Annotated in this window: 49 protein-coding genes, 1 pseudogene and 1 CRISPR repeat array (2 of these 51 cut by a window edge); of the genes and pseudogenes, 43 read left to right on the forward strand and 7 right to left on the reverse strand. The window is 36.9% G+C overall.

Features of this window, described 5'->3' with window-relative positions:
* The 3 genes from FHR28_RS19470 to FHR28_RS19480 form a co-directional block, all read left to right on the forward strand.
* Positions 1-97 carry the end of an MFS transporter gene (locus FHR28_RS19470; RefSeq protein WP_166783332.1) on the forward strand. Its footprint begins 1,202 nt before the window's first position, so only the last 97 of its 1,299 coding nucleotides appear in the window; its start codon lies off the left edge, out of view; it ends in the stop codon at positions 95-97.
* Between the two features lie 132 nt (positions 98-229).
* Positions 230-658 carry a DoxX family protein gene (locus tag FHR28_RS19475; RefSeq protein WP_151956198.1) on the forward strand — a complete coding sequence of 143 codons (429 nt, stop codon included), beginning with the start codon at positions 230-232 and terminating at the stop codon, positions 656-658.
* Between the two features lie 182 nt (positions 659-840).
* On the forward strand, positions 841-1,545 hold the full coding sequence (locus tag FHR28_RS19480) for a hypothetical protein (RefSeq protein WP_004722281.1): 705 nt from the start codon (positions 841-843) through the stop codon (positions 1,543-1,545).
* 211 nt (positions 1,546-1,756) lie between these two features.
* Here FHR28_RS19480 and proP read toward each other — a convergent pair whose 3' ends face one another.
* On the reverse strand, positions 1,757-3,238 hold the full coding sequence (gene proP, locus FHR28_RS19485; protein ID WP_004722280.1) for a glycine betaine/L-proline transporter ProP: 1,482 nt from the start codon (positions 3,236-3,238) through the stop codon (positions 1,757-1,759).
* A 699-nt stretch (positions 3,239-3,937) separates the two neighbouring features.
* On the opposite strand from proP, the gene FHR28_RS19490 reads away from it, so the two are divergent.
* From FHR28_RS19490 to FHR28_RS19555, 14 genes and pseudogenes are all read left to right on the forward strand, one after another.
* On the forward strand, positions 3,938-4,552 hold the full coding sequence (locus FHR28_RS19490; protein ID WP_004722279.1) for a MarC family protein: 615 nt from the start codon (positions 3,938-3,940) through the stop codon (positions 4,550-4,552).
* A 278-nt stretch (positions 4,553-4,830) separates the two neighbouring features.
* A complete protein-coding gene (locus FHR28_RS19495) occupies positions 4,831-7,035 on the forward strand; it encodes a TonB-dependent siderophore receptor (RefSeq protein ID WP_166783333.1) in 2,205 nt (734 codons plus the stop codon).
* A 294-nt stretch (positions 7,036-7,329) separates the two neighbouring features.
* Positions 7,330-8,031, forward strand: a complete 702-nt coding sequence (locus tag FHR28_RS19500) for a TetR/AcrR family transcriptional regulator (protein WP_004819783.1) — start codon at positions 7,330-7,332, stop codon at positions 8,029-8,031.
* Between the two features lie 618 nt (positions 8,032-8,649).
* Positions 8,650-9,915 carry an alpha/beta hydrolase gene (locus FHR28_RS19505; RefSeq protein WP_171527381.1) on the forward strand — a complete coding sequence of 422 codons (1,266 nt, stop codon included), beginning with the start codon at positions 8,650-8,652 and terminating at the stop codon, positions 9,913-9,915.
* Positions 9,916-9,943: 28 nt separating this feature from the next.
* Positions 9,944-10,834: a VOC family protein gene (locus FHR28_RS19510; protein WP_228722109.1), complete on the forward strand. Its 891-nt coding sequence runs from the start codon at positions 9,944-9,946 to the stop codon at positions 10,832-10,834.
* 50 nt (positions 10,835-10,884) lie between these two features.
* A complete protein-coding gene (locus tag FHR28_RS19515) occupies positions 10,885-12,576 on the forward strand; it encodes an AMP-binding protein (RefSeq protein WP_166783334.1) in 1,692 nt (563 codons plus the stop codon).
* Positions 12,566-13,030 (forward strand): acyl-CoA thioesterase, encoded by a 465-nt coding sequence (locus FHR28_RS19520; RefSeq protein ID WP_228722110.1) that lies wholly within the window; start codon positions 12,566-12,568, stop codon positions 13,028-13,030. Before FHR28_RS19515 ends, FHR28_RS19520 begins: the two co-directional genes overlap by 11 nt.
* 11 nt (positions 13,031-13,041) lie before the next feature.
* A complete protein-coding gene (locus FHR28_RS19525; RefSeq protein WP_166783336.1) occupies positions 13,042-14,187 on the forward strand; it encodes an FAD-dependent monooxygenase in 1,146 nt (381 codons plus the stop codon).
* A 15-nt stretch (positions 14,188-14,202) separates the two neighbouring features.
* Complete coding sequence (locus FHR28_RS19530) at positions 14,203-14,958, forward strand: Asp/Glu racemase (protein WP_151957759.1); 756 nt, start codon at positions 14,203-14,205, stop codon at positions 14,956-14,958.
* 79 nt (positions 14,959-15,037) lie between these two features.
* The gene (locus tag FHR28_RS19535; RefSeq protein WP_151957760.1) at positions 15,038-15,757 is read left to right on the forward strand and encodes an alpha/beta fold hydrolase; all 720 of its coding nucleotides are present in this window, start codon (positions 15,038-15,040) and stop codon (positions 15,755-15,757) included.
* A 194-nt stretch (positions 15,758-15,951) separates the two neighbouring features.
* A complete protein-coding gene (locus FHR28_RS19540) occupies positions 15,952-17,304 on the forward strand; it encodes an MFS transporter (RefSeq protein ID WP_151957761.1) in 1,353 nt (450 codons plus the stop codon).
* A 74-nt stretch (positions 17,305-17,378) separates the two neighbouring features.
* Positions 17,379-18,611: a DcaP family trimeric outer membrane transporter gene (locus tag FHR28_RS19545; protein WP_166783337.1), complete on the forward strand. Its 1,233-nt coding sequence runs from the start codon at positions 17,379-17,381 to the stop codon at positions 18,609-18,611.
* A gap of 271 nt (positions 18,612-18,882) precedes the next feature.
* Positions 18,883-19,194, forward strand: a pseudogene (locus FHR28_RS19550) (type II toxin-antitoxin system RelE/ParE family toxin); the annotation flags it as partial.
* Complete coding sequence (locus FHR28_RS19555; protein WP_166783338.1) at positions 19,194-19,502, forward strand: XRE family transcriptional regulator; 309 nt, start codon at positions 19,194-19,196, stop codon at positions 19,500-19,502. The pseudogene FHR28_RS19550 and the gene FHR28_RS19555, both read left to right, overlap by 1 nt.
* Positions 19,503-19,571: 69 nt before the next feature.
* Here the strand turns inward: FHR28_RS19555 and FHR28_RS21770 are convergent, their stop codons facing one another.
* Positions 19,572-19,832 carry a hypothetical protein gene (locus FHR28_RS21770; RefSeq protein WP_216076343.1) on the reverse strand — a complete coding sequence of 87 codons (261 nt, stop codon included), beginning with the start codon at positions 19,830-19,832 and terminating at the stop codon, positions 19,572-19,574.
* Positions 19,833-20,228: 396 nt separating this feature from the next.
* Between FHR28_RS21770 and FHR28_RS19565 the strand changes: the two genes are divergently transcribed.
* From FHR28_RS19565 to FHR28_RS19575, 3 genes are all read left to right on the forward strand, one after another.
* On the forward strand, positions 20,229-20,831 hold the full coding sequence (locus FHR28_RS19565; RefSeq protein ID WP_105713067.1) for a TetR/AcrR family transcriptional regulator: 603 nt from the start codon (positions 20,229-20,231) through the stop codon (positions 20,829-20,831).
* 9 nt (positions 20,832-20,840) lie between these two features.
* On the forward strand, positions 20,841-21,818 hold the full coding sequence (locus FHR28_RS19570; protein WP_105713066.1) for a zinc-binding dehydrogenase: 978 nt from the start codon (positions 20,841-20,843) through the stop codon (positions 21,816-21,818).
* Between the two features lie 65 nt (positions 21,819-21,883).
* The gene (locus FHR28_RS19575) at positions 21,884-22,240 is read left to right on the forward strand and encodes a DUF1304 domain-containing protein (protein ID WP_105713065.1); all 357 of its coding nucleotides are present in this window, start codon (positions 21,884-21,886) and stop codon (positions 22,238-22,240) included.
* A 160-nt stretch (positions 22,241-22,400) separates the two neighbouring features.
* Here FHR28_RS19575 and FHR28_RS19580 read toward each other — a convergent pair whose 3' ends face one another.
* Positions 22,401-22,973, reverse strand: a complete 573-nt coding sequence (locus FHR28_RS19580; RefSeq protein ID WP_166783339.1) for a GNAT family N-acetyltransferase — start codon at positions 22,971-22,973, stop codon at positions 22,401-22,403.
* Between the two features lie 151 nt (positions 22,974-23,124).
* Between FHR28_RS19580 and FHR28_RS19585 the strand changes: the two genes are divergently transcribed.
* The 15 genes from FHR28_RS19585 (at position 23,125) to cas6f (ending at position 40,648) form a co-directional block, all read left to right on the forward strand.
* Positions 23,125-23,958: a helix-turn-helix transcriptional regulator gene (locus tag FHR28_RS19585; protein ID WP_004722263.1), complete on the forward strand. Its 834-nt coding sequence runs from the start codon at positions 23,125-23,127 to the stop codon at positions 23,956-23,958.
* A 1,398-nt stretch (positions 23,959-25,356) separates the two neighbouring features.
* On the forward strand, positions 25,357-25,677 hold the full coding sequence (locus tag FHR28_RS19590) for a hypothetical protein (protein WP_228722111.1): 321 nt from the start codon (positions 25,357-25,359) through the stop codon (positions 25,675-25,677).
* A 468-nt stretch (positions 25,678-26,145) separates the two neighbouring features.
* Entirely contained in the window at positions 26,146-26,682 is a 537-nt protein-coding gene (locus FHR28_RS19595; protein WP_105713061.1) for a spore coat U domain-containing protein, read from the forward strand.
* A 60-nt stretch (positions 26,683-26,742) separates the two neighbouring features.
* Positions 26,743-27,297 carry a spore coat protein U domain-containing protein gene (locus FHR28_RS19600; RefSeq protein ID WP_166783341.1) on the forward strand — a complete coding sequence of 185 codons (555 nt, stop codon included), beginning with the start codon at positions 26,743-26,745 and terminating at the stop codon, positions 27,295-27,297.
* Positions 27,298-27,308: 11 nt separating this feature from the next.
* Positions 27,309-27,815 (forward strand): spore coat U domain-containing protein, encoded by a 507-nt coding sequence (locus tag FHR28_RS19605; protein WP_105713059.1) that lies wholly within the window; start codon positions 27,309-27,311, stop codon positions 27,813-27,815.
* Positions 27,816-27,834: 19 nt separating this feature from the next.
* A complete protein-coding gene (locus FHR28_RS19610) occupies positions 27,835-28,638 on the forward strand; it encodes a molecular chaperone (RefSeq protein WP_166783590.1) in 804 nt (267 codons plus the stop codon).
* Complete coding sequence (locus FHR28_RS19615) at positions 28,639-31,137, forward strand: fimbria/pilus outer membrane usher protein (RefSeq protein ID WP_166783342.1); 2,499 nt, start codon at positions 28,639-28,641, stop codon at positions 31,135-31,137.
* On the forward strand, positions 31,134-32,153 hold the full coding sequence (locus FHR28_RS19620) for a spore coat U domain-containing protein (RefSeq protein ID WP_154131041.1): 1,020 nt from the start codon (positions 31,134-31,136) through the stop codon (positions 32,151-32,153). The genes FHR28_RS19615 and FHR28_RS19620 overlap by 4 nt, the downstream gene beginning before the upstream one ends.
* Positions 32,154-32,626: 473 nt before the next feature.
* Positions 32,627-33,211, forward strand: coding sequence for a recombinase family protein (locus FHR28_RS19625; RefSeq protein ID WP_035372130.1), 585 nt, complete (start codon positions 32,627-32,629; stop codon positions 33,209-33,211).
* Positions 33,212-33,478, forward strand: coding sequence for a hypothetical protein (locus FHR28_RS19630; RefSeq protein WP_166783343.1), 267 nt, complete (start codon positions 33,212-33,214; stop codon positions 33,476-33,478).
* A gap of 632 nt (positions 33,479-34,110) precedes the next feature.
* Positions 34,111-35,076 (forward strand): type I-F CRISPR-associated endonuclease Cas1f, encoded by a 966-nt coding sequence (gene cas1f / locus FHR28_RS19635; RefSeq protein ID WP_166783591.1) that lies wholly within the window; start codon positions 34,111-34,113, stop codon positions 35,074-35,076.
* Complete coding sequence (locus FHR28_RS19640; protein WP_166783344.1) at positions 35,073-38,027, forward strand: CRISPR-associated endonuclease Cas3''; 2,955 nt, start codon at positions 35,073-35,075, stop codon at positions 38,025-38,027. Before cas1f ends, FHR28_RS19640 begins: the two co-directional genes overlap by 4 nt.
* A 1-nt stretch (position 38,028) precedes the next feature.
* Positions 38,029-39,018 carry a type I-Fv CRISPR-associated protein Cas7fv gene (gene cas7fv, locus FHR28_RS19645; RefSeq protein ID WP_154130980.1) on the forward strand — a complete coding sequence of 330 codons (990 nt, stop codon included), beginning with the start codon at positions 38,029-38,031 and terminating at the stop codon, positions 39,016-39,018.
* 12 nt (positions 39,019-39,030) lie between these two features.
* Positions 39,031-40,032, forward strand: coding sequence for a type I-Fv CRISPR-associated protein Cas5fv (cas5fv, locus tag FHR28_RS19650; RefSeq protein ID WP_154130979.1), 1,002 nt, complete (start codon positions 39,031-39,033; stop codon positions 40,030-40,032).
* 10 nt (positions 40,033-40,042) lie between these two features.
* Positions 40,043-40,648: a type I-F CRISPR-associated endoribonuclease Cas6/Csy4 gene (gene cas6f, locus FHR28_RS19655; protein WP_166783345.1), complete on the forward strand. Its 606-nt coding sequence runs from the start codon at positions 40,043-40,045 to the stop codon at positions 40,646-40,648.
* A 131-nt stretch (positions 40,649-40,779) separates the two neighbouring features.
* A CRISPR array of direct repeats spans positions 40,780-43,572; the repeat unit is 28 nt; unit sequence GTTCACTGCCACATAGGCAGCTTAGAAA.
* Between the two features lie 39 nt (positions 43,573-43,611).
* Here the strand turns inward: cas6f and FHR28_RS19660 are convergent.
* The 3 genes from FHR28_RS19660 to FHR28_RS19670 are packed head-to-tail and all read right to left on the reverse strand — an operon-like array spanning position 43,612 to position 45,978.
* The gene (locus tag FHR28_RS19660; RefSeq protein WP_166783346.1) at positions 43,612-44,712 is read right to left on the reverse strand and encodes a type VI immunity family protein; all 1,101 of its coding nucleotides are present in this window, start codon (positions 44,710-44,712) and stop codon (positions 43,612-43,614) included.
* Between the two features lie 17 nt (positions 44,713-44,729).
* The gene (locus tag FHR28_RS19665; RefSeq protein ID WP_166783347.1) at positions 44,730-45,452 is read right to left on the reverse strand and encodes a VRR-NUC domain-containing protein; all 723 of its coding nucleotides are present in this window, start codon (positions 45,450-45,452) and stop codon (positions 44,730-44,732) included.
* Positions 45,445-45,978: a PAAR domain-containing protein gene (locus tag FHR28_RS19670; protein WP_166783348.1), complete on the reverse strand. Its 534-nt coding sequence runs from the start codon at positions 45,976-45,978 to the stop codon at positions 45,445-45,447. Before FHR28_RS19670 ends, FHR28_RS19665 begins: the two co-directional genes overlap by 8 nt.
* A 1,263-nt stretch (positions 45,979-47,241) precedes the next feature.
* Between FHR28_RS19670 and FHR28_RS19675 the strand changes: the two genes are divergently transcribed.
* From FHR28_RS19675 to FHR28_RS19695, 5 genes are all read left to right on the forward strand, one after another.
* Complete coding sequence (locus FHR28_RS19675) at positions 47,242-47,775, forward strand: fimbrial protein (protein ID WP_004722242.1); 534 nt, start codon at positions 47,242-47,244, stop codon at positions 47,773-47,775.
* A 79-nt stretch (positions 47,776-47,854) separates the two neighbouring features.
* Positions 47,855-48,583 (forward strand): molecular chaperone, encoded by a 729-nt coding sequence (locus FHR28_RS19680; protein ID WP_004722241.1) that lies wholly within the window; start codon positions 47,855-47,857, stop codon positions 48,581-48,583.
* A gap of 135 nt (positions 48,584-48,718) precedes the next feature.
* Positions 48,719-51,292 carry a fimbria/pilus outer membrane usher protein gene (locus FHR28_RS19685; protein ID WP_166783349.1) on the forward strand — a complete coding sequence of 858 codons (2,574 nt, stop codon included), beginning with the start codon at positions 48,719-48,721 and terminating at the stop codon, positions 51,290-51,292.
* The gene (locus FHR28_RS19690) at positions 51,289-52,302 is read left to right on the forward strand and encodes a fimbrial protein (protein WP_166783350.1); all 1,014 of its coding nucleotides are present in this window, start codon (positions 51,289-51,291) and stop codon (positions 52,300-52,302) included. Before FHR28_RS19685 ends, FHR28_RS19690 begins: the two co-directional genes overlap by 4 nt.
* A 115-nt stretch (positions 52,303-52,417) precedes the next feature.
* Positions 52,418-52,726 carry a hypothetical protein gene (locus FHR28_RS19695; protein ID WP_154130284.1) on the forward strand — a complete coding sequence of 103 codons (309 nt, stop codon included), beginning with the start codon at positions 52,418-52,420 and terminating at the stop codon, positions 52,724-52,726.
* A 153-nt stretch (positions 52,727-52,879) separates the two neighbouring features.
* Here the strand turns inward: FHR28_RS19695 and FHR28_RS19700 are convergent, their stop codons facing one another.
* Positions 52,880-53,800, reverse strand: coding sequence for a LysR family transcriptional regulator (locus tag FHR28_RS19700; RefSeq protein ID WP_166783351.1), 921 nt, complete (start codon positions 53,798-53,800; stop codon positions 52,880-52,882).
* A 102-nt stretch (positions 53,801-53,902) separates the two neighbouring features.
* On the opposite strand from FHR28_RS19700, the gene FHR28_RS19705 reads away from it, so the two are divergent.
* The 3 genes from FHR28_RS19705 to FHR28_RS19715 form a co-directional block, all read left to right on the forward strand.
* Positions 53,903-55,279 carry an aspartate aminotransferase family protein gene (locus tag FHR28_RS19705; RefSeq protein WP_166783352.1) on the forward strand — a complete coding sequence of 459 codons (1,377 nt, stop codon included), beginning with the start codon at positions 53,903-53,905 and terminating at the stop codon, positions 55,277-55,279.
* Positions 55,280-55,332: 53 nt separating this feature from the next.
* Positions 55,333-56,898 carry a CoA-acylating methylmalonate-semialdehyde dehydrogenase gene (locus FHR28_RS19710; protein ID WP_166783353.1) on the forward strand — a complete coding sequence of 522 codons (1,566 nt, stop codon included), beginning with the start codon at positions 55,333-55,335 and terminating at the stop codon, positions 56,896-56,898.
* 99 nt (positions 56,899-56,997) lie between these two features.
* Positions 56,998-57,671, forward strand: the start of a protein-coding gene (locus FHR28_RS19715; protein ID WP_105713052.1) for an amino acid permease. 718 nt of this gene lie beyond the right edge of the window; 674 of the gene's 1,392 nt are visible here — the first part of the coding sequence; it begins with the start codon at positions 56,998-57,000; its stop codon lies beyond the right edge, outside the window.

A 57,671-nucleotide genomic window follows, 5' to 3' on the forward strand; every position in this document is an offset into this window, starting at 1 on the left:
ATCTAAACACATGGATATTACGCATCTCTTTATTGCTGCTGCAGTTCCATCAATGCTTGTGATTATGACACTCGTGATTCAAGCAAAATATCGATAACTGATGATTTACCCAGTATCTAAGGAGTATTTAATTATTTTTAAATAGCAAAATCATGTATTTAAGGCTTAGATTCTCCCTGTCACTCTTGAAACTATATGAGAAATAGTTTTTAAAAAAGGTTTACATACCATGAAATTAAATACGCTGCGATATTACGATTTTGTGAATTCAAAATTTTATATTTTATTGATAGCACGTGTATTACTTGTAGTATTGTTTATAAAGCTAGGGATTCCCAAGCTTATTAACTTTGAACAAACAATCCAGTATATGCAATCTTTAAATATTCCATTTTCAACTCTAGCTGCATTTATCGCAGTTGTAATGGAGGTTGTAGCTCCTATATTTATATTGATCGGCTACTATACTAGACCTATTGCGATTATTTTTGCATTTTATACGATTGGGTCTGCAATATTAGGTCATGCCTATTGGCAAGTTCCCTCGGAACTTGTCCAGTCGAATATGATCAATTTTTATAAAAACATAAGTATTGCTGCTGGATTCTTTTTGTTAAGTTTAACAGGACCAGGCCGATACTCCTTGGATAAAAAATAAATGTTTTATTAGAGGCTTTGGAGCATTGAAGGTCAACGACAATGTTTCATTAGCTATTTTTTTAAGTTAATAATGCTTCTCAAGAAGTTTAAAGTATTTTGATTAACAATTGATTGCTTGAATGATTAGGGTAGAGTTAGATCTTAGTAAATGTAAAATGATTTTAAATTTTAAAGTTAAAAATGTCTAAAAAGCCTTATCTATCACCAGAAATGCAAGAATATCAAGCAAAGCAAAAAAGACAAAATAAATTACTTTTGCAACTTTCAATTCTTCTATTTATCCCGCCTTTATTGTTATTTCCCGCATATCCAAGAAATGATTGGCAATATTCCATTTATAAGTACATCACACAGAATTTGTTGATTACAGTGGGTACAAAAGGACCACTACCATTTTTTACTATTCTTTCTAGTATATACATTACAGTGATTATGTTTTTCTTAAGTTGTTATGTCTGCTGGTTATTCTTAAAAAAGTATGGCATTCAGGAAAACTTCCAAAAAAAGATTTACAGTTTATTCGTACAATTCGAATTCTCTTCTTCATATAAATATCCTTGGTTAGAAAAACCAATAATCAAAAAAACATTAGTTTCGAGCATTTTTATTTTATGTTTTCTTGGTAGTATTTGGCATTTTGTTCATGATGAAATTTCATTCCAAAGTGGTAGTCGTAAAGGTGCACTCATAGAATGGAGTTACAACTATCGAATAGGCGTATTGTTTTGGGAATTGATCATGAGCTTGTTCAGTATCTCTCCTATTTTTTATTTCTTTCTTTTATTCATTTATCTTGGCAATTACTTTTTCCGTGGATTGGGGACTGGAAAAATTATTTCTTCAAAAAGAAACAGCAAAATAAAAAAGCGTAAGAAAAAAAGATGATTTCTTTAATTCTGTCATATTGTCTTATCCTGTAATAGTACGACACTTATGTCATAAAACGCTCAATCAATTTCATTGGGCATTTTAATATTCTCGTGGCGTCTATATCATCCACTCCAGCATCCTTATGTTTTACTTGCTACAAAGAATAATAAATCTAAGCTAGAGGCTTATCCAATAACATCATATTGAATAAGCCCATTTAAGACCATTAATCAATATCAGGATGTTGCTTGGCGAGATGATCACGTTTTTCTTGCAACTCTTCAATTTTTTGATCAATTTTTTCGATTTTTTGCTCAATATTTCCATGATATTGTTCGAGAAGTTCTTCAGCTTCTTCAGTATCAACGGCCATTGGTTTTGCACCTTTGAGCGGCAAGTTGGCTGTTTCTTTAAGATAAATCGCAGTAATCACCCCAAAGCACCCACAAATCACCAAATAATAGGCAGGCACCATAATATTTTGAGTGGTTTCAACCAATGCTGCTGTGATGGTCGGGGTTAAACCTGCAATCACCACAGAAATATTAAACGCGATTGCAAGTGCACTATAACGAATTTCAGTTGGAAACAATGCGGGTAGGGTTGAAGCCATTATTCCAATCAACATATTCAGTGAAAGTGCCAACATCAACAGACCCAAGAAAATTAAGTAAACATTATTGGTGGCAAGCAATATAAAGGCAGGGTATGACAAGACAATCAGGGCAATGCTGCCTGCAAAGACAAATGGGCGACGACCAATCTTGTCGCTAAGCATGCCTACAAACGGCTGAACAAAGAGCATTCCAACCATTACTGCAATAATAATCAGAACGCCGTGATTTTCTGAATAGCCTAAGTTATGTGAGAAATAACTTGGTAAATAGGTGAGTAGCATGTAGTAGGTGACATTGGTACACAGTACGAGTCCAACACAGACCAATAGACTGCGCTTATGTTCACGAAAAATTTGTTTGAAACCGACTTTTTGCGGTTTTTTAGATTGTGACTGTTCTTCGGCATGTGCCTGAAAGGTTGGTGTCTCATCTAAAGAGTGACGTAAATATAAGCCAATCAGTCCCAGCGGTAGCGCTAAATAAAAAGGAATACGCCAGCCCCAATCGACAAAGGCAGCTTCGCCCATGGAAAAGCTGATCATTGAAACGACGCCCGCTCCAACAACAAAACCTAAAATAGAACCAAAATCCAGCCAGCTTCCCATGAAACCACGTTTTCGATCTGGAGAATATTCCGCTACAAATATTGCTGCTCCAGCATATTCACCTCCGACTGAAAAGCCTTGAGCAATTTTTACAATGAGCAGCAAAATAGGAGCCCAAATCCCGATACTTTCATAAGATGGAATCAAACCAATACCAAAGGTACTGACCGACATGATAATAATGGTGATTGCCAGAATTTTTTGACGACCGTATTTATCACCTAAATGCCCGAAAAATAATCCACCCAAAGGTCGAAATATAAAGGGTATAGAAAAGGTGGCAAGGGCCGCAATCATTTGTATACTGGGTGATGAATTGGGGAAAAAGACTTTACCCAATACATAAGCGACATAGCCATACACACCAAAATCAAACCATTCGATGGCATTCCCTAAAGCTGCAGCTTTAATGGCTTTTTTAGTCTTATCATAATCAATAATTTCGACATCATCGATTTCAAGTGGTTTGATTTTTCTTTTATACATAAATGGCTTAATCCTAATGAATGACAGTGTTAAAAAACGCGTTAAAACACAATCAAAAATAAAATTCATCATGAGCAGAAATGATTAAAAAATATAACGCTAGGTTACATTTAAGATTTCAATGTCATAGAATTTTAATAAATATCAATTGATTATAATTTTAGTTTTTTTGTGAATTTTATGTGTTGGGTAATCATGAACAAAATGTATGAGATCTGATGCAATTATGTAATAAATTTAACGTATATAAAATAATCAAAAGGGCTGTGAATAATAGTTGTGTCAGCTTAGCTAGAATTATTTTAGCAGGGCGCAACGCCAAGCTGATGCTAAAAAATGTTGAGACTAGAAATAGGTATTTGGATGATGACTAAAGCAATAAACAGCCGTTAAGTATAATTTTATCAACAATCCAAATGCTAATGGGTACAATATGAGTTATAACCAGTGCCTAGCTTAAATGGGTGCTAAAAAACTGTATAAATATTTTTTATAGATAAAAATGAGTCAATTTTATAAGGTTATGCATTTTTTGAGTAAATGTAATATTTTTTGTAAAAATAAGTTGCTGAATCTTAATAAAATTTACAATTTTAATGATTAGTTAGACAAAGTATCTCCTTGTTGAGAAGTACAATTTTAGCAAAGTAAGCTCTTTTTTTGATTTTGTTTCCTGATTTTGTTTTATGGAAAGCCATTATGTTTTCAAATTATATCCATCCATTTGTTTTGTTTTTCTCATTACTCAATCCGTTTTTAATGAGTATCTATATGATCGGGATGATTCGCCATACTGAAACCCATGTATTCAATAAAGGTTTAGCCCAAGGTGCCTTGATTGCTTATGTGGTTTTTATGCTTTTTGCATGGGGTGGCGAAGCAATTTTTAGTACTTATTTAAATGTTCGTTTTGAATCATTTCAGATTTTTGGTGGATTAATTTTCTTAGTGATTGGCTATCGGTTTGTATTTCAAGGTGCGGATACCATCGGAGAAATGAGAGGAACACCTGCACATTTGGCCAGTACCATGGCGATGCCATTTATGATTGGTCCTGGCACAATCAGTGCGGCTGTCGTAACAGGAGCGAGTATGTCTTTACTCGAATCCGCTGTGTTGATCGCTTTTACCTTATTTATTAGCTGTGGCATTTTAATGATCATGAAGTATGGGCATGACCACTTACGTTATAGCCATGCAAAATATATTGATCGCTATTTTGATATTGTTGGACGTTTATCTGCCTTGTTAATTGGCACAATTGCGATTGATATGATCGCAACTGGAATCATTGGTTTGCTTGAAAAGTATTAATTATTTTTTATATTTTTTTAAGGTAATTATCAAATAAATACAATGACATGATTTACGCTAAGGTGGGGGAGTACACATCACGTCATGTCAAAGTTTATTCAGTAATATTATCTAGTAACCTTATTCTTAGCCTTTCAGATTGAAAGGCTGTTCATTTTATAGCTTTGTCTAACAAAACGAATTTGAATTAGAAAATAATGGAGGAATGTAGAGATATATGTTGTTTTTATGTGAAATATAACGATAATGATTTTTATTTAGATTAAGAGTTTTATTTCGTGAATAAATGGATTTCTCAAAATCGGATCTTTGCTAAAAGTGCAATCTGTCTTGCACTTTATAGTTGTTGGATTGGGACAGCTTATGCTGCGACAGAAGCAACAACGGAACAAACAAATGCTTTACCCATGATCGTTGTCACAGCAGAAAACAATACAGAAAATAACTACACTAAAAAGAATGCCAGTACATCGACTAAACTCGATTTGAGTATAAAAGAAACCCCACAATCTGTTTCAGTGATTACACGAAAACAAATCGAAGATATGGGTGCGACAAATTTGGGTGATGCACTATTAAATACAACAGGGATTTTACTAACAGGGGATAATACGGAGAGGACCAACTTTTCTATCCGAGGCTTTAATGTTGGAGATGGTTGGAATTCAAATATATTGCAATATGATGGTGTTGCTGTAAATGCAAGTAATGTCACCTCATCTAAACCAGATATGGCAACCATTGAAAGTATTGAAGTATTACGAGGGGCAGCAGGGTTAATGCAAGGTTCAGGAGATCCGTCTGGTGCAATTAATCTTATTCGTAAAAAACCAACAGAAGTTTTTCAGGCGAGTGGTGCTGTCAGTTATGGTTCATGGAACACAGTACGTGGAGAAATGGATGTTTCTGGTCCATTGAATCAATCTGGAAGCGTGCGTGGTCGTTTAGTGGTGGCAGGTCAAGATGGTGATTCATTTATGAAATCTGTTACTCGTGATTCTAATGTTTTGTATGGAATCGTGAGCAGTGATTTAACTGAAAATACGCTATTGAATATTGGATATTCACGTCAAGGTGAACATGCAGTTCCCGTAAATACAATTCCTAACTATTTCAATGGTCAAAAAATAGGTATCGATAATTCCAACTGTGGTTGTGATTACAGAGATTTTTGGGATAAAACCAATAGACAAGCTTTCTTAGATATAAGCCATAAATTTAATAATGGATGGGAAGTAAAAGCCAGCTATATGAAGGCAAACTATGCCATGGATATGGCATTTACTTCATTGAGCGTGGCTCCAAAAACCACAAGTGCTGATGATGCTTTAGCAACTGTTTATAAGTACGGATATAACTATGAGCAAAAATTAGATATTTATGATTTTTTTGCAAAAGGGACATATCAATTATTCGGTCGTGAGCATGACTTGGTATTTGGTGCAAATCACAGTAAAAGTAATATTACAGGGGCATGGACAAGTTGGGACCAAGTGCTAGAAGATTATAGTTTGGTTGGTGGAGGGGAAACACCGACACGTGACTATTTATACGTCAATATTAAAAATTACAGTCCTTATCAGTTACCTTACATCGCACCACGTTATCAAAATACCAGCGTTGATCAGGTACGTCAGACAGGATACTACCTCACCACTCGTTTAAATATTATTGATCCGCTCAAAGTTATTGCAGGTGTGCGTCAAAGCAATTATGAAAGTGTCAATGAATATAAGAAATCAAATATTTTAACACCATACTTTGGGCTTACTTACGCTATCAATGATGCATTGACTGCATATGCGAGTTATACCGATACTTTTGTTGTGCAAAATGTCAAAGATCGTAATGAGACATTACTTGATCCAGTACAGGGGAATGTTTATGAAATTGGGTTAAAAGCAGGGCTTTGGGATGATCGTTTAATTGCATCAGTTGCAGGATTTAAAACCAACCAAATTAATCGCTCAATACGAGATGAAAGCACCAAAGGGCAATGTCCATTTAATGGTGGCGAGGCTTATTGTAATGTTGCATCGGGTGAGGTGATCAGTAAAGGAATTGAAACTGAGATTCGTGGTGAAATTATACCCAATCTTAATCTAAGTTTTGGCTACACATACAATACTACGGAATATGCGAACGATCCTACAAATCAAGGTTTGGTTTTTAATGAGGATACGCCTGAACATATTGCACGTTTATTTGCGACTTATAAGTTTGCAAATAATTTAATCCTAGGCGGCGGTGCAAATTATCAAAGTACTTGGAAAGTGGGTCGTTATAGCGAACATCCTTATCGTCAGCCTGGATATACGATTGCTAACTTGGTGGCGAGCTACCCACTAAGTGATAAAGTGAATATTGCATTAAATATCAATAATATTTTTGACAAAGAATATTATTCACAAATTGATACTTATGGCGACATTCGTTTCGGTAATCCTCGAAATGCAACGCTCACCTTACGTGCAAAGTTTTAAATCAATCGAAGGATGGCTGATATTTTCAGCCATTTTCAGGACGAGACACAATTATTAGAGCTTATTCTAATGTTCGTTTAGCGTTATTTTAGATTTTAGCTGGATGAATTTTCTTGGTTGTTGGCTATCGTTTTATACTTTAAAGAGCGAATACAATTGAAGAGATGAGAGCAACGCCTGCACCTTTGGCGAGTACTAGGGTTATGCCATTTATGCTTAAAGTAAAAATTAACACAAATAACGAAATATAAGTAAACTACAATTCTAAGAATTGATCAGGTTTCATGTAGTTTTATGTTCGATAAGCCAAAACCGATGAAGAGCCGTCATAATGGACGTAATGAAATGCAAAGAGAATCTATTTTAAAAGCAGCATCTAAGTTGTTTATCGAAAAGGGATTTGGTGGTACCAGTATGCATGATATTGCTGAATTATTAGCTGTTACACGTCCCGCAATTTATTACTATTTTCCAAATAAAGAATCAATTCTAGAAGCGCTGACGGATGAAATTACGCGTGAAGCAAGTAATCTAACCAAGAATATTTTAGATCGGAATGATCTGGCACCAGAAGAATTACTTAGAGAACTTATTATCAAACATGCGATGTTAATACTCACCCATCCTATACAGTTCAGAGTGGTAGAACGTAGTGAGAGTAGTTTATCTGAAAAGGGTAGAGCGACTGCTGAAATTTCAAGAAAATCAGTGCTATCAAATTTTGTACATGTGATTAAAATGGGGGTAAATGCGGGTGTTTTCCAAGTAGCAAATGCTCATATGGCTGCTTTTTCAATGATTGGTATGTGTAATTGGACGGCATGGTGGTTTGAAGGCGATGCTCAAGAAGCCAGTCAAATCGCACAGCAAATTGCAGAATTGGCACTTCGTTCGGTGTTAAAACAACAACAATCAGAATTTCGTTCGACTTCTCCACGAGAGAGTTTGCAAATTCTTAGAGATCAATTAGATATTTTAGAGAGCCAATTGCCATAAATATAGAACGTTAATCTTGATGAAAATTTAGTGAGATATTGATTTCACTATATAATTTTTACTGCATAGAATAAAAAGATACAGTTCATATTCAAAACAGCAGAAGTCGGTAGATTCGTCGGTTTTCTAGGTTGTATAGACCTCAGATAGCACTCATTTTACCTATAATTCTGTGTATTTTATTGAGCCCATATGATTGAGCTTCACAAAACAAATTTAAAAAAATTCAAAAACAAAACTCGCTTCTATGAAAGAAAGCATTCAGGCTTAAATGATTTCTTGCAATAAATACTGATAGATCTAAGAAAATATTGCCTCAACAAAATCTATATCTGTTAGACATAAAAACTTAAGAATTTTTTAAATTTATCCATTTTATAATTTTATTTTTTATAAATTTACAGATATGTAAAAAATTTTACAGTAATAAAATAGACGTCTAATATTTTTATAAAAATTATAATCTATTGTTTTTACTATTTTATTTTTCTAATTTTTTTATCAATTTAATGCTTGTTCTTGTGATGCTTTTATTCATTTTACTATTATGTAAAATATTTGACATATGTGTCAGTTTGTTCTAGATTAAATCAATACAGGAATGTAGGTAAGCGATTCATGATGAATTCAACAAAAAAAACCGTGCAAGCGATTGCTGGATTTTTAAATACAGATTGGAATCCAAGAGATATCCCTACGGATACATTGACGCGTAATGTGGTATTGCGCACAGCAGACCAAGCCGCTACAGGTGGTTCGTTATATATGCCAGCACAACGAACTGATACGGTTGTTTGTATTATGCATCCACGTGAATTTATGGCATGTCACTATTTAATCCCAGATGTTGTTGCGGCTGGTTATGCTGCATGGTCGCAGTTTCCACGCTCTGTCGGTAATGATTTACGCCTTGAACATGAATTGGCATTACACGATGTCGCTGCTGGATTGCATTTTTTAAAGGAACAAGGGTTTAAGCGAATTATCTTGTTAGGAAACTCTGGTGGTGTGGGGCTATTTTCTTTTTATGTTCAACAGTCTAGTTTGTCTCCAGAACAAAGAATTAAGCATACGCCGGGAGGGCGACCTACAAAACTTGAACAACTCGATATGACGACAGTAGATGGTTTAATTTTTGTCGGCCCTCATCCAGGTCAAGGTGCATTACTTTTAAATTGTATTGATCCATCGGTTATTGATGAAAACAATGCTTTGCTTGTCGATCCATCTTTGGATCCGCTCAATCCAGAGAATGGTTATAAAGGGAAACAAAATACCCATTATAGTACTGAATTTATTGCACGCTATCGTGCTGCACAAAAGGCTCGGGTCGCCCGTTTAGATGCTTATGCTCACGAATTAATTAGCCGCCGACTTGAAGCCCGTAAGCGAGTCAAAATAGCAGGAACATCAGCAACGATAGAAGATCGACGTTTAGCTGCACATACTCCGATTTTTAATGTGTGGCGTACAGATGCCGATTTACGTTGTTTTGATCTGTCACTTGATCCATCTCTACGTAAATTTGGGTCTTTGTGGGGAAGCGATCCATTTACCTCAAATTATGGTGCAGTGGGTTTTGCTCGGCAATGTACTCCTGAAAGCTGGCTGTCTACTTGGTCAGGTTTATCTTCCAATGCAAACCTAGAAAAAACCATTTCATCCCTGCATCAACCGATTTTGGTGATTGAATATACAGGTGATCAAGCTTGCTTCCCCGAAGAAGTTCAGCACGTTTTTCAAGCCCTACCGACACAAGATAAACAACATTTATGTATTGCAGGAGATCATCACGGTCGTGCCTTAAATCCCGAAGATGAACCTGGGCGTTTGGAAGCAGGACGGCAGATTGCTGTTTGGCTTAAGCGTACTTTTCCAAATTGATATTCAACGAGACACGTTGAGGAGTTTCATGATGAAAACTGCTTCTACATCAAAATTGGTGCTTTGTGGTGTAGACCATACTGCTAGGCCGACATGGAAGTTAAAAGAAACGGTCGAGTTTTATCGAGATATTTTAGGCTTGCCCCTCATTCATGTGATTTCAGCCCGAGGCTGGGGACCTGCTACACATCCAGATTTTTTACACTTTTTCTTTGATAGTGGTCATGGCAGCACGATTGCATTTTTCTACTATCTCGGTAGTGATGCACCAGAACAAATGCAGGGCAGAGACAATGCTGCGCCATTACCCGAAGATCATGTGTTTGATGCAACGCATACGGCTTGGTTAGTAGAAAACCCAGATGAATTAAAAGCATGGAAACAACATCTAGAATCTAAAGGTTTAACGGTTTCTGCTGAAACCACGCATGAAGTGATTGAATCAATTTATGTGCGTGATCCAAATGGTTACTTCATTGAGTTTACGCGTAAATTAAGACCACTGGTCCAAGTGGATGCTGATGATGCTGCACTGACTTTAGCAGCCGCAATTGCTGCGGAAGAAGAAGCCAAGTTACGTGGACAACGTATCACTGAGATTGATCAGATATGGCATAAAAAGGCCATGTTTATTGAACAGGTACCTCAAGCAAAGCTTGAGATTTATGTACCAAAAGTTGAGGAGTTTTCTGCCTTGGTACGCAGTGCTGAAACGCAAGCAGGTTGTACCGTCAGCTCAGATCATCCTGTCTATCACATTATTCGATCCAATGCGCCTATTGAGTTTCGCCGCAAAGCGTTGGGATTAAAACCCGCTGTTTGGTGGGGGCTATTTACAGGTGGTATCCATGGTCGTATCGAAAGTTATGATCGAGATCAAGTCCGTTTAGTGCCAGCCATGGAGTCAATCAAATTGTGAGTTAACCGTTTAGATCAGGAAAAGATCGCATAAAAAATAGGGAGAACAAGATGAGTAGGATACTCAACCCAATACAAGGTGTTATTTATCATCCAGCTGAAAATGCTAAAAAATGGATTGAAAGTGGTGCGTGGATTAATGACACGCTTGGAAATTCACTAAGGAAAATTGCACAACGTTATCCTGATAAATTGGCCTTTATCAGTGATGAGCGCAATTTAACTTTTCAGGAACTGGATCATCTGACAGAAAGATTGGGCGCAGCATTACTCAATCATGGCTTGGAAACAGGTGATCGGGCAATTTTTCAGCTGGGGACGAATATTGAGACCATTCTGGTTTTAGTCGCCTGTTTTAAAGCAGGCATTATCCCCGTGTGCTCTTTACCTCAGCATCGTGAAGTTGAAATTCGACAATTGGTAGAGAAAAGTGCGGCAAAGGCTTACTTCGTACAAGCTGACTTTAGTCCTAATTTTGATTTGGTGGCATTTGCCCAATCGATGCTGGAGCAATCGGAAAGCCTTGAAAAGTTGATTGTGATTCGTGGACAAGATGAGGGTTTGACTCATCTCAATGATCTGATTGCCACGATTGATTTAGAAACAGCAAAACTAAAGATGCAAGATGTGCAGCTAGGTGCAGAAGATGTACTCAGTTTTCAGTTATCAGGCGGTACAACAGGCATTCCAAAAATTATTCCACGTTTTCATGCTGAATATCAGGGCCATAGTCTAGGTTGGATGCGGACCTATGGCATTGATACAGACAGTAGGGTGATTTGGTCTTTACCGATTGTACATAATGCTGGAACAATTTATGCCTTGGTGTCGGTGATTAGCTTTGGTATTTCCGCAGTCATTATGCCAAAGGTCGATATTAAACGTATGTTGCAACTGATTGAAATACATAAAGTCACCCATGCACTGTCGATTGGTCCAATTGCACCGCAGCTGATGGCATATCAAGCCATTCAACAACATGATTTATCTTCTTTAAAGCTGTTTTGTACCATGTGCCGTGCCGATATGTTAGAGCAGCATTTAGGGGTGCCGTGTTCCAATTTATATGGCATTACTGAAGGCTTGTTATTGGGCTCGGGTGCTGAGGCGCCTATATTTCAAAGACATCATTCCCAAGGTGTTTCGGGTTGCCCTGAAGATGAATTTTGTCTGCTCGATCCTGAATCAGAGCAACAAGTCAAATTGGGTGAAATGGGCGAATTATGTTTTAAAGGACCTGCCACATTACCTGGTTTTTACAATGCAGCTGATATTAATGCCAGTGCTTTTACCCAAGCAGGTTTTTACCGTACCGGTGACATGATGACTGCGCATCAAATAGAGGGTGGTGTCATCTGTTATACCTTTGAAGGTCGGTTACGTGACAACGTCAATCGAGGTGGTGAAAAGATTGGCTGTGAAGAGGTAGAGGCATTCATCTGTAAACACCCATCAGTTGCCGACGCTAAATTAGTGGCAATGCCTGATCCAATATATGGTGAAAAGGGTTGCATTTTTATTATTGCGAATCTCAATTGTACTGTGCCAAACGTCGCAGCGTTGGCAGCATTTCTGATTGATCAGGGGCTTGCCAAATATAAGTGCCCTGAGCGTATTGAAATCATAGCTGAATTTCCTCTGACCAATGTCGGTAAGCTGAATAAGCCTGAACTAAAACGGATCATCACCGAAAAACTACATGAAGAGCAGGCCAGAGCGAGAGGTGCCTATGATGCAATGTAATGAACAGGTGATCAGCACGCTGCCAGTGGTGATTCGTCGCCGTGTACGGTGGTTGGAATGTGATCCAGCAAGTGTGGTCTTTACAGGTGTGTTTTCAGACTATGTGGTTTCGGCTGCGGAATGGTTTTATGAAATTTTACTGGGTGAATACTCACAAAAAGCAAAGTCAGCACATGGTTTTGGAACCCCAACTCGAGGATTGAGCTTTGATTTTAAGCGTTCATTAAAACCAGATGAAATCTTTGATCTGACCGTTATGGTTGAAGAGATTCATAGCCGTACTTATGTTTTGAATATTACAGGGCGGACTTTAGATCAAAATATAATTTTTATTTCAAAACTTACACCTGTCTGTATTGCTGTTGATGAGCGGCGTTCGATTGATATCCCATCTACATTTCGTTTGGCTTTAGAGCATTATCAAAGCCAATGTTTATTCCAAAATTTGGCGTAGGAAATCCAGTTATGAAAATTGCAGTGATCGGAGCTGGCCCAGCGGGATTATATTTCTCATTATTGGCTAAAAAGAATAATCCTCAGCATGAAATTACCGTCTATGAGCAAAACCGCCGTGGTGCAACTTATGGTTGGGGCGTGGTGTTTTCTGATATTGGCTTGGCCTTTTTAGAAGACGCTGATCCGGAATTTTTTAAAGAATTCACCGATCATCATGAATGCTGTGACTATATGGAAATCGTACATCAAGACAGTCGAGTACAAGTACATGGCAATCATTTTTCCCGTACTTCACGAATTGATATGTTAAATACATTGAATGCTGCATGTGAAGCGATTGGTATTGAGATTCAGTATGAACATCAAATGCTAGATATCGAAACTTTATCTCAACAGGTTGATCTCGTGGTTGCAGCAGATGGTGGCAATAGTGCGATTCGTAAACAATATCAAGCCCACTTTCAGCCACAATTTGAACAACGTCGTAATAAATTTGTCTGGTATGGCACTCGGCAACGTTTCCATCCCGTATCGCTGATTTTCCGTCCATATCATGATGCTGGTGTCTTTATTGCGCATGCTTATCAATATAGTTCAGAACTGAGTACGTTCTTGGTTGAAGTTGACCCAGAAACATGGAAAGCCTGCGGTTTGAACCAAATGAATGAAGATGAAAGTCGAGATTTCTGTGCCAAAGTTTTTGCGCGTGATTTAGGCGGCAATGAATTACTCACGAACCGTTCCTTATGGTTTGAAGCCAATATTGTTAAGAATCAGTGTTGGACATATAAAAATATTGTATTGCTTGGCGATGCGTTAAGAACTGTTCATTTTTCTTTGGGATCTGGCACACGTATGGCGATGCAAGATGCAATTGCATTACATGAAGCGATCGTCAAGGCTCCAGATGATCTTGCCTTAGCTTTTCAACTGTTTGAACAGCAACGTCGTCATGCCTCTTCCTCGTTTCAGACAGCCGCAGCTAAAAGTCTTGACTGGTATGAAAATGTTGCGACTCGGTTAGATTTAGATCCGATCAGTTTTACTTATGACTATATGCGCCGTACAGGCAAAGTCAGCCATCAGGATTTAAAGCAACGCGATCCACAGTTTATTGCAGCATACGAACGTCTGCATCCAGATTTTAATGATTGATAAAAGGATTTAGAAATGAGCGAGACAAATTATCGGATAGGACAAATCGTCCCTAGTTCGAATACCACGATGGAAACTGAAATTCCAGCGATGTTCCGTATGAGAGAAGAACTCTATCCAGATGAAAAATTTACTTTTCACTCCAGCCGTATGCGGATGCATCGAGTGACCAAAGAAGAACTGCTTGTAATGAATGCAGAAAGTTTACGTTGTGCCGCAGAGCTTGCAGATGCGCGTGTGGATGTGATGAGTACAGCATGTTTGGTGGCCATTATGGCAATGGGTGCAGGCTACCATCGGGAAACTGAAAAAGCCTTAACGGAAGTTGTTCGGGCAAACCATTGTTTAGCCCCAGTAATGACTTCGGCTGGAGCATTGGTCGATGGTTTAAAAAAATTGGGCGCAAAGAAAGTGTCATTAATGGCACCTTATATGCGACCTTTAACTGATCTGGTGGTCCAGTATATCGAGCATGAAGGAATTGAAGTGATTGATTCTATTTGCTTTGAGATCCCAGATAATTTGGAGGTGGGGCGACGTGATCCGATGTTGTTGTTAGAAGATGTTAAGCATTTAAATACACAAGGTGCTGATGTGGTGATCGCTTCGGCATGTGTACAAATGCCATCCTTAGCTGTGATTCAGAAAATTGAAGACATGCTAGGGATACCAACCCTATCAACTGCTGTATGTACAGTACGAAAAATGATGGATGAATTAGGAATTGTGCCTGTTGTTCCAAATGCAGGTGCTTTATTGGCGGGTCATTGAATATAAGCCAATACTGAAAAAAGCGTTGTGTGAGAGTTTTAATATGGATATTTAATTTTAAAATATGAGGAATACAAAAATGTATACATTTGTATTGATACATGGAGGTTGGCATGATGGTGATTCATGGCAAGAGGTTGCAAAGGAATTAAGAGAGAAAGGTCATACTGTTCATACACCGACAACAGCAGGTCATGGTCCAAACGTAGATCGTAATGTGAATCATGCTCAAAGTACGCAATCAATTGTGGATTATATTATCGAGCATAATTTAAATAATATTATTTTACTTGGGCATAGTTATGCTGGATCGATTATTTCTAAAGTGGCTGAAGATATTTCGGATCGAATCCAGCGTTTAATTTACTGGAATGCCTTTGTACTGAACGATGGTGAAAGTATGGTCGAGTATTTACCAAATGATTATGGGAAGATGTTTAGTGTGTTAGCACAAGTATCTAATCATCAAAGTATTATGTTGCCTTTAGATGTGTGGAAAGCAACTTTTATCAATGATGCAGATGAGGAGATGGCAGAAAGAACCTATAAGAAATTGAATCCTGAACCCTATCAACCTTTTTTAGACCAATTAGATTTAAAAAAATTCTATACATTAGATATTCCAAAGAGTTTTTTAAATTGTCTTGATGATTTAACAATGCCAACAGGTTTTTGGCATCCACAAACATCAAGCCGCCTAGGTACATTTAAATTGGTTGAAATGTCTGGTAGTCACGAAGTCATTTTTACCAATCCAGTGTTATTGGCAGAAAAAATTATTGAAGCTTCAGAGGAATAGTTTGTAGAACAATACTAAAAGTATACGATTTTAATAATATTTAATGTCGTATTTAAAGCAAGAACAAGCACAAATTTTGCAACCACAATGAACTTTATTTTTTATAAAGTTTTGAGAGAGTTTTTGCTCTGATTTTAGATAGCACGTCTGGGAAGACAGCATGCAATAACGATAAAAAATACAAGGAGAGATAGATGAATATCATTAATATAACGGACTTAATAGACCAAAGTAAGCTAACCAAGCATCAGATATGGGTGTTGCTGTTATGCGCTTTATGTATGGTTGTTGATGGCTTTGATGTACAAGCAATGGGTTATGTTGCCCCTGCAATTATCCAAGACTGGGGAATTGCAAAAGCAGATTTAGGTTCAGTTTTTGGTGCTGGACTGATTGGGATGGCACTTGGCGCATTATTTCTCGCCCCTTTTGCCGATAAGTTTGGGCGTCGACCTGTATTAATTGGCGCCATGTTTGCTTTATCCATATGTATGGCAGTCACGATGATGGCTGATTCAGTTCAAGCATTGGTCAGTTACCGTTTTATAACTGGGATTTGTATGGGGGCGATCATTCCGAACTGTGTCACTTTAGCAGGAGAATATAGTCCAACTCGTTTCCGCGTCACCCTGATGATGATTATTTCTTCAGGTTTTATTCTTGGCGGTGTTTTGGGTGGCGTACTGGCTGCTGCCATTATTCCAATTTGGGGGTGGCATTCGATCTTTTTAACAGGCGCAATTGCTCCATTTATTCTAACAGTGGTTATGTTGTTTAAATTGCCAGAATCATTGCCTTTTTTAACTCTGAAAAATCGTAAACCTGAAGTGTTAAAAACTTGGGCGACTCGTTTGGGCTATGTTGAAACCGCTGGCACTGAGAGCAAATTTGTTGTGAGGGAATCGGCTAAAGAGGGGGCACCAATTGCGCAACTATTTAAGAACAATTTAGCACTTGGGACACTCATGCTGTGGGTGGTCAATTTTATGAATTTATTAGCTGCTTACTTCTTGGCAAATTGGCTCCCTGTATTGATGACAGAAGCGGGCCATACGGGTTCAAAGGCAGTGTTGGCAGGGGCTGTATTTTGGATAGGAGGTCTACTAGGTAATTTGATTTTAGGTTGGTTTGTTGATCGTCGTGGTTTTGGCTGGACATTAAGTTTGACCTTTATCGGTGCTGCGTTAGCCATTGCCATGATTGGACAATCAGCGACAACACTGTCTATGGCATTTTTAGTGATAGGCGCAGCAGGTTTCTGTGTACTCGGAGCACAAACTGCATTGAATGCATTAGGTGCGGTGTTTTACCCAACTTCAGTCCGTTCAACAGGAATTGGTTGGGCATTGGGTATTGGGCGGCTAGGGTCAATTTTAGGTCCTGTATTGGGTGCCGAATTGATTCGTCTCAATTGGTCAACGCCAAATCTGTTTTTAACAGTGACCATACCTGTAATTTTGGCATTAATTGCAATCCTCGTTTTTTGGAAGTTTGGCAATTTACCCACCGCTGCGAGCCAAAGTGCAGCTACTCATAAAAAAATATAAATTTGAAATAATTTCAATGCCTTAAAGATGTTTAAGTTGATCAAATTTATGAATAAATCAAGAAGGGAATTCTTATGAAAACAATATATTTCTTCATTATAAATCTGCTATGGGCAAGTAGCGCAATATTAATGTTATCGCCAGCGTATGCGACAACCAGTAATAGCAAGGAGGGACAAAATAGTGAAAAAAATCCTGCCAATATTGAGCCACAAGCGAATATTGATAAACCGATATTACCAAGCAAAATCAATCTTTTAAAATCAGGAACTGAACTCAATTTATATGGTTTGATCCGTTTAGATGCAACTTATCAATCAGCTGGTTCAGATACGATGTTTAATAATATCAATGTTGTACCAATTGAAAATACACCAGAGGCTCGTCAACAAGAAAATCGCTTTAAATCAACACCGAGTGTGACTCGGATAGGTTTAGATTTTAAAACACCAACCGAAATAGGCGCTGTGGGCGGTAAAATTGAAATGGATTTTGTCGGTGGTGCGACTCGGGATCAGTTCCGTATTCGCCATGCTTATTTAACTTTTGACAAATGGTTAATTGGGCAAGCATGGTCAACCTTTGTTTCACCCATAGAATTTATGCCTGAAACAGTGGATGCACTGGGCTATGTAGGTGGGGCGTTATTACGAACACCATTGCTTCGTTATAGTGATCGTTTAGGTGCTGAGACGACCTATGCAGTCAGTATCGAGGATCAAAAATACATGGGACATACCGAGCCAGGATCTAAAATTCGTTTACCTGCATTGGCTGCTCGTATAAACCATCAGTTTGCAGATAAAGCTGGGTTAATTTCAGGGAGAACTTTTGTTGGAGAGAAGAAAACCAATGTCGATGACAATATGGCTTGGGGGCTTGGCTTAGGTGTTCAATATCAGTTTACTGAGAAAAATATGTTGAAGGGTGACTATTACCATGTAAAAGGTGATGGACGTTATGTACTTTGGTCAAATAATGGTTATGCCATCGATGGCAATCAAAAAATGCATAGTAATGAATTTGATAGCATTACCTTTGGTCTAACACATACTTTTACCCCACAACTGCGTTCTACGATTGGTTACGGTTATATGCTTGCAAAAGATAATAATGAGTTTGCACGTTTAAACTACGAAAATTCAACTCAGAATAAATCTTTATGGCAAGGATGGATAAACACAATGTATAAGCCCTATACACCCGTTACTTTAGGAGTTGAATATGTATATGGTGAACGCGAAACCTTTAATGGAAAAAAGGGTGAAGATAACCGTTTAAACATTATGGCAAGTTATAATTTTTAATCTAAACGTGTCATTAGAATTAAATAGGTCATCTGCTCAGGAGCGCCTATTTAATTCATTTTAATATTTTTGAATTAACACGTTGTGATGATGTGAATCAGTAAAAATTGTTAGCTTCAATTAAACAATAATAAAAAAGCCAAGCATTCGGTTGCTGTTAAGTGCATTTAGATCATGTGGCGCAACCTACTAAAGATCCAGTGCCTTTAGTAGGAGACGTTAATAAAGACAAGAAAAAGAATATACAGATGAGTTTGAACAATGGTGGGAAACCTTATCTATCGAAGAACAAATTTCAATAGCTGCATCTGTAGAACTTCTTGAGAGTTTCGGTACGAACTTAAAGTTTCCGCATAGTAGCGGTATAAATGGTTCTAAACATGATCATATGAGGGAGTTAAGAACTCAACATCAAGGTCGCCCTTATCGTACTTTATACGCTTTTGATCCAAGACGAACAGCTATATTATTATTGGCAGGAGATAAGACAGGCGATGATCGTTGGTATGATGTGAATGTTCCGATTGCTGACAAATTATATGATGAACATCTTAATTTACTTAAAAAAGAGGGTTTAATCTGATGGCTAAAAAGTTTTCTGAATTACGTTCAAATATGCCTATTGATGCTCAACAAAAAGTGCATGAATTGGCTCAAGAAATGACTAAAGATATGCCTTTGCAAGAATTACGAGAAGCAAGAAAGCTATCTCAAAAAGTTATTGCTGAATTATTAAATGTACAACAACCTGCAATAGCTAAAATGGAAAAACGAACAGATATGTATGTTTCTACTTTAAGAAGCCATATTGAAGCAATGGGAGGAGAATTAGAAATAATCGCTAAATTTCCTGAAGGTGCTGTTCGTATTACTAATTTCACAGAGATGTAGCCAAGCTTAGGTTTATTAACACCACCTTTATTCTTTTAAGGGTTTATTTTTTCTTAGCGCTATTTAACTTTACTTGAATATCTCTTCATAATTGAGCAATTGTTTTTGATCTGACCAATCATTTTGTAAGTGTGCGATAAGTGGAGTAACCGTAAGCATAGCGCCTTCAACTTGATGATAACTAAAAAGTTCAGGTAAATTGGGCTTAAAGATAGTATTGAGCGTAGCATCTAAAGCAAGAATGACGATTTTATAAAAAGGCGAAAGTTTAAGATCACCACTATCGATGACTTTTATTCCTAAATTCGGCTCTTTAGCAAGCTCCACCATCTTTTTTATTTATTGGCTGATGATATCGAGTGGAATACAGTCTCCTACAAAATTTTCGAAGGGACCCCGTTCTTTTGAGATCGATTCAAATAATTTTTATTATTATTTTCCATTGCCCATAAATAGAATCCTTTTCTATTGTTCGAAACAACATATCTATGAACACTAAATCCTTCTTTCATATTCTGTATAAGAATTTTTATAAAATATTAGATCAACTGTCTAGATGATTAAAGAAAAGTGATCACAGCGTTATATAGAAATAAATGAACTGTAAGCAATTTTGGGGTTGATTCAGATCATTAAAACGCATACTCAAAACCTCAACAAATTTTCTTAATTAAATTTTTTATAAATTTATAGACGACTGGTCTATTATTGATTTATAGTGTGTGCATGAAACGATCAGATAAAAGTGAAGCGACTCGACAACATATCTTAAATACTAGTTTTAAGTTGGTATTACATAAAGGTTTTGTTGGCGTTGGCTTACAGGAAATTTTAACGACTTGCGGTGTACCCAAAGGGTCGTTCTATTATTACTTTACTTCCAAAGAAGCATTTGGTTGTGCGCTTTTACAGCAATACCTTGCTGATTATAAAGTGAAAATTGATCAATTGATTCTACAAGAAGAGCGGAGTGCTTATGCGCGTTTAGTCGCGCTTTGGCAAGCATGGATTGATGACCCATGTCATAACGAGGGAGGCTGGGCTGAGAATTGTCTGATTGTAAAACTTGCCGCAGAGGTCTCTGACTTATCGGAAGATATGCGTCAGATTTTAAATTTTGGTGTAAGCAAGCTGACAGAACGCATTGCAAATTTACTCAGTGACGGACAACAGGATGGCTCAATTCCACAACATATTGAGCCTGAGAAAATGGCACAAACCATGTATCAACTCTGGTTAGGCGCAGCTTTATTGGCGAAACTAGCACAGAACAAACAGCCACTTTATTTGGCTTTAGAAACCACACAGCAATTACTAAAACCTATATAGGAATAACAAATGAAAAGTATTATTCATCAAGTTTTTGGCGAACCTGTCGACGTATTAGCAGCAGCAGAAATGCCAAAGCCAGAGCCTAAAGCGGGCGAAGTTCGTATTAAAATGATTTTATCTCCGATGCATAACCATGACGTCTGGACGGTGAGAGGAAGTTATGGCTATAAGCCGACACTTCCTGCAATTGGGGGAAGCGAAGCGGTTGGTGTGATTGATGCCGTCGGTGAAGGTGTCGATGCAGTGTCTGTCGGGCAACGTATTGCAGTTGCCGCGGTTCACGGCAGTTGGGCGGAATACTTTATTGCGCCTGCGCATGGTGTTGTGCCTTTAATTGATGCAATAGATGATGAAACCGCTGCACAATTGATTGGTATGCCAATTAGTGCACTGATGTTGTTAGATTTTATTGATTTAAAACAAGATCAGTGGCTTATCCAAAACACAGCCAATGGCGCTGTGGGTAAAACTGTTGCGATGATCGCGCACGCTCGCGGTCAAAAAGTCATTCATTTGGTTCGCCGTAGTGATGCGGTTGCAGAAATGAATGGTTTAGGTATTCAAAATGTAGTGGCGACTGATCAAGCGGATTGGAAAGATCAAGTAAAAGCGATACATGCAGATCAACCTTTAATTGCTGGAGTAGATTCGATTGGGGGGAAAGCCAGTGGTGAAATGTTGGCTTTACTTAGTGAAAATGGTGTCTTGGTTTCATTTGGTAGTATGACGGGTGAACTGATGCAAATTTCATCAGGTGATCTTATTTTTAAACAAGCGACAGTCAAAGGTTTCTGGGCAAGTGTGGTCAACAAACAATTGTCTGCAGAACGAAAAAAAGAGTTAATTGTAGAATTGGTGACTTTAGCGGCTCAGAAAAAATTAGTATTGCCTGTTGAAGGTGTATTTAGTTTCGATCAAATTCAACAAGCAGCAGCCAGAGCAACTGAAGGTGCACGCCAAGGCAAAGTGTTATTAAAACCATAAATGTACTTGGCATAGATCAGTTGCGAGACTGATCTATCAGCGTTTTTAAAATAAGGAAGAAAACGATGATTGGACAAATTTTAATTGCCTTAATTGCACTGCTACATGTGTATATTTTAGTTTTAGAGATGTTCTTATGGGATAAACCATACGGTTTAAAAGCATTTGGGAATACGCCTGAAAAAGCACAGCTCACCAAAGTCATGGCACAAAATCAAGGCTTATATAATGGCTTTTTAGCAGCAGGCTTATTTTGGGCTTTATGTGCACCTGTAATTTATGCCTTACCACTGGCAAATTTCTTTTTGGGCTGTGTATTGATTGCTGGGATTTATGGCGGCTTAACGGCAAGTAAGAAAATTATTTACATACAAGCGATTCCAGCAGCATTGGCATTACTTATCGTGAATTTGAATTACTAAAGTAAGGGCGAATCTCGCCCTTACTTAAAGTTCTTCAAAAAATTTAATTACATAGCTGCATCAGAGAGATCAATAAGCTCTCTCGCTTCATATGAATCGTTCAGAAGATGATCTTAATTTATTTATTAATATCTCTGATGTTGGTTAACTTCAATTGATTCTAATCCATGTATTTGCTTACTTTGTAATGTGCAGGCAATTTGATCCACTCTTCACGTGATAAATAGCTGATATGCTCTGTACGGTAATCCGCTAGAAACTGATTATATTTATCTGTTTCAGTGTGATGATGCTTAAAGCCACATTTTGCTTGTGCTTTATGTGACTGTTCATTATCTGCAAAGTAACCACACCATAAAGCTTGTAATTGCAAATCTTCATAGGCATGTTGCATGACTGCCTTAACAGCCTCAGGTATAAAACCATTTCCCCAAAAGGGTACACCAATCCAATAAGCAACTTCTGCTTCATTATCAGCGATATCAAAATTACTGTCTTGCCCAATCAGTAGACCGACCATGCCAATGGCTCGATTGTCTTGCTTTTTCGCAAGCGCATAGACTTCATCATGTGCAAAAACTGTCTGAATATATTCTAAACTTTGTGCCTGACTTTCATGTACGGGCCAGCCCGCAATTGGCCCAACGCGTTCATCTTTTGCGTATTCGTATAAACTCTCTGCATCATTTTCCTGCCAAGGTCGTAAAACTAAGCGTTCAGTTGTCAAAATCATATTTTTAAAGCCTCTTATAAAATTCATCTCATTTCAAAATGAACTATAGGTATTTTAGGGACTGCTTCCTATGCGTATATTTTGGCAATTTCGGTACTTTTCAAAACAAAATCATTATAATTAGGCAGATATTTAATAAATTTTATTCAAAATGCAAAGTGATCTAAATTATCTTCGTCAAAATGCAAAAGATTATTTATGGGGAACAAGTCATTTAAGTGATTCGTTAAACCAGCCTTTGCTATTAGCATATTGTTCACTTATTTTTATTACACAAGGCCATGCTGATTTAAGCATTCAGTTTAAAAGTTACCATTTGCAAGCAGGTGATTTTTTGGTTCTTGCAGAAGATTCATTGACTATTATAAAAAACCAATCGGCTGATTTTTCTTGTAATTATTGTATATTCAATCGTCATTTTGCTGCTGAAGTTGCCGCTGTTTTACCAAACGCTTTATTTGCTTATCTCAATCAAATGCCACATTTTTCCCCCAATACCGAACAGGCAGGTTTAATCAAGATATGGCAATCTCAAACCGATTTTATTATTAAATCCACAGAACAGTATCAGCGCACATTATTATGCAATCACTTGCAAAATTTTTTTCTGGTACTGTCTGAAATCGTCAATCACAAAAAGACCTTAGCCAAGAATGAGTACACAAGAAAAGAAAGATTATGTTGGAAGTTTTGGGAAATGATCGCAATACACTGTCACGCTGAACGGGAGGTTTTGTTTTATGCACAAGCCTTAAACATTAGTCCCTACTATTTATCGCAATTGTGTAAGCAAATTTTTAATGATAGCCCTAAAACGCTGATAGATCGGCTGGTGATTGTTAATCTTAAACAACGACTTAAAATGAATACACTCTCAATTCAAGTGATTGCTGACCAGATGCATTTTAATGACGCTTCCTATATGTGTCGTTATTTTAAAAAGCATACAGGCTATACGCTACGCCAATATCGAAAAGACAATTAAGATAAGATTTTTAACGTGATATTTTGAATAGGCTTCTTTTATAAGTTCTTTTTAAAAGTATAGATCAACACAAAAGCGCCCTGATCCTCGTCTTTTCCCAACGCGAGAGGAACGTCCAATACCAATCTGACTCACTCTCCATGCTTATTTTTTCATCTATGGACGTGAACGAATGGGTAAAAATTTTATTCTTATCAATTTTAATGCTTGATCTACTTCATCATGAGAACGTTTGTAAATCAAATTGATGGATAATGTACACGCAGCTTACAAATGACTGATTAATACTCTTCGTGAAAATGATTTGATCATTTATATCACTGAGATTACGTTTAAACATATTCCAGACTCATCATTGGGTTTAAAAAGAATATGCGCTTAACTGATCCATTAAGTTTTTTAATTTTTTTAAATCAGATTTATTTTGCTTGTCAAATGGATATAATTCAAATGAAAACCAAGAATCATCAGCATAAAAAATTTGAAAATAAAAGCTTCTGTCCAACTTTTTATCTCAACTTCAGACTTATGATCTGGTTGTATTAAATTATCAATAATTTCAGTGAATTATTAAAATGTTTTTATGTGATTTTTAAATATAAAAACAGTACGATTGTTCCATTCTTTAATCTCATATTTCATCGTTAAATATTTAAGAGAGTGGTTTAAAACCTGATTTTATCAAATTTTTTATTAAAATAAAACTCTAGTCGATATGAGTATTTAATTTTTAAAGATAAAGTTAAGGCTTGCTTTGTGTTTTTTAGTTATTCTATGTGAGTATTTGGTGTTTTAAATAATAAGATTAATCTGGTGAATATTTATTTGATTTTTTTATGATGTTTTTTTTGAATAATTTTATCTTTCTTTTTTGTTGTTAAATATGTTTAAAAATAATCATCACATAATAGTTATTATATTTTTATTATTAATATTAAATTTTTGCTTTTATATATTGATTTATTTTTTTTGGCTATTGGTGTTTTATTTTATATGATTAGGTTCTCAAAAAATATAAATTTAATCTATTGCTTTGTATTTTTATTTTGGTTTATCTGGAATATAGATAAATAAAGGTTTCTTTTATTTAATTTACAATTGGTCTTATTTTTTTTCATAGAATAACATATTTTTATTTTGATGAAATAGGATATATATTGACTCAAAATACCGACGATTAATAGATTGTTGGTAGTAAATAATTTCATAATAATTATACACTTGCTTTATGTTTGTTGTGTATTTAATTCAGTGAAATTAAATACTTAACTTTGAAATATTATAAGTTTGGTGATAAATAATACCCACGAATTTGAAATGGAAAATTTTTCATCAACTTATTGAGCGATAAACAACTCTACTCATAAATAGTGGGTGTGTATGATAAAGATCTATGAAATGATTTTTCATAAAGGAATGGGTGAAAACTCTCATTTTTTTTATGCAGTAAATAATCAGGCATCTCGTCAGCATTTTATTCAAATGCTGAGGAAAGAGATTGATTGTGAACTGGGTGATTTTAAAAAGAGTTGTATCCAAGATGATCGAAATGACCTCAAATGGCTTTATGAGGAAGTAAGCAGGGAAAGTCATTTTTACTTAGATATTATGGAAAATGATTTTATTTATAATTCCGTTGCTGCATTAGGCTTGCATATTTCGTTGAGAGTGGAAGAGCAAAATTTATTTGAATTACAAGAAGGAGATAAATTTTTATAAAATTATATTTAAATTGAAATATTGAAATATTGAAATATTGAAATATTGAAATATTGAAATATTGAAATATTGAAATATTGAAATTTAAATTGACGAATTTTATCTTTTTGTCAATTAAAAGTTTTCGATCAGCATTTTATAATGCCATATCGTCGCCCATTCTCCCCCTAAAAATTGAATGGGTTTTTTTTGCTCAGTATGTTTGTAAATCTTGGGTTTGTAGCTAATTAGATATAGGCGTATATCTATAATAATCTTCATTATTTTAGTGTTTTTATATGTTTAAATCTTTGGTGTAATTTAATTCATATTGATTTGAAAATTTATTTTAAAATATAAAAACTTATATTTAATCGGTGGTGTTTTTTAGTGTATTTATTGAACGCGTATTTATCACATGTAATTATGTAAATGCTTTCACACTTCTGGTGTAAAAGTTAATAAATAATACACATCATGGGATTAAATATGAATATTTTTACAAAACTAACCCTTACTATTTTATTGGGTACAGGGTATATCGCGACTACACAAGCAGCAGTGACGGGTCAGGTTGATGTAAAACTGAATGTTTCAACAGGTTGTACTGTTGAAGGTTCTACAGTGAATGGCAATATCAACAAATTTGGTACATTAGATTTTGGTAAAACTTCTGGCACTTGGACCAATACCCTTACGGCTCAAGTTGCTTCATCTGGTACGGGCAGCCATCTCAATGTGAAATGTGATGGTACAACAGATGTTAACTTTACTGTTGCAATTGATGGTGGTCAACGCGCTGATCGTAGTCTTAAACATACAACTGCTGCAGATGTAGTCAGCTATAACGTTTATCGTGATGCTGCACGTACCAACCCATATGCAATCAATACGCCTCAGACTTTCACTGCTGCGACAGGTGTAGCTCAAGAAATTCCAATCTTTGGTGCTGTTGCTGCAAATAGCGGTACTGCAAAAGCACAGGGTGATTATACAGACACTTTATTGGTGACTGTTAATTTCTAATTGGTATACGTAACAGTGAACAGGTTTGTTATTAAACAAGCCTGTTTTAAGGAGGAACGTATGCATCTGTTGCTTAAACAATGCGTGGGATTGTTGGTTTGTAGTCTTATTTCGTCATTCACCAGTGCTGCACAGTTAGCAGCTAGATTAAATGTGCAGATTGAATTAGAACCCTCATGTGAAATTAATAATCAGTCTGTCAGTAATGCAACAAATGGTCTGAATTTTGGTCAGCTGGATTTTGGTGAAACCACAGCTGCATTTAATCAGGTGATTGAGACCAGCTTAAGTCAGGGTTCTACATCAGGTTTGACCATTCAATGCCCTGGCAATGCTCCAATAAAAGTTACTTTTGGTGCGGGGCAACATGACAGCAAGGTTCCAGCACCTTTTGGCGCAAATTATTTTCGTGCCATCAGTAATGGCACAGATTTCCTTGCCTACAACATCTTATATGGAACTGCTCGCGAAGCACTCAAGCCTAATCAATCAATTACCTTGACCAATAATGGTCAGCCGCAAACGCTTAATCTCATGGGTCAAACTGTTAATAATGGTCGGTCAGTATCGCTTGGGCAATATACCGACACTATTCCAATTACCATCGAATTTTAAAGAACGAAATCATGAAAAAAATAGGTTTAAGTGTTCTGCTGATGTTGGCTGTGCAGTGGGGATATGCTGAAACAGAAGCAACTTTTACGGTTCAAGCACGTATTGCCAATGGCTGTGGGTTAAGTAATGTCGAACAGTTACTTGATTTTGGTCGTCATCCTGTTGTGGCGCAGGGAAAATTAAGTGAATCAGTGATAAATACAACACAAAGTTGGAATATCCAATGTACTGCACGGCTACCGGTAAAGGTGATGTTGAATGGTGGTGATCACTTTTCAAATAATTCTCGGCGAATGAAACATGCCCAGCAGAATGAATTTGTACCTTATCAGCTTTATCAGGACAGTAATTTGCAAGGTGAATATGCCAGTGGGAGTACTTACTCGCTGATACCAACCACTACGCTGAATACCGTACTGGGTTTTGCAGTCTACGCTGTTGCAGACTTGAATAATAACAATCAACCACGATCAGCAGGCCTTTATAAAGATACGGTCGCAATTACGATTACATGGTGATTCTATGAGCTTAAATAAAATGAAAATATGGTCGGGCAGAACTTTCTCTGCGGCCGCGATATTGATGGTCACTTCACCGGTATTCGCACAGGCCACTTTTTTAATCTGGCCAATCTATCCAAAAATTGAAGAAAATGAAAAAGCCTCTGCGGTGTGGCTACAAAATACCGGTAATTCTGATGCCATGGTACAGATTCGGGTATTTAAATGGGATCAGAATCATCAACAAGATGCTTATGCGGAGCAAACTGAGGTTATTCCAAGTCCGCCAGTGGCGAAGATTAAGGCGGGTGAAAAGCATATGTTGCGTTTGACTCGCTCAGCTGCTGTACCTGATGCAAAAGAACTTGCCTATCGAATTATTGTCGATGAATTACCGATTAAGCTCAATCCAGAAACGAATAAAGAAACATCAACGGTCAGCTTTCAGATGCGTTATTCCATTCCCTTGTTTAGCTATGGCAAAGGACTTGGCAGTGGTTTAACTGAAGTTTCACAAAAAACCAATGCAAAAAATCCTTTGGCTAAACCGATATTAAGTTGGTGGGTCAAAAATAATGAACAGGGCAAACCTGAACTTTATATTAAAAATACAGGTTCAAAATTTTCGCGGCTTTCAGGAATTAAATTAACCCCGACTTCAGAGCAAATGGCTTTTGGCAAAACCGCCTTTGGTTATGTGCTGGCAAACAGCACCATGAAGTTTGATCTGGACAATAAGTTACTCAACAGCCTGAGTGGTCAAAGTAGTTTGTATGGGGTTGACAGTTCAGGGGTGAAACAGGAATTGATTGAGATTAAAAAAGAAGGAGGGGGAGGATAAATGCGTTATTTATCAGGGTTAAATACACCTTCTTTTTTATGCAAAAGCCTGACATTGATATTGGTTGCGAATATTCCATTGCTGAGCTGCAATGTCTATGCAAATGGTTTACCACCACCACCGCGAGATGTTTCAGAAGTGAATAGCTTATTTAAGCTCTATCTGGACTTGGTGATCAATCAATATTCGACGCGACAAGTGATACCAGTCATTGTCAAAGGAGATCATTACTTTATCCAGCAATCGAAACTGGATGAGCTACAGATTAAGCTGCCTGCGGATGCACTTCAGCAACAGTTAGAAAAAAACCTGACCGATCTGGATGTATTTACTTTAGGCTTTTCGGGCAAGGCTTTGGATTGGGTCAGCCTCAATCAGATTCCCGAATTGAAGTATGAGTACAATTCAGCGCAACAGTATTTTAGTCTAGATCTTCCTGCCAGCTGGATGCCGGTGCAGATACGCGGCTTGGATTCATGGTATCAACCTGAAACAGCGCAGTCGGGTATTGGTTTATTAAATAACTATGACTTTTATACCTACCGCCCAGAGAATGGTGGCTATAGTAGTACATTATTTACAGAACAACGCTTTTTCTCACCTTATGGGGTACTGAGAAATTCAGGGGTTTATAGCAAAACTGATTTTGACTCATCCAATCAGAACAGCGATGGTTATCATCGCTATGACACCACTTGGCAATATGATGATCCGGTCAGTGTGATTTCATTTTTAGCAGGCGATGTGATTACAGGAAGTAAAAACGCTTGGGGAAGCTCAGTGCGTTTAGGGGGATTACAGTTACAACGTAATTTTGGCACCCGTCCAGATTTGATTACCTATCCTTTACCCCAGTTTAAAGGACAAGCGGCCTTACCGAGTACCGTGGACTTATTGATTAACGGACAGAAAGCCAATTCAACCGATGTGCAATCTGGTCCTTTTATTCTGAATAATGTTCCGTTTGTTAATGGTAAAGGCGAGGCGGTGATTGTCACCACAGACAGTGTTGGCCGTCAGGTGGCAACCTCAGTGCCGTTTTATATTTCGAATACTTTGCTTAAACCGGGGTTATTGGATTATTCCGTGTCTATGGGGCAGATCCGAGAAGATTATGGGATTAAGAACTTTGAATATGGCAAATTTGCCAGTTCAGCGGATGCGCGTTACGGGATTAACGATTGGCTCACGGCTGAAGGACGGGTTGAACTCTCTGATTCAATTCAGTTGGCTGGATTGGGGTCAGTGCTTAAGCTGAATCAGTTTGGGGTATTAAGTGGTTCGGCAACTCAAAGTCGGGCAGATCGTGAATTTAATCGGATCAATAGCCAAAATCTCAAGGGAAATCAATATACTTTAGGCTATAGCTATAACCAGCAACGCTTTGGATTTAGTCTCAATCATACCCAACGTGATCAGGATTATTATGATCTTTCACGCTTGCAATATAGCAATTTGGTCTCAGCCAACAATCATAAAAGTTCGGTTGCCAACACGTATTTTGCCACAGATAAATCAGGGACTTTTGGGGTGGCCTATATCCTGACCAAGAACCGCGACATTAAAAATAAACTGATGAATCTGTCGTGGGCACCGATACTCCCGTCTTATATGCGTGGTGCAACGGTGTCATTAAGTGCCAATCGGGATTTTGTGGAAAAAGAGTGGAATGCAGCATTTCAGTTATCGGTTCCATTTTCCAAAAGCAGATCCACTGCCAGTCTAGGTTATAGCCAACAATCCAGTGGTGATTATGCTTATATCAACTATAACCGTAGTGCACCGTTGGCAGGTGGTGTTGGTGTTGATTTAAGTCGACGTTTTAATGAAAACAGCGATGACTTTAATCAGGCACGTGTCAGCTACCGTAACCAATATTTTAATACCGATGTCGGCATGTCGGGTGCCAATGACTACAACTATTGGTTTGGACTGTCAGGTTCGGTGGTGTTGATGTCAGGCAATGTTTTCGTTGCCAATCGACTGGGTGAATCTTTTGCCTTAATTGATACCAATAAAGTTGCAGATGTTCCAGTGCATTATGAAAACAGCTTGGTGGGGCGGAGTAACGCCAAGGGCTATGTGTTTGTACCGTCAGTGACGCCTTATTACGCGGCTAAATACAGTATTAACCCGATCGATTTACCCTCTAACTTTAATGCAACCCAAGTTGAAAATCGGATTGCGGCAAAACGAGGCTCAGGTGTGGTGATAGGCTTCCCAATCAAACAGTCTTATGCGGCAAATGTGTATTTGGTGCAAAGCAATGGGCAAGCGGTTCCAGTGGGTGCGGTGGTACATCGTGCGGATCAAGAATCGAGTTATGTGGGAATGGACGGGATTGCTTATCTTGAAGATCTCGGTGCAGAAAATAGCATTCGAGTGCAACTGCAAGATCAGAGCGTATGTGAAGCAAACTTTTCATTGGATTTAAAACAAGCGCAACAACAGATTGCAGTGATTAAGTCGGTTGTTTGTCGTGAGGTGGCTCAACCATGATTACTTTAAAAAAAATAATACCCGCGAGTCTATTATTCTCTGGGTTAATATTGATCACAGCTCAGAATCAAGCTGCTTGTGTTATTACCTCAAGTGGTAATGTGACGATGGGTACGATTTCGTCTATGACATTGGCGGAGCAAGGGACGCAATCTAATCAGTTTAGTGCGGGTTTAAGGTGTGAAGGGTTTAGTTTGGCTGCTTTAAATACCACTTATTTGATGTATCGGGTCGATCAGATACCAGTAAACTATACAAATAGTGGAACTGGTGAAAGTCTCACAGTGAGTTATCTGGACACCAATAATAAAGCAATTGGTGTTGGTAAAGAAATTGATATGAGTACTTTTTCACTTCTTAACTTCTTTACTGGGCCTAATGGTGCATTACCATTTTATGCCAAAATTAATCCAGGGCAAAATGTTTCTCCAGGGAGATATACAGCGGACAAATCCTTTAAAGTCAAATGGTATTATTCTGTACCTGAGCTTGCATTTGTGGGGATAGGGAGCTTTTTTGAAAGCCCAGGTTTTAGACGTCCAGGTTTATTTACAGATCAAAATTGGGGCACAGGGAGTGATGCAAACTTGAACTTATATATTGACGTTTCAGCAGATTGTCGTATTTCTACCAATGCGGTTAATTTTGGAACATCGCCTTTTGCAGATGTCTTTACACCAGTTCAAACTTCTCTAGGCGTACGTTGCTCAGTATATACACCTTATCATGTCAGTTTAAATAATGGTCTCTATCCACAAAGTGGTAATCAACGTGCAATGAAATCTGAAACGGGTAACAATTATTTGAGTTATGAGATTTATAAAAATGCAACGACGGAACGTTGGGGCAGTATCGGCAATGAACGCTGGTCAAGTCTCGAGGCGACAACGAACCCAGGTCAGCATAATACCAATCAACAGGGTTTTGCCTTTACTGCAAAAGTTCTGGACACTAATTCACCAAGTCTGCCTGCTGGTAATTATTCAGACACAATAACGGTAAATGTTGAGTTTTAACGATATAAAGCCATGATAATGATTTTATCATGGCTTTATTAAATGATAATTTTATAGTTTATTTTTTTATCGATATTAAATAAAAACTCTCTTTAATTATGTTTTTTTATAAAAATATGCGAACCTTTTGCCTTATTAAAACCCATTCTTAAAATTCATTATTATACATATACAAGTGTATTTTATTATTTATTATACATTTTTTATGTGAAATATCTCAAGATTAAAATAGTTTGTATGGATGTTTAAAGATGTTGGCATTGGCATAATATTTGTTTTTTTTTGTTTTTTGACTATTCTTTTATGGTCTTAATTCGTGTTTTAATTTTCAATTAAAATATGGATTTTAATAATTATTTATTATAAGGGTGGGTAATTGTTTCTCTATGTTTTAAATCATTTATATGTTTTATACATATTTGTTTTTCTAAAGAATACTGAATATAAATGTTATTATTTGAAGAGGGCTTATTGTGCGGACTTATGCATACTTCAGGATTGATGGATTCTCAATGGATGAATTTAATTATGCTGACTATATTCTTGGGTATGGTTATGAAATACCGAAAAATAGGCTTGTATTTGAACAGGTGAAAATAGGTATACCCCTAGAATTTAGGCATAAACTTATTAACTTAATTAACTATACATTGGAAAGCGGAGATCTTTTATTAATAGATGGAATAGATTCTTTGGGAAGTGATTTCAAAGAAATATATTCGAGTGTCAATTTTATTTTTAAAAAAGGAATTCGCTTAGTCTGTTTGGAATTTTCAAAGAAAGAAATTAAAGGAGACATAAAAAAGATTTTTTTTCATTTTCTAAAAATCTGTTCTGATTTCGATGGAAAACTTCAATCGAATAGAAAGATTGGTAATAAAAATATAAACAAAGTAGGTCGACCAGAAATTTTGAATAAGGCCCAGAAAGATGAAGTTTTAGAAAAGTTTAAAAACGGGCAAAGTGTCTATTCTTTAGCTAAGCAGTATTCGGTTACAAGAACAGTCATTCAAAGACTACTTTCAAAATCATCAGACCATGCTATTGGTGAGGATTAAATGAATATGAACGTTAAAATGAATAACAAAGCTAAAACAAGTAGATTGGTTGTTGCAAAACAAATGAGCAATCTGGATAAGATATTCGTTGTTCAACTCAAATATTATCTAAATAATAAGTTGAGAGTTATTGATGACGCCAATGAAATTGAGATTAGCTCTGTAAACGGATTGATTGATTATGAAATTTACAAAATCGAACATGAGGAAAAGAAAATCATTTTTTTATATGGTTCTAGTCCATATGTTATAGATTTAAAAAATTAATTTTTTAATTAATCTTTTAGATATGAAAAGTTAAGCACTTTTAAGTTTGATGTTGTGGTTAATTGTTTTAAAATTTATTCTGATTTTTTATAACAGTAAGACAATAATATTTAAAATATTTGCTAATAAATATTTTGGATTTTTAAATTAAATTTAGGATATTTGTGTTTTTGATAAAAACTTTTTAAAATTAAGTTGTAGTGTTATTTAAGATGTAAATCTTTTATTTTTTTGTATAAAATGGTTGTTTTTTTTAAATTTTAAATTGGTTTAATTTAATGTAAATAGAATCAATTGGAAAAATTATTGTTAAAATAGATTGGATTTATATCTAAATGATATTTTAAACATCAGAACGCTAAAGGTGCTTAACTTTAAATTATAGTGTTTTTTTTATTCTGTGTTTTATTGAAAAGTGATAAAAATCATTTTAAAGATGTTGGTGTTGAGCCATTGGTAAAGTATTAAAATAACGCATGATTTTTTTAAATTGGTTGGGTCGGGAGTGTAAGTAAATAGAATGGTGCTTATTAAAAAACGACACAAAATGTCGTTTAAAATAAAAAATAGGTTGGAGATATTGAGACTTTCAATTAAATTGTTTTTATAAAAACTTTATGACCACTAATAATATGGAACAACTTAACCCATCAGACTTAAAAGCTATTCTACATTCAAAAAGAGCCAATCTCTATTATTTAGAACATGCACGGGTGATGCAAAAAGATGGCCGTGTTTTATATCTAACCGAAGCCAAAACTGAAAATCAGTATTGGAATATTCCTATTGCCAATACGACCGTAATTTTGTTGGGAACTGGAACGTCGATCACTCAGGCTGCAATGCGGATGCTCTGTAGTGCAGGTGTTTTGGTCGGTTTTTGTGGCGGTGGGGGTACACCTTTATTTTCAGGCAGTGAAGTGGAGTGGTTAACGCCACAAAGTGAATATCGTCCAACTGAATATATGCAAGGCTGGATGAGCTTTTGGTTTGATGAAAAGAAGCGTTTAGATGTGGCTAAACAGTTTCAGCTTGCGCGGGTTGAATATATTCGTAAAGTTTGGGCAAAAGATCGGGACTTACAAGCAGAAGGATTTTACTTAGATGATCAGGATATTCAGCAGGCTTTAAGTGGTTTTGAAAAGAAGATTCCTAATATGACCAAAGTTGGCGATTTACTTCTTGCAGAAGCTCAGACCACAAAGCAGCTTTATAAAATCGCTGCAACACGTTGTAAACTCAAATTTGAACGAAATGCTGAATATGGTGATTTAGCCAATGACTTCCTCAATCATGGTAATTATTTGGCCTATGGTTTAGCTGCAACCACACTTTGGGTCTTAGGCATTAGTCATTCATTTGCAGTCATGCATGGTAAAACTCGGCGTGGTGCTTTGGTTTTTGATATCGCTGATTTAATTAAGGATGCTGTGGTATTGCCATGGGCATTTATTTGTGCCAAAGAAGGTTTTAAGGAGCAAGACTTTAGAGCCTTGTTATTGCAGAAATTCACCGAGCATAAATGTCTTGATTGGATGTTTGATCAGGTGAAATTACAAGCTTGCAGAAATCATGATGAAAAGGATCAAGCATTATGATTGTAACCTTCATTTCCCAATGCGAAAAGAAAGCACTGTCTCGAACGCGTCGTGTATTGGATGCATTTGCCGACCGAATTGGTGATAACACTTGGCAAACGGTGATTACTGAAGATGGTTTAATTGCAGTTAAAAAGCTACTTAGAAAAACAGTCACAAAAAATACAGCGGTGTCTTGCCATTGGATTCGAGGGCGACGCCGAAGTGAGTTACTGTGGATTGTTGGGAATAGAAATAAGTTTAATAGTGAAGGCATAGTGCCTGTGAATAGTACACAAAAAGAAGTGTTTATGGATGTCATGACAATGAAAGCGAAGAAAGACGAGTTTTATGCAAACACACATTTACAGCCACTTGCAGAGCATTCATTTGCGATAGGGTATTTAGCACAACAATTATTTAAAAAAGTTGTTGAGAATGAAGAGTATGAGAATTTATCTAAAGTGGCTTTTCTGGCAGGGTGTCTACATGACGTCGGTAAATTAGATCCACTTTTTCAAGATTGGGTTAAGAAAGAAAAACAAAAAGCCCCTGAAGATGATGGACAACATATTGATGTCAAATTTACCTTTGATAAGCATCCTCGTCATAATGAAGTTTCATTATTAATTTTTAATTTTTTGGAACAGCAATGTAAGAACTTAAATAATCGACAAAAAGAAAGTCTACAGCATGTTCTGTATTGGCATCATGCTAAACCATATCGTCAAAATGATGATTTTTCAGGTGTTTATAAAGTTTATGAATATTTGATTAAGAATATTAATGTCGAACAGTTTTCTACTCTGATTAAAAATAGTACCAATTTAATTAAACGTATAAATGGAGTTGCTAAGCATTTTCAATCAACAGATTTGCTTGAGCAACATTTTCCTTGGAGTAGTGAAGATTTAGCAGTGCTTATAGAAAATTTTGAATATCAGTTTAAGAGTAGAAATTTTCCAGATTTTAAATCATACACAAATACTGATTCTACAGAAATTTTAAGTGGGAAAATTCAGGTTAATGCACAACATAATTTATTACGTGCTTGTGTTATTAGCGCAGATCGTTTGGTTTCTAAACAAACTGCACAAGATTTGATGGATTATATTGCTGAAAACCGTTTAGATGAATTATTGGATGATCAGGAAATCTTATCAAATTTAGATGAGCATTTAAAAAGTGTTGCTCATAAATTTCCTGATAGTGATAGAACGCAAAAGCAAAATGAAATCGCTCAGCAGCTTGCAGATTTACGTGATATTGCTGTGCTTGCGGGACCAGCTGGTTGTGGTAAAACTAGAATTGCTTTGGAATGGGCAAAACTAAAACAAGCTAAAAAAATTATTTGGGTTTGCCCGCGAGTTCAAGTCTGTCAAGGGATTTTTGAAGAACTGGTACAGGATTATTTACCTGATGCAAAAGTAGAAATTTTGACGGGTGAATTTAAGTATTTGCATGAAAATGGAAAAATTAGAAATGAGCCTGAACCATTTTCAGGAGATGTTGTAGTCACTACAATTGATCAAATTTTAGGTTCAATTGTGACGCATAGCAATGTAAACAGCTTACTACCGTTTATGGATGCTCATGTAGTATTTGATGAATACCATGAATACATTGGTATGGAAATTTTTAATATTTTATTTGCTGAACTCATTGCAAATAAAAATATGCGTAAATGCTATGAAAAAAATACCTTATTGGTTTCTGCAACTCCACATTACTATTATTTAGAACAAGTCTTAGGTGTTCATAAAGATGATGTGATTGAAATGTCATCTTTTAATAACAGTCAGTACCAGATTGAATTTATTGAATATGATGAATCTATTACAGAGGGAAATCCCTTTTATCAAAGGTTTGATGATCAAACTTTTATTATTTCAAATACAGCTCAAACAGCACAACTTGGCTTTATTTATCAAAAAGATTATGAAAATAGTGTGCTTTTTCATTCCAAATATAAACGTAGTGATAAAAAGAAATGGTTTGAAGAGGTTTTTGATTCTTTTAAAAAGAATGGAACAACCAAGTATGCTGTTTTAAGAAGTGGTCCGATTGTTCAGGCTTCTTTAAATATCACTAGTAAACATATGTTGAGTGAAATGACTTCACCTGAAAATATGTTACAGCGTTTAGGACGTTTGGATCGTTTTGGTGAAAATCATGATGTGAATGTATTGCAAGTGGCAATTACTGAAAATGTGAAAAATGGTAGTTGTAAAGGCTCATCAGCATTTTTTTTAAATCAATTGAATAGTTTGCAAATGACAAAAGCATGGTATGGCTTCTTACAAGATCGATTAAATGGAAAAGTCTTTAAGATTGCTGAGTTATATTCACTGTATAGAGAATTTTATGCACAACAAGATCAAATGAAGGAAAAGTCAGCTGTAGTACAAGATATGGATAAAGCTTTAAAGAAAAGTATTGATTTGATTAATAAAAAAGTTACAGAGCCAACTAAGGTCATAAAGACCAAAACAGCTGAAAGAAAATCTAAAATCAGCAAGAACTCATTACGTGGTGATAGTCGTTTTGTACAGTTGGCTGTATTGAATTTAAATGATTTTAATCATCCCATTTTTGAAAATGAATATGCCTACCAACCGCCTTTGGATGATACAACCGAATACGATAATTTGACTGAATCTTTAACTATGATCAAAGACTCAGGACTAATTAATTATATTGCGCAAAAGCACGGTAATGTTGATCCAACTCATCACGTGAAAAGAATTCCTGATAAAAAACAACAAGCAAGATGTGCTATATTGGAAAATTATGCACGGGATGCAGATTACCCACTGTATTTAAGTTATATCGAAGATGATTTAAACAAGATTGGTGGGACAGGTTTTCGATATCCTGAAGCTATTTATTATGCAACAAGTGACAAACAGCCAATCGGCTCAATTTCATTAGATAAACTGAACTTTTTAACAACAAAACAAGAGGGAAAATAACATGACTAAAGTAACTGGTGTAAAAAGTGTAGATTTTAAAATCACTGCTTATGGTTATGGCGTAGTCAATTGGAACGGACCTACATCATTAACAGGTAATGATGGAAAGACCGTAGATAATCATACTTTACCTAAATTACGTGGGTTCAGTAATTTGTCTGGGAAGATTAAAGAAGAAACAGGCTATAAATATCGTAAAGAAGCTTCTGATATAAATTTTGATGAAAATCCATTGTATATCAGTCAAAACTGTATTCGTCATCATCTTTTCCGTGATCAATCTTATGATTTGCATTATGCAAAAGATAAAAATTTAATTGATGTTGTAGCATCAATTACTGGATTGATACGAGGGTATGTTGTGCCATCTAGCCAATGTAAGCGTACAAGCCCTTTATTGATTACTGATTTTATTGACAAATTAGGTAATGGAAATTTTGAACAATTATCTAATGCAAGTTCAAGTGAAGAAATTATACAAGCTGATGGGACTAAATCGTATAAGCGTGGTGAAAATTCAATTTTCTCCAAAACAACTTTTGGCGATACTCAATACGAAGCATTTGGTTCAATTAGCATTGAGCAACTTCAATTTATTTCTTTAGATAAAAAATTTGATCGTGCATCAATGATTATTAAAGAAGGTGAAGGGGAAAAAATTGCTGAAAAAGTTCAACAATTTATTAAGAGTTTAGATCCATCTAAAGAGCCAAAAGCAATTTTTCATAGTAATTATGTTCGTAAGGGTACAATTTTTAATGAGGGTGAAGTTGGAATTTTATTGGACAACACCGCGATTGATATTTTGGTCAAAGAAACTTTAAACATGCTTGAAGATTTAGTGATTAAACAAGCCAAAGGCTATATGTGCGTAGACACGGTTGAAGTAGATTATAACGATAAGAATAAAATGATGCGTATCAAACGTCGCCCTGATCAAGCGAATCCTGAACCTCAAAGTGATTATGCTGTTTATTTTGAAGCACAATGATGAGGTGATTTTATGCAAATCATTATTGAATATGAATCCTCCTGGCGTAATTCATTTTTGGATGGAGAGGATAATACTGTTAAAAGAAACTTTATTGGTTCTATGACTGCATTGAATGATAAAAAAGCAGAGAACTATAAGTCTAGAAGTATCACTAAAAATACCGTGATGGGGATATTGAATAGGCTCATTGGAGATCAGCGAAAATTATACGATGCAAGAAGTCGTGATGATTATTATTTTAAAAGTATTGAAGAAGTTTTACAGGATAGTGATATCCATGATGAATTCATACTAAGTCAGGAAGTCGTTTATTTAAGAAATATTTCTGGGAGTACAGATCAGAATTCTTTTACAGGGATGATTAAGTTAAGTGATCCTTGGCTTAGTGTGAATTATGCAAAAGAGTTTTGGAATGTGTTGTGGATGAATTTAGAGGAATTGTTTCAATTTATCCAAGACAAAAATATTGAATCGAAAATAGACCCTATTCTAGATCCATTAAGTATTTTGCAAAGATTAGAAGAGGTGAAAAAAATTAAAGTTGCTGTTACTGACGAAATAAATCAAGTAGCAGAAATTTTATCTAGCCGATATCCAAACTTTGCATTAAAAGAGTCAGCCAATAAAGTTAGTGTACTTCCATTATATTGTTCAGCTTTATATTTAAAATTAGATAAATTGACTGAGCAGCATGATACAACTGCTATCAGAGCATCGAGAGGCGGGTTGACAGGCATTTCTCATAATGGTTTTACACCCAAAAATTTAATGGAAAGATTCACGACTGGACAACAAAAAATAGTTTGGGGAAATCCCTATATCAATTCCAAATTCGTAAAAGGTGAGGGCGAAATTAAACAACTCCTTCACAAAGCAAGTGGAAAACTTACAATCAACCTAAATATTTCTAAAGAGCAAGCTAGAGATTTAGAAGAAAAAATTGAAAATGCAGGCGTATCTTCATTTTATCTAGGGAAAAAAGGACTTGCCTATGTTACAGATATTCGATGAGGTCATTTAAATGAAACGTTATATTGAAGTGACATTAATGAAAAATGATGACTTTTCACCTTTTGAGTTATGGTCACGTATCTATGTCCAGCTGCATATCGCATTTGCTGAAATGAAAGATGCGAATAATAAAGTGAATGTTGGTATTTCATTTCCACAATATCGTTTTAATCAGCAAAAAGGTATTGGTTTTTTAGGTGAAAAACTTCGTCTTTTTGCTGAATCTGAAGATGATTTAAAAAAGCTTGATATACCAAAGTGGCTTGAGCGTTTGGTTGATTATATTCATATCAGTTCTATTAAAGAAGTGCCTGAAAGTAAAATTACTGGTTATGCAATTTATAAACGTAAACAAGTTAAAACCAACGCTGAGCGTTTGGCACGCCATCGAATGAAAAGAGGGGATATAGGCTTTGACGAAGCATTGAATCGTTATCGCCAAGTGGTGACAACAACTGATTTGCCTTATGTACAGATGCTAAGTTTAAGTACATCGAATGAACAAGATAAAAAGCGTTTTAAGCTATTTATAGAAAAGCAAATCACTGAAAAATCTGAAATTCAGGTTTTTAGTACATATGGGTTAAGTTCTGTGTCTACAGTACCTGAGTTTTAACCCAATATTTTTTCACTCTTTAACAGTTTAATAAAATCAATAAGTTATGATTGTGGGTTAAAACTTTGGTCTTTTATAGGTTTTTAGTCTTAACTCACTGTTATAACTTTATTTTTTGTTTTAAAATTATAGTTCACTGCCACATAGGCAGCTTAGAAAATATGATTTGTGAGGATGATGGCAATTGGGAGGTTCACTGCCACATAGGCAGCTTAGAAAATACGAATAAGGGCATCAATATCTAGGAATATGTTCACTGCCACATAGGCAGCTTAGAAATGATGTCTGAGACAGTAAATCTAAAGCTGTTTGTTCACTGCCACATAGGCAGCTTAGAAAAACTTTATTAATGATGAATCTGAGCACGTTATTGTTCACTGCCACATAGGCAGCTTAGAAAAGTAATCAATTGATACTGAAAATCGTGAGACGGTTCACTGCCACATAGGCAGCTTAGAAATTCCAGTCATCACCCTTGTCCAAACAAAAGATGTTCACTGCCACATAGGCAGCTTAGAAATGAAGCTAAAACTAATCTTCTAATCTCATCATGTTCACTGCCACATAGGCAGCTTAGAAATGTCCACTTTTTAACTGTAATTTCAGGTATAGGTTCACTGCCACATAGGCAGCTTAGAAATAAAGGGTGGCAAACGCAGTCGAAGCCTGTTGGTTCACTGCCACATAGGCAGCTTAGAAATCCACAATCTCTCTCATCTGCTCAATAGTCAGGTTCACTGCCACATAGGCAGCTTAGAAATATCTTGTCTTTTTGCATCCAAATCAAAGAAAGTTCACTGCCACATAGGCAGCTTAGAAAAAATCAAAACAGAACTTCTTGAAGCCTTAAAAGTTCACTGCCACATAGGCAGCTTAGAAATACAAGAACGTTTAAATCTTGATTTGCATAGCGTTCACTGCCACATAGGCAGCTTAGAAATTTGATTGCGCTTTCATTGATTGAGTAATCAAGTTCACTGCCACATAGGCAGCTTAGAAATGATCAAACACTTGTCTATGATTCAGCAGCAAGTTCACTGCCACATAGGCAGCTTAGAAAAATAGTTACCGTACTTGTAAGACCGCATAAAGGTTCACTGCCACATAGGCAGCTTAGAAATTGAACAGAACGGATTTGCTGAATGGCGAGACGTTCACTGCCACATAGGCAGCTTAGAAAGATGTTAGTTGGCTGGATACGGTAGCCAGATGGTTCACTGCCACATAGGCAGCTTAGAAATCTACAGGCTCATGCTTAATGTATTCGTCTGCGTTCACTGCCACATAGGCAGCTTAGAAAGATCAAATAGCTTGACTGCTACAGCTTCACCTGTTCACTGCCACATAGGCAGCTTAGAAAGTATTATGCTTAACGCTGGATATGGTGATGATGTTCACTGCCACATAGGCAGCTTAGAAAATTCTTAGTGATGTACTTGTATAGAAGTAAGGAGTTCACTGCCACATAGGCAGCTTAGAAAAAATAAAAAACTACCACACGTTGCACCAGGCAGTTCACTGCCACATAGGCAGCTTAGAAAAGCTGATCAGCCTTGTTTTGATCAATGTTGTCGTTCACTGCCACATAGGCAGCTTAGAAAATATAATTCGATTAGTTTTGAAGCTAATTTAGGTTCACTGCCACATAGGCAGCTTAGAAAATGATAGAACCGTCTTTATTTTGCACTACACCGTTCACTGCCACATAGGCAGCTTAGAAAAGTGGTTGGTGCTATATCTAGCTCTAATGAGGGTTCACTGCCACATAGGCAGCTTAGAAAGTTATAAATATGGGATCATCAGGACTAAGCAAGTTCACTGCCACATAGGCAGCTTAGAAATCTATACGAAGCACCACCGAGAGTAAACATCCCGTTCACTGCCACATAGGCAGCTTAGAAATTGTTTTGATCAATGTTGTCTTTAAGACCTTTGTTCACTGCCACATAGGCAGCTTAGAAATAACTAAAACTGAGGTGGCTTAAAAATGGAAAGTTCACTGCCACATAGGCAGCTTAGAAAACATCGAAGGTTGATTATCTTTAGAGTAATAAGTTCACTGCCACATAGGCAGCTTAGAAAAAAAGGGAAAAACGAAAGTTATGATTTTAAGTGTTCACTGCCACATAGGCAGCTTAGAAAATAGTACTTTTTATTATGGGTTATATTTTTGTGTTCACTGCCACATAGGCAGCTTAGAAATCAATGTATCCACGCTTCTGATGATCAGCACAGTTCACTGCCACATAGGCAGCTTAGAAAATTTGAGCAAGCATTGCGTGAATGGGGCAACAGTTCACTGCCACATAGGCAGCTTAGAAAAAAACATCAGTATCTACGAGCGCTTTTACTGAGTTCACTGCCACATAGGCAGCTTAGAAATCTGATAAATTTTCAAGTGATGCAGACTTTGCAGTTCACTGCCACATAGGCAGCTTAGAAAATTCATAAAGTTTGTTATTTTCTATTTTTGAAGTTCACTGCCACATAGGCAGCTTAGAAAAACTCTTCAGCGTAATTTTTCTATAAATGAAAGTTCACTGCCACATAGGCAGCTTAGAAAAAACATTTAAAGACTGAGGATCCGGATTTTACGTTCACTGCCACATAGGCAGCTTAGAAAAGATTAGCTGTTGACAAGACGATCTTCGGTTTGTTCACTGCCACATAGGCAGCTTAGAAATGCTGCATGTGCATTGGTAAATGAATTAAAATGTTCACTGCCACATAGGCAGCTTAGAAAAATTTCCTAAAGTTGTGTATGAGCCAGCACCTGTTCACTGCCACATAGGCAGCTTAGAAATGACGCAAACTTCTGCAAATTTGGATCAGACATGTTCACTGCCGCATAGGCAGCTTAGAAAGTCTGGAATGACAACAGAAGCGCTCCAAGTAAGTTCACTGCCGCATAGGCAGCTTAGAAATTCGTAAAGGTTCAAAAGTTTACATTGATGGGGCTTTTTTTAATTCCAATTTATTCGTTTTTCAGGAAAAGCGTATACTGAGCTTAACTTAGGTTCGGTTTGTAATTTACCGAAATACTCAAGCTTTTGTTCATCCTCAATATCAAAGCGTTTCATCCATGCTTCAGCTCGATAACCTTTCAGTAAAGGATTCTGCTCAGTATCGTAGTTACCACGATGTAAGGTCTGAATTTTACTTATTCGTAAAGACTTTAAAATGCGGTTTAATAACACATAAGGTGCTGGTAGAGCATCTTCCTCTATAGAACCACTTAGAGGCTTTGTTCCAGCTTGTATAATCACACCTGAACCATAGTCATATCCTATAAACCAGTTCATCGGCAATTCACTATTTAAAGCTTCTTCGTTCTTAATTTTATTAAACCATTCATAATTGATCGCTGTAAGCCAACTGACAGTTTTGATGCCATTTATTAACTTATTTGAATCTAAATATGGATTACCAACATCCATTGCCCATAATTTACGTGATAAAAATGCTTCTGTCGGTTCATTTTTATCACTTCTAATCTGAGAAATAATACAGGCGTATCCAGCATATCCGTGATTTGCTTTTAAACGGTCAGCACATTTGATAAATAGATCAATAAATAATTTACTATTTTTTTCAACCCAATCTATTGGCATAGAAAATGTTAAGACACTTTGATATGTTCCTGTTTCTACTTTCCACTTACTCATTCCTCCAACATTAAACTCCCAAGCACCAGTAGCAAATTTCTCCTTTCCACTTGTATAAAGCAAGTTAAAGGCTTTCATTTGACTATAACTATTTAAAATGTCTCTAATAGGTTTAGTTTTATTATATTCAGATGTAGGTTTTTCACTTTTGGGTGGTTCATCTTGCCATAGCCATGTTAAGTGATCTTTTGCATAGTTCTGGTATTCCTCAAAACATAGGGCAATAGCTTCTCGCATTTCGTCACTGTACCCTTCTTTAAAATGCAATACAGCACGAATAGCGGGAATAGCGCCAACATAGTCCTCTGGTGCTGGGTCTACCAATAGACTTCCCCCTAATGCTCCCTTTTGCTGTTTTTCAGCCCAAGCTACATAAGCTTCTTTAGTTTTTAAGTACATATCATTTCCTTTACTTATTACCAAGCTGGTACAGGGAATCTAGGCGAAGGTGTCTTGCCTTTAGAAATAATGTATAAAATTGCTCCAGCAATTCCAGCGGCCCATGCTCCAGCCGTTGAGAGTTCTGTAGCATTTCCATTTTCTTCATCACTACCGCATTCACATTCTTTAGGATCAAGTTTTATAACTTTACTTGCACTGCCTGCAATTGTTGCATAATCTGCTTGTTGTGTTTTGCTAAACTCATCATCACCAAACTTAATCTCAACAACATTTTTAATATTATCTTGTGTTGGAGGTTTTGTTGGATCTTTAACAATAATAACATCGGGTCTACGAATCATTCCTTCACCTGCCTCGTAAGAATAGCCCTTATCATTTTCCCAATATTTTTTTATCCAGCCCCAAATAGATTCATGAGCTTTCGTTAAAATATTTTTATCCATGATTGGCTCAGGTGGTGTTTTGTGCATATCGTATGAAATTTCAGGCTTCCATGGGCTTCGATGCCCCAAAAATTTATCTAGTTCATTTAAACGCTCAGAAACACATGATTGATATAAGTTTTGTCCAGATTTTCCCTTTTTGGGATTACTATTACAATAACAAATAGCCTTGCAGAGAACTTCCTTATCTTGTGGATCTAATTTATCCTCACTAGCTATAGCGACCACTTTAATTGTGGGGTTTTGAGCTGGTGTCGTTGTGAGTGTTCCTAGAGGTTTTCCTTGATCAGCCATTGTCTAATTCATCCACTAAATTGAGGTGAATCTCTTCTTCGGAAGGCGTATAAATCCAATCAGTAAAACCTTGATCATCACTTGCATAAATTGTACTTGTACCATTCCCTAGCGTGACACGGACTCTACGATTAGCTATTGGATCGCCTGTGTTTTGGTCGACTAATTGAAAACGACCTGAATGGTCTTTTGGTGGTGGAACAGTTTCTTCCCCCTCATCATTTGGATTGCCAATCAATTGAGAGCCAAAAGGTGAACAGGGTTCAACAACAACCTGAAATGAACTAGGTAGTAGTTTTGCACCGCATGCGGTTTTCATTCCAGCTAAAGCAACAGGAATATCACTGGGCAGAGTAAAATTTTCAGCTCCTTCAGATATTGGGAAAAGCCCTTTACATTTTGGACAAGCAACCATATAGCCTTTGCCAGCCATCCCAATCCCATTGACGGACATTGTAGGATGCCCTTGCATCACCACACCACCATGATCTGTTTTACAACCTTGAACAATAACTGCTTGGGTCATATTTATTCTCTTATTATGTAGATTTTATGAAAACTCTTTATATAAAAACACACAAAATTAATATACCTTAATTATTGGTGATGGACAAAGTATCAACCTTGCTAAACTGGGTCTATTTAATATCAAATAATTGTTATGACCATGCTAAAAGCAAACTAAACATGTAATATTATGCCAGTTGGTGAAAATTTGGAAAAATTTCAATAAATTATAAAAGAGAGTTCGACTAAAAGAAGCGTGTAGTTGCTTCAGTTTTGGTATGTTTTTCCATTAATAATCAACTAACGATAGAATCAAACTCAAGATAATTAGAAGCCCAAAGTAATGTAAATGCTTTATTTGGTTCACTGCCGCATAGGCAGCTTAGAAAAGATAGTATGACCAAGAAAAATTGGTTTAACTGTTCATTGCCGTATAGGCAGCTTAGAAAACCATAAACAACACCCTCAACTGCTGCGTCATGTTCACTGCCACATAGGCAGCTTAGAAATTTGCCTCAAGACTGCGATTGGAGAAAGACTCGTTCACTGCCACATAGGCAGCTTAGAAATGTAGACGGTTTCTACCACCACAGTCGTGCTAGTCCACTGCCATATAGGCAGCTTAAAATAAGCCAACAATACACACATATTAATATGTTAACTATTTCACATTTTAATTGGAGAAAATATTTATATGATTTTTAACATTAAAAAAATTGAATATTGTAAAGAAAAATAAAATATTCATTCCTTAAACTCATATGTAAATATAATTATTAATTGTCTTGAGAGTATCTTTTGGCATATGTTGGTCAGTGGAAATTCTAAATTTAAGCCAAATATCCGTTAGTAAAATAGTAGCTAAAGCATGGCTACTCCTTGATCTTTGGACTTTGTAATGGGATGGAGGTGAGTTGTGATATCGCCGTTTTCTTGCATAAATTTCCAAAAACACACAGCAAATTTCCTGATCAAATGACATAGAGTGATGGTTTATCTGCACGTGACTAATTCAAAATTTAAGGTGAAATAATGTGAATTTTGTTTTTATGTAAAAAATTTACAAAAAAAAATACTTTAAATAAAACTGAAATATGAATGTAATAAATATTTAATATATTGAAATATATAATAAAAATATTTTTCTCAAAAAATACGAATTTATATACGCTTGTATCTATTCATTATAGAAAGTGTGACTTTGTTTACATTTTTGTCTCAGTGTGCATAATACCCATCGACCAAAACGAATCATTTTTTTTGTCTGTATAGGATACTTGGTATGAAAAATATTTTTTTAGCAACATCAGTTTCAATTTTAGCAATGTCTAGCGCTTTCGCAGCAGATGGTACAATCACAATCAACGGTTTAGTAACTGACAAAACTTGTGATATCGTGACTCCACAAGGTAAAGATTTCACAGTAACGCTTCCAACAGTTTCTAAGCAAACTCTTGCTAAAACTGGTGATATCGCGGGTCGTACGCCATTCACAATCAACTTGGCTAACTGCTCTGAAGGCAAAGTTGCAACTTATTTTGAACCAGGTTCAACAGTTGATTTTGGTACTGGTCGTTTAAACAACACAGATGCAACTGGCGCGAAAAACGTTCAAGTTCAATTGTTAGGTTCAAATAACCAATTCATTCCAGTACTTGCTGCTGGTGCTTCTGGCGCGCAAACTAACTCTCAATGGGTAGATGTTGCGGACAAAGGTGCAGCTGATCTTAATTACTATGCTGAATATTATGCAACTGATGCATCTGCTGCTGGTAAAGTAACAACGTCTGTTCAATATACTATTATCTATCAATAATTTTTTATTGAATGGTACGGAGCTAGGTTGTCTAGCAACCTAGCTCTTTTACTTTATTTTAGATATAGAGATAATCGTTATGTTCTTGAATCATTCCTTTCTTAAAAAAGGTTTACTCGCATTTTTAATTCCGTTTGGTGCAGCGAATGCTGAAATCATCATTCATGGTACTCGTGTCATCTATCCATCTGATGCACGTGAAATTACTTTACAGGTAAGTAATAACGGAAATAATCCTGCATTGGTTCAAGCATGGATTGATGAGGGAGATGCAAAATCTACTCCAGATCAATCTAAAGCGCCTTTTATGATTACACCGCCTATATCGCGTGTGGAAGCAAAAAAAGGGCAGTCTTTACGTATTACCAGTTTGCCGAATGCAAATGAGTTAAGTAAAACTCAAGAAACGCTATTTTGGTTAAATATTCTCGATATCCCACCAAAGCCTTCTGCGAAAGATCAGAATGTTGTACCAGATAACTTTTTACAACTTGCGATTCGATCGCGTATAAAGTTTTTTTATCGCCCAGCTGGACTTAAAGAAGATGTCGCTTTGGCACCTGAAAAATTACAGTGGAGCAATAACGGTACTCAGTTAACCGTAAAAAACCCAACACCATTTCATATTACCTTGACTTCTATAATGCAAGATCAATCAGGCAAACGCGTTGATTTGATTTCACAAGGTTTAATGTTGAAACCATTTTCTGATGGAACGGTGAGTTTAAAAAATTCCAATGTCGCTAAGATGACCTTTACCACAATCAATGATTATGGTGGTCGTGTAGAGCGAAATATTAAATTTTAATAGATTGATCAAGTCTTTAAATTTCTTCAATACAAGAAATTTAAAGCACCTTCGTAATGATGATTTAATCATTTCATTTATCTGAGAGTAAGCGAGTAAAAAAACCTATTCATTTGTTGATAGGCAGACTTCTTTATGCAAAAAAATGAACAAAGCTACAAGTGGATCAAGCGACATATCAGTTACTATGTGGCTTGTGGGGTTATTACGCTCAGCATTCCTGCTTTAGTTAATGCATCTGAAACTGACTTAAAAGAGGTTGAAAAGTCTCCGACTGCTGCAGAAGCAGAATTTGATTCGGCTTTTTTAATTGGCGATGCCAAAAAGATAGATGTAAATCGCTTTAAATATGGCAATCCTGTGTTACCAGGTGACTATAATGTGGATATTTATGTCAATGGTAACTGGTTTGGTAAACATCGTATGGTGTTTAAAGCGACTGAAAATAATCAAAATGCTTTTACCTGCTTTAGCTCAAACCAATTATTAGAATACGGCGTTAAAGCAGAGGTGTTAAAAAAAGGCGAAAGCTTTGCTTTGACAGGTTGTCAGAAAATCGAACAGTGGGTTGAAGATTCTTTTTATGAATTTGATACTTCGCGCTTACGTGTCGATATTTCGATTCCGCAAGTTGCGATGCAAAAAAATGCGCAAGGCTATGTCGACCCAAGTGTTTGGGATCGAGGGATCAATGCTGCATTTCTTTCTTATAATGCTAGTGCATATAAAACATTTAATAAAATCCAAGGTGGGGAAGAAACCACAAATGCGTTTACTTCGGTAACCGCTGGTGCAAATTTGGCAGGTTGGCAATTGCGCCATAATGGTCAATGGCAATGGCAAGACCGCACCACTACAGATAATCAATCTAAATCGAGTTATGATGCGATTAGCACCTATGTACAACGCGCGTTCCCGCAATACCGTGGCGTGTTGACTTTAGGTGAAAGCTTTACCGATGGTGAAATCTTTGATTCATTTGGTTATCGTGGTTTTGATTTTTCCAGTGATGACCGCATGTTACCCAACAGTATGATTGGTTATGCACCTCGTATTCGCGGTAATGCAAAAACCAATGCCAAGGTTGAAGTACGTCAGCAAGGTCAATTGATTTATCAAACAACCGTTGCACCGGGGAGTTTTGAAATCAATGACCTTTATCCGACAGGATTTGGTGGTGAACTCGAAGTTTCTATTTTAGAAGCCAATGGTGAGATTCAACGCTATTCAATTCCTTACGCCTCTGTTGTACAAATGCTACGTCCAGGAATGAGCCGTTATTCTGTGTCAATGGGTCAATTCCGCGATAAAGATATAGATCTAGATCCTTTTATTGTACAAGGGAAGTATCAACGCGGTATTAATAACTCGATCACGGCTTATGGTGGTGTGCAGTTCTCAGAAGACTATTCAGCAGTGACATTGGGCAGTGCTTTTGCAACACCGATTGGTGCAATTGCTCTCGATGTGACGCATTCACAAGCAGATTTTGAACGTCGTAAAAGTGAAAGTGGGCAAAGTTTCCGAATTAGCTATAGTAAATTAATTACCCCAACAGATACCAATTTGACTTTGGCTGCATATCGCTATTCTACAGAAAACTTTTACAAGTTACGTGATGCGATATTGGTACAAGACCTCGACAATAAAGGTATTAGTTCAGCTCATGTAGGTAAACAGCGCAGTGAATTTCAGATCACCCTGAATCAGGGTTTACCACGTGATTTTGGCAACATTTATGCAACAGGTTCGTGGGTAGATTACTGGAATCGTCAGGAAACAACCCGTCAATATCAAGTCGGTTATAGCAACAGCTATCGTGGTTTGACTTATGGTTTGTCGGCAATTAAACGTATTGTTGAAAACAATGCTACAAGTATCAGCAATAGTGATACTGAGTATATGCTGACCATGTCTTTACCACTTTCATTTAAGAAAAGCTCAGCAAACCTTAACTCGATTATGACGCAAGATAATGCGACTGTCGGCGTGAGCGGTGTGGTTGGTGATCGTTTTAACTATGGTACATCTGTATCGACGCGCTATGGTGATAATCCGAGTGCCAATTTAAATGCTCAGTATCGCACCAACTACGCGACTGTTGGTGGATCATTCAGTGCGGCTGACGGTTATCAGCAAGCAATGTTGACTGCACGTGGTAATATTGTTGCTCATCCTGAAGGTGTCTTGTTTGGACCAGATCAGGGGCAAACCATGGTGTTGGTGTATGCACCTGAAGCTGCTGGTGCTAAAGTGAATAATGCGACAGGTTTAAGTATTAATAAATCTGGTTATGCGGTGATTCCATATGTAACACCATATCGTTTAAATGACATTACCCTTGACCCTCAAGGCATGTCGACAGATGTAGAGTTAGATGGTACAAGTCAGCGTATCGCACCCTATGCAGGTTCAATTTCACAAGTGAGTTTTGCAACGAAAATTGGTAAAGCAATTTATATTCGTAGTAAAAAACAAAATGGTGAAACTTTACCTTTTGCGGCAGAAGTATTTGATACAAAAGGTGAAAATATTGGAATGGTTGCGCAAGGTAGTATGGTTTATTTAAGAACCAATACTACAGCAGACTCGGTTACAGTGAAATGGGGCGAAAATGCCAACGAACAATGCCGAATTCAATATGATGTTTCTGCACAAGCAGCAGACAAAAAGCAAAATATGATTATGGCGGAAGGTGTATGTCAATGAACGTTAAAGTTTTAAATCGTATTCTCTTGCTCCTTGCTGGGACTGTGAGTTCGGGCGCATACGCAGCTTGTGTACCTACGGGTTGGAACTTTTCTACCGTAGATGTCAGTATGGCTGTTGGTCGTGTTGTGGTGAGACCAAGCGACCCTGTCGGAAAGGTTTTACGTAAAGCTTCTTTTCCAATTAAACCTAATGGTTCAACCTATGATTGTGGTTGGGGGGGCACACTTGGAGCAGTTTTAACTCAAAACTACTCAATTAGTCCTATCGGTAATTCAGTTTATAACACCAATATTGATGGAATTGGTATTCGTTTATACCGTGAAGCACCAACAGCTCCTGGTTTTGCCGATTATTATCCTTATACACGAAGTGCGAGTGGCAGACGTGTTCTGGCAGAAGGTTTTTTTATTGTTGAAATTGTTAAAACGGCTACATTAACAGGATCTGGTGCATTGGTTCCAGGCACATATAGTAGTTACCGTTCTGGTGAGCGTCAAAATCCACCATGGTTAACCAGTACGGTATATGGTAATGCGATTACCATTGCTTCTTCTTCATGTGAAATATTGGGAAATATTAATAAAACGGTGACACTGCCAACTGTAAATAAGGTTGATTTTAAAGGCGTGGGTTCAACGCAAGGTGAGCAGGCCTTTGATCTCAATATTTTGTGTAATGGTGGTAAAAGCCCTGGTGGTTATGAAGAAAGTAATAAAATCAGCCTAAGCTTTGATTATGATGCTGTGAGTAGTAGCACTCAAAATGTACTTGCGAATACGAATACCGCAGGAAGCAGTGCATCAGGTGTTGGCGTACAATTGCTTTCACAATATAAAAATTCGAATAAAGTGATTGCTAAAAATGACAAGCTAGAATTAGGCACGTTAAAGTCAAATGATAATATTCAATACAATGTGCCAATGACTGCGCGTTACTATCAGACTGCAACCAAAGTGATGCCCGGAAAAGTACGAGCTATGGCAACCGTCACAATTGAATATGATTAATTGACGTAAATCATATTTTTTAAAATTATTTTTTTATTTATTGCTTGGAAAATCTTGTATTAATAATAAGGTTATGTAATTAATTAACTACACCATTTCTTTAGAGGGGAATGAGATGGAGTTAAATAAAAAACTATCCTTTTTATTAATAACATTTACAACGATATCGAGTTTAAGTTTAGCCACTTATGCAGAGGAGATTCATTTTCAAGGGCAGATTGTAGAATTTACATGTGAAAAGGATTCTAATAATTCTAATTGCAAAGCGATTGATAATACGATTGATGTGTTGAGAAAAACCACCACAATAGATAGCTTTAATTTCAATAGCTTAGTTGATAAAAAAGCCAATAGTATGGCCCATTTAAAAATTCAAGATTTGGAAAGTGATCAGCATAAAATATTGGTGGTAGATTATTATTAAGTCAATTAAGTTATGCAATATATTGTTGATATAGCATAAATTAAATAATATTCTGCGTGGTAAGTTAAAATATAATCTGATTATTTTAGTCGGATTATATTTTAATTCGTATTAAAAATAATCAAATTTTAAACTGTTTTAAATTTTTGTATATTATTTTATCGGTTGAACGGTTTTTTTTAATATATCCATAAAGGTTTTTAAGATAATATTGTAATTTTTCCCTTTATGTGTAATTAGACATATCGGCGTACTATAATGCATCATCTCTTGTAAAATCGGTTGCATCAAACCATCTTGGACCCATTTTTTCGCATAATGATCGGGTAAAAACCCCATAAATTTTCCTGAAAGAATCAGAAATGCGATACCTTCTCTGTCACTTGCAGTCGCTGAACAGTTCAATCGTTGATGCAACTTCATTGCATCGGGGGTAATGGCATAATTCGGAAGAACCGTATTGCATTGTTTTAAGTCATCTAAACTTATTTCACCTAAATGCTGAAAGAGTGGGTGGTTTTGCCCACAATAGAGTGAAGATTCTTCGTTATATAAATGAAAATAATCTAGACCTGATAATGGGCTCACCAAAGGAATCGCGCCAGCGTGTAATCGATTGTCCAAAACACGACACTCAATATCTGACAGTGTGCTCATACTAATATTAATAACCACCTCAGTATTTTCTTCCGCAAGCTGTGCCAATGTATTGGTAATATAAGCACTGGGCATCGTGACTAAGTTATTAATAATCCCAATATTAAATTCACCTTTGAGCTGATTATGCATTTGATTGATTTTGGCACGAAAGTCCTCAATCGATGCAGTCAGTACCTCAATATATTCTAAAACTTCCCGACCTTCATCGGTGATGGAAAAGCCTGCTCGACCACGTTGACAGAGCCGAATCCCTAAGCGATTTTCCAGATCACTCATATGCAAACTAATCGCAGAACGACTAATCCCTAGGATACTTTCGGCAGCAGTGAAGCTGTGACAATCACAAACTGTTTTAAATATTTTAAGTAATTTTATATCAAAATCAGTAACTTGATTTAATTTTTTAGGTTTCATTTAGTTTTGCTTTTTTATATCTAAACTCAAGATATTTTGAATTTATCAAAACTATTGTGCTTTGTACACTCAAGAGATAACCACAAAACAAGAAGAGTACTTATGTTTGATATCGATACATCAAATGACCGCGATGACGCATTGGAAGCCAGTCAGTCAAATGAGCAGATGAATTTAAATTATCAAGCCCATTGGATGCCATTTTCTGCAAATCGTAATTTTCATAAAGATCCACGCATGATCGTGGGTGCAAAAGGATCGTATTTAATTGACAGTACTGGACGTGAGATTTATGACTCATTGTCAGGGCTATGGACGTGTGGTGCAGGGCATACACGACCTGAAATCCAACAGGCTGTGAGTAAGCAATTGGCAAAACTGGACTATTCACCTGCATTCCAATTTGGACATCCTTTATCTTTTCAATTGGCTGAAAAAATTGTTCAGCGGATGCCGGAAAAACTGCAACATGTATTTTTTACCGACTCTGGTTCAGAGTCTGTGGATACTGCGATCAAGATGGCACGTGCATATTGGCGTATTCAAGGCAAACCAAGCAAAACCAAATTGATTGGACGAGCGCGTGGCTATCACGGTGTAAACGTCGCAGGGACCAGTCTAGGCGGCATTGGTGGAAATCGTAAAATGTTTGGTCAATTGATGGATGTGGATCATTTGCCTCATACCTTACAGGCGCATTTAAGTTTTAGCAAAGGCTGTGCAGAGACGGGTGGGGTTGAGCTGGCAGATGAAATGCTCAAGCTGATTGAATTACATGATGCTTCTAATATTGCAGCAGTGATTGTAGAGCCTATTTCAGGTTCAGCAGGCTGTATCGTGCCACCAGTTGGTTATTTACAACGCTTGAGAGAAATTTGTGACCAACACGATATTTTACTGATTTTTGATGAGGTGATTACTGGCTTTGGGCGTATCGGTAAATGGACTGCGGCAGAATATTTTGGGGTTACACCAGACCTTTTGACCTTTGCTAAACAGATTAGCAATGGCGCAATTCCGTTAGGTGGGGTGGTGGCAAGCCGTGAAATTTACAATGCATTTATGCAGCAAGATCTACCTGAACATGCCATTGAATTCACCCATGGCTATACCTATTCGGCCCATCCTGTTGCCTGTGCCGCTGCTCTAGCAACGCTGAATGTACTTGAACAAGAAAATTTAATTTCTCAATCTGCTGACTTAGCACCAAGTTTTGAAAAGCTTGTCCATGAATTAAAAGGTTCACCTCATATTGTCGACATTCGTAACTGCGGATTGATTGGTGCGTTGCAATTGGCACCGCGTGATGGTGATGCCACGATTCGAGGTTTTGAAATTGGAATGAAACTGTGGAAAGCAGGTTTCTATGTGCGTTTTGGCGGTGATACCCTTCAGTTTGGCCCAATGTTTAACACCACAGAAGCACAATTAACCCGTTTGATGAATGCTGTAGGCGAGGCACTTTATCAAGTGAAATAAATAAGATGAGTCACTAAGCAAATAAACACGGAACAAATAGACAAGGAAAGGTAATGAACAATTTAGAAAATTTTAGTGGTGGCGAGTTGTCTAATACTGAGACAGCTGAAGCAGTACAAGCGATCACGCTGGTTGGGCATTTTATTCAAGGGGGACTTGTAACCAAGACCTCAAGAACACTAGCTGTATACCATCCAGCAACAGGCAAGATCAGCAAAGAAGTTGCGCTTGCCGATACTGCATTGGTCAATCAGGTGGTTCATATTGCACAACAGGCTTTTCCAGCATGGCGTGATACCCCTGTGATTAAACGTGCACGAGTGATGTTTAAGTTTAAACAACTGCTAGAAGACAATGCTGAAAAACTTTGTGAGTTGATTGGACAAGAACATGGAAAAATTTGTCATGATGCACAGGGCGAGTTACAACGCGGAATTGAAAATGTTGAGTATGCATGTGGTGCACCTGAGTTTTTAAAAGGTGAATACTCAAAAAATGTTGGCCCAGATATTGATTCATGGAGCGAATTTCAACCTTTAGGCGTGGTTGCTGGGATTACACCATTTAATTTTCCAGCGATGGTTCCATTGTGGATGTTCCCGATGGCGATTGTTTGCGGGAACTGCTTTATTTTAAAACCCTCTGAAAAAACCCCATCAGCAGCATTATATTTGGCAGAATTACTTCAACAGGCAGGTTTACCCGATGGTGTGTTTAACGTCATCAATGGTGATAAACAAGCAGTGGATGCCTTATTACATCATCCAAATATTCAAGCGATTAGCTTTGTTGGTTCAACCCCGATTGCTGAATATATTTATCGCACAGCAACCTCGGCAGGCAAACGCTGTCAGGCCTTAGGTGGCGCAAAAAATCATGCCATTATTATGCCTGATGCAGATATCGATAATGTGGTGAACTCATTATTAGGTGCAGCTTTTGGTTCATCTGGTGAACGCTGTATGGCTTTGTCTGTTGCAGTGGCAATTGGCGATGAAATTGCTGATCTGGTGATTGAAAAACTTAGCCAAGAAATGCAACAACTCAAGTTTGGTCATTATGCAAATCAACAAAATGACTTTGGACCGCTCATTTCTCAAGCACATAAAGATAAAGTTCAAGCTTTTATCCAAAGTGCTGAACAGCAAGGTGCTAAAATTGTTGTCGATGGTCGTGATGCCAAACCTATCGGCTATGAAACTGGATTTTTTGTTGGCCCGACGCTAATTGATCAGGTTTCATCAGACATGACCAGTTATCAGCAAGAAATTTTTGGTCCTGTTTTACAGGTGATTCGTGTAGAAACCATGCAACAAGCGATGCAGTTAATCAATGATCATGAGTATGGAAATGGTACCTGTATTTATACCCGTGATGGGGAAGCCGCACGCTATTTTACCCATCATATCCAAGTGGGAATGGTCGGTGTAAATGTGCCATTGCCCGTACCTGTTGCATATCATAGTTTTGGTGGCTGGAAGCGTTCGTTATTTGGTGACTTGTATGCTTATGGGCCAGATGGAGTACGTTTTTATACGCGCCGTAAAACCATTACCCAACGTTGGCCAGCTACACACGTTCGTGAAGCCAAGCAGTTTTCAATGCCTACTTTAAATTAATTTTTTGTGTATAGAGGGAAGATCATCGATTTTCTCTCTTTTGAATAAGGATTTAATAATGTAAATCACGATTTTAAAAGTATTTTTAAGGAATAAAATATGAATGGTGTTAAAACAACAAAATTAGGTGAAGGACTTTCCAACCGACATATCACGATGATTAGTATCGGTGGCGTTATTGGTGCAGGTTTATTTGTCGGCTCTTCAGCTGCAATTGCCAAAGCAGGTCCTGCGGCTGTACTGGCTTATATTATTACCAGTATTATCGTTTTTCTGGTGATGCGTATGCTCGGTGAAATGGCCGTTGCACAACCAGATACAGGTTCATTTTCCACTTATGCGCGTAAAGCAATTGGGCCTTGGGCAGGCTTTACTGTGGGCTGGTTGTATTGGTGGTTTTGGGTTTTAGTGATTCCCATCGAAGCAATTGCTGGTGCGGAAATTTTACATGCGTGGTTTCCTCAAGTTTCTAGTGCTATTTATGCTTTTGCTTTTATTATTTTACTCAGTTTAGCCAATTTCTTTAGTACTAAAAGTTTTGGTGAGTTTGAGTTTTGGTTTGCTTTAATTAAAGTGGTTGCGATACTGCTGTTTATTGTGATTGGTGCATCGGCTGTATTTGGGCTTTGGCCTTTGGCTCGTGATGTTAGTGGTGTGGGGCATTTATTTTCAAATGGCGGTTTTATGCCGCATGGCATGGGTGGCGTTCTTTCGGCTATTTTAATTTCAGCATTTTCATTTTTTGGTGTTGAAATTCTGTCGATTGCAGCGGC

It is taken from the genome of Acinetobacter sp. BIGb0196 (assembly GCF_011759595.1).
Taxonomy (GTDB): Bacteria; Pseudomonadota; Gammaproteobacteria; order Pseudomonadales; family Moraxellaceae; genus Acinetobacter; species Acinetobacter guillouiae.

Coding starts and splice junctions, on each gene's coding strand:
- FHR28_RS19475 (WP_151956198.1), top strand. CDS start 230: ATGAAATTAAATACGCTGCGATATTACGATTTTGTGAATTCAAAATTT.
- FHR28_RS19480 (WP_004722281.1), top strand. CDS start 841: ATGTCTAAAAAGCCTTATCTATCACCAGAAATGCAAGAATATCAAGCA.
- proP (WP_004722280.1), bottom strand. CDS start 3,238: ATGTATAAAAGAAAAATCAAACCACTTGAAATCGATGATGTCGAAATT.
- FHR28_RS19490 (WP_004722279.1), top strand. CDS start 3,938: ATGTTTTCAAATTATATCCATCCATTTGTTTTGTTTTTCTCATTACTC.
- FHR28_RS19500 (WP_004819783.1), top strand. CDS start 7,330: ATGTTCGATAAGCCAAAACCGATGAAGAGCCGTCATAATGGACGTAAT.
- FHR28_RS19505 (WP_171527381.1), top strand. CDS start 8,650: ATGATGAATTCAACAAAAAAAACCGTGCAAGCGATTGCTGGATTTTTA.
- FHR28_RS19510 (WP_228722109.1), top strand. CDS start 9,944: ATGATGAAAACTGCTTCTACATCAAAATTGGTGCTTTGTGGTGTAGAC.
- FHR28_RS19515 (WP_166783334.1), top strand. CDS start 10,885: ATGAGTAGGATACTCAACCCAATACAAGGTGTTATTTATCATCCAGCT.
- FHR28_RS19520 (WP_228722110.1), top strand. CDS start 12,566: ATGCAATGTAATGAACAGGTGATCAGCACGCTGCCAGTGGTGATTCGT.
- FHR28_RS19525 (WP_166783336.1), top strand. CDS start 13,042: ATGAAAATTGCAGTGATCGGAGCTGGCCCAGCGGGATTATATTTCTCA.
- FHR28_RS19530 (WP_151957759.1), top strand. CDS start 14,203: ATGAGCGAGACAAATTATCGGATAGGACAAATCGTCCCTAGTTCGAAT.
- FHR28_RS19535 (WP_151957760.1), top strand. CDS start 15,038: ATGTATACATTTGTATTGATACATGGAGGTTGGCATGATGGTGATTCA.
- FHR28_RS19540 (WP_151957761.1), top strand. CDS start 15,952: ATGAATATCATTAATATAACGGACTTAATAGACCAAAGTAAGCTAACC.
- FHR28_RS19545 (WP_166783337.1), top strand. CDS start 17,379: ATGAAAACAATATATTTCTTCATTATAAATCTGCTATGGGCAAGTAGC.
- FHR28_RS19555 (WP_166783338.1), top strand. CDS start 19,194: ATGGCTAAAAAGTTTTCTGAATTACGTTCAAATATGCCTATTGATGCT.
- FHR28_RS21770 (WP_216076343.1), bottom strand. CDS start 19,832: ATGGTGGAGCTTGCTAAAGAGCCGAATTTAGGAATAAAAGTCATCGAT.
- FHR28_RS19565 (WP_105713067.1), top strand. CDS start 20,229: ATGAAACGATCAGATAAAAGTGAAGCGACTCGACAACATATCTTAAAT.
- FHR28_RS19570 (WP_105713066.1), top strand. CDS start 20,841: ATGAAAAGTATTATTCATCAAGTTTTTGGCGAACCTGTCGACGTATTA.
- FHR28_RS19575 (WP_105713065.1), top strand. CDS start 21,884: ATGATTGGACAAATTTTAATTGCCTTAATTGCACTGCTACATGTGTAT.
- FHR28_RS19580 (WP_166783339.1), bottom strand. CDS start 22,973: ATGATTTTGACAACTGAACGCTTAGTTTTACGACCTTGGCAGGAAAAT.
- FHR28_RS19585 (WP_004722263.1), top strand. CDS start 23,125: ATGCAAAGTGATCTAAATTATCTTCGTCAAAATGCAAAAGATTATTTA.
- FHR28_RS19590 (WP_228722111.1), top strand. CDS start 25,357: ATGATTTTTCATAAAGGAATGGGTGAAAACTCTCATTTTTTTTATGCA.
- FHR28_RS19595 (WP_105713061.1), top strand. CDS start 26,146: ATGAATATTTTTACAAAACTAACCCTTACTATTTTATTGGGTACAGGG.
- FHR28_RS19600 (WP_166783341.1), top strand. CDS start 26,743: ATGCATCTGTTGCTTAAACAATGCGTGGGATTGTTGGTTTGTAGTCTT.
- FHR28_RS19605 (WP_105713059.1), top strand. CDS start 27,309: ATGAAAAAAATAGGTTTAAGTGTTCTGCTGATGTTGGCTGTGCAGTGG.
- FHR28_RS19610 (WP_166783590.1), top strand. CDS start 27,835: ATGAAAATATGGTCGGGCAGAACTTTCTCTGCGGCCGCGATATTGATG.
- FHR28_RS19615 (WP_166783342.1), top strand. CDS start 28,639: ATGCGTTATTTATCAGGGTTAAATACACCTTCTTTTTTATGCAAAAGC.
- FHR28_RS19620 (WP_154131041.1), top strand. CDS start 31,134: ATGATTACTTTAAAAAAAATAATACCCGCGAGTCTATTATTCTCTGGG.
- FHR28_RS19630 (WP_166783343.1), top strand. CDS start 33,212: ATGAATATGAACGTTAAAATGAATAACAAAGCTAAAACAAGTAGATTG.
- cas1f (WP_166783591.1), top strand. CDS start 34,111: ATGGAACAACTTAACCCATCAGACTTAAAAGCTATTCTACATTCAAAA.
- FHR28_RS19640 (WP_166783344.1), top strand. CDS start 35,073: ATGATTGTAACCTTCATTTCCCAATGCGAAAAGAAAGCACTGTCTCGA.
- cas7fv (WP_154130980.1), top strand. CDS start 38,029: ATGACTAAAGTAACTGGTGTAAAAAGTGTAGATTTTAAAATCACTGCT.
- cas5fv (WP_154130979.1), top strand. CDS start 39,031: ATGCAAATCATTATTGAATATGAATCCTCCTGGCGTAATTCATTTTTG.
- cas6f (WP_166783345.1), top strand. CDS start 40,043: ATGAAACGTTATATTGAAGTGACATTAATGAAAAATGATGACTTTTCA.
- FHR28_RS19660 (WP_166783346.1), bottom strand. CDS start 44,712: ATGTACTTAAAAACTAAAGAAGCTTATGTAGCTTGGGCTGAAAAACAG.
- FHR28_RS19665 (WP_166783347.1), bottom strand. CDS start 45,452: ATGGCTGATCAAGGAAAACCTCTAGGAACACTCACAACGACACCAGCT.
- FHR28_RS19670 (WP_166783348.1), bottom strand. CDS start 45,978: ATGACCCAAGCAGTTATTGTTCAAGGTTGTAAAACAGATCATGGTGGT.
- FHR28_RS19675 (WP_004722242.1), top strand. CDS start 47,242: ATGAAAAATATTTTTTTAGCAACATCAGTTTCAATTTTAGCAATGTCT.
- FHR28_RS19680 (WP_004722241.1), top strand. CDS start 47,855: ATGTTCTTGAATCATTCCTTTCTTAAAAAAGGTTTACTCGCATTTTTA.
- FHR28_RS19685 (WP_166783349.1), top strand. CDS start 48,719: ATGCAAAAAAATGAACAAAGCTACAAGTGGATCAAGCGACATATCAGT.
- FHR28_RS19690 (WP_166783350.1), top strand. CDS start 51,289: ATGAACGTTAAAGTTTTAAATCGTATTCTCTTGCTCCTTGCTGGGACT.
- FHR28_RS19695 (WP_154130284.1), top strand. CDS start 52,418: ATGGAGTTAAATAAAAAACTATCCTTTTTATTAATAACATTTACAACG.
- FHR28_RS19700 (WP_166783351.1), bottom strand. CDS start 53,800: ATGAAACCTAAAAAATTAAATCAAGTTACTGATTTTGATATAAAATTA.
- FHR28_RS19705 (WP_166783352.1), top strand. CDS start 53,903: ATGTTTGATATCGATACATCAAATGACCGCGATGACGCATTGGAAGCC.
- FHR28_RS19710 (WP_166783353.1), top strand. CDS start 55,333: ATGAACAATTTAGAAAATTTTAGTGGTGGCGAGTTGTCTAATACTGAG.